Raw genomic sequence first — 57,558 nt, 5'->3', positions numbered from 1 at the left:
GTAAGCGTTTAGGCGTTACACCCTAGACAGCTTCGTTAACGGCTGACAGGTCGAGGTCAATATTCCATGGCAGCAGTTGTTCCACCTGATTGATGGGGGTGTTGTTAATGCGTTTGAGCACGGCAGTGAGATAGGTTTTGGGGTCAATGCCGTTAAGCCTGGCCGTCCCCATAATGCTGTATAACGCGGCACCATAATGACCACCATCCTCAGAACCTGCAAAAAGGTGGTTTTTACGCCCGAGCGCTAACGGCCGGATAGCGCGCTCAGCCGCATTGTTATCGATTTCAACACACCCATCTTCAAGGTACAGCACCAGGCTGTTCCATTGCTTGCGGGCATAGTTAATCGCCTTGCCAAGGCCTGAGCCCTTGGCGCATTCTCGCAGGCGCATATCGAGCCACGTTTTAAACGCATCCATTAAGGGCACAGCCTCTTGCTGCCGGATTTGCAGTCGCTCATCCGGTGGCCTGCCGTTAATGCTGCGTTCAATGCGATACAAGGCTTCTATCCGTTTAATGGCTTCCCTGGCCACCGGACTGTCGGTGGCCTCGGCTATGTCATAAAACTTGCGCCGCACATGGGCCCAGCAACCCGCGCGGCTGATACCGCGCTGCACTGCCAGGTTATACCCTGCATAAGCATCAGCCTGTATCACCCCGTTAAAGCCTTCAAGATGCTTGAGTGGCTCCTGCCCTGACCGTGAGGTACTGTACTGGAACCACACCGCCGGAGGGACTTCACTTTGCCAGGGCCGGTCATCACGTACATAGTTCCAGTAACGTCCTGTCAGGGTTTTACCGTTTCCCGGTTTCAAGGTCGGGGCGGTAGTGTCATCTGCATGCAGTTTATGGCCTGCCATCACATGACGGCGGATGGCTTCCACCAATGGCTGAAGTAAAGCACCGGCCCGGCCCACCCAGCCGGCCAGGGTGGAACGGTCAAGGTCAATGCCTTCACGTTTGAACCGCTCGGCCTGCCGGTACAGTGGCAAGTGGTCTGCGTACTTATCGACAATTACCTGGGCTATCAGGGCGGAACTGGCCATACCTTTATCAATCACCCGTTCCTGGGCCGGTGCCTGCACAATGCGCTCACAAGCCTTGCAACTGTACTTGGGGCGAACCAGCTTGATGACCCGGTATTGGGCCGGTACGACATCAAGCAGCTCAGAGGTATCTTCACCAATAGCCTTCATCGCCTTGCCACAATCAGGACAATCACAACTGGCAGGAGCTTGTTGCTTAACCGTGCGTGGCAAATGGGCTGGCAAGGGTTGACGGGCCCGTGTTACTGCCCGGCTGGCGGGTTTGTCTGTTGACGGCAAATCTGTCGCCGCAATGGCCGTTTCCGTATCCTCAATCAGTAAATCGAGCTGCGCATTGTCCTGCTGCTTTTCAGAGGAGCGACCAAAGCGCTGACGAAGCAGTGCTTGCAAACGCAATGTCAGGGTTTGGTTCAGGCGTTTTTCAGTCTCAAGCTGCGACTGCAAATCAACCAGCATTTGCTTCAATGCAATGGGATCGTCGGGCAGAGTTTTTGACTGAAAATTCATACGGTTATTATACCTGAAAATACGGCCAAAAGCCGCATTTTTACTCACTTTTCAGGCAATTATTTTCGGTCTCGATGTGCGTTTTGGCGACCGCCAGTCAATGCCTTCGAGCAGCATCGATAACTGGGCATAGGTCAGGTGAATTTTACCTGATTCAGCCGATGGCCAGATGAATCGGCCCTGTTCCAGTCGCTTGTAAAACAGGGACAAGCCCTGTCCATCCCACCACAGTACTTTAACCCGGTCACCCCGGCGTCCCCGAAAGATAAACACCTGACCTGAGAACGGATCTTGTTTGAGTTGAACCTGCACCAGGGCGGCCAGGCCATCAAAGCCTTTTCGCATATCGGTATGGCCTGCAACCAGCCATATTCTGGCACCACTTGAGATCATCATGTCAGCACCTGTAACAGGTGAGACAGTAAAGTCTCAGTCGGATTGTTTAGTCTGAGCGTGTGACCGCTATTGAGCACCACCTCCACATCACATCGCGCTGGGGCGGCAGCAGGAGGCAACTGCACATCATCCCGTGCCGACGATGTCGCTACCGTCACCGGTAACAATCTGGTTTCTCCGCAAGCCCAGGCCGCGCCTTGGTGATATTCCTTTATCCAGCGTGATAGCTGGTTGGCATTGATGTCATGGGCTCTGGCCACCGCCGCCCTGGAACGCTCACCGGATAAAGCCGCTTTGACAATGCTTAGCTTTTCCTGATTGGAATAACGACGCCTTGGCAGCTTCGCATAATCATTCATGAGTTAGATCCCCATCTAATTTAAATGGGGATCTAAACAAGTGTGGATTCAATCCGGTAGGGTGTATTCAGTGGACGCTTACTCAAAGCCACCGTTCGCTTCGCGGTATTCAATAATGGCCGAAGCGGTAGACGGACCGACGCCGTCAAGCATCTGAAGTTGTTCAGCCGAGGCTTCATTCAGGTTGATTTTATCAGCTGCGAAAGCGGAGCCAAAAGACAGAAATAACGCTGCGAACGCAGCAATGAGCGTTTGTTTCAACATGATACTTTCCTTGTTGTTAGTCCTTTAAATCACTCACCCTGAGTGACAACTAGAGCCTACTTTATCCTGTCAATATTTTGCAAGTCGTCTACAAATAAAATTGTTAATCACTCCACACGTTGGCAATGCCATGCTGCGGGAAACAGTACATGCACTCTATTCCCGAGCACCTTGAGAAACCAGGCTCTGCTCCTGAGCTGGTCGCAGTAGAAGCTTGTCCAACATAATGACAATATGCCCTAGGCAGGCTGCACTGAGCACAATCGAAGAGATCAGCATGACAAATTAAGCTTCCCCAAATCATCAGAACAAATGTCGAGAAAGCGATTTATCGATATACCTCTTCGTGGCTACCTATGTTAATTGGGATAATACGCTCATCATGGATAAGCAACTCTAATATCAATCGGTAGTTAAGATTAATAGAAACCGAATGCAAACCAGATAATCTTCCGGTCAGAGAATGTAAACGCAGAGATGGATGGAACGGATCTTGTTCCAGTAGCCTCAGTGTTTTTTCGTATAGAGGTTTTAGCTCGGGATGTCGTTTTGCAAATCGCTTAGCTCGTTTGAGATAACTTTCTGTAAAAAGGAGCTGATATGCCATTAATCAAACAATTCTTGAATATGTTCAGCTATGGATTGTGTTTTATATGCTTTATTCTCAACATCCTGACGACTCTCCCAAAGCGCAGCATCTAACTCAGCTTCACGTAAATGTTGATAATCTTCAACGCGCATGACCACATATTTTTCCTTACCACGGACAGTGATCATAGCTTCGCTGTGCTCACGTAATGCTTCCTCGATTGAGGACACACCTTTGGTTTTTATCTCATTTGCAGCAATCATGTAATCGCCCTCTTAATAGTACGATTAATAATACGCTATGGAACGTAAACTCACAATTTAATCTAAATTCAGAATTAGACTACACCCCACGTGCATTAATAAGTTGAGACAGAATGAAGAGATGGGAGGTGAGCCTGGCCGCCTTGCTGCAGACTCACTCTCGCGCATCGCTATATTGCGTTACCTTAAATAAGTTTCTGTGATTTCCTTACGAAAGTGGCCCAACTCTTGGCTGACCGTTTCCTTCACAAGATCAATATCTCCGATGAGTGCGCTCAGCATTTGAACGCGGTTTTGCGCATACGAATGCCTGAGTCCATGCAACCCTCGGGACCATCCGTGCGCCCGCTTGGATGCCGCACTAAAAGCACTCGATAGCTTTTTGCCTGCGCCAATTTCGTAATGGCTGTAATAGATGATTTTTCGATCTTTGACTTTCTTGGGTTTAGCTAAGCGATATTTTTCAAGCTCGCTTGCCAAATCCTTGGGTAAAAAGACCCTACGAATCAGGCCTCCTTTACCGGTGACAATATAGCATTTACCATCTATCCCCATAAATTTGGTCTCTAGCGCAGGTCGGTTATGGGGTGTGCGCTCACCTTCGCGACGAATTTCAAGTAGTTCATGAGCACGTAAGCCTGCGTAGTAACAGATTTTGACAGCAAGGGCATTACGCTCCGTCATTTGCTCACAGACACTGAGCATCTCCTCTTTTGAGTAAGCCCTTGATTTTTCCTGATGTGGCACTCTGGATTTGATGACTGGCAGCATTTCTTCAAATCCTAATCTGCCGTAATAACGCAGTATATGCTGCAAGGCTTGACGATATTTTTTCAACGTAGGCTGTTTAAAAATATATCTATATTTTTTTAAGAAAGAAATCGCTTTGTTTTTGTTTAGTTTTCTGAGTGAGCCTAACTTTTTGTCGTTCAGGAATTCTTTAATTCGTTTAAAGCATGACAGGTAACTGTCTTCGCTGCCCAAAGATACGATGACGCGGCTCTGTCGTAGTTTATTCATGAGTCTGCGCTGCTCATTTACAATTTTTTCGTAGGCTGTTTTTTCTGGATTGGTGGATATTAAGTAGTTCATATTGTCTCCGTAGTGTTATGAAAAATATAAGTAGATTTCGATAAATCAGTGATTTATCGCTCATTAGCTTATAAACTTTCATGCTGAACCACGGATGCTGAGACATGTGATAAGACCGTTAGGAGCTGGCACATGCACCTCTCGGCGAAAAAGCCCATTGCGACATTGCAATCCATGTCGCCACGCCGAACAACGCGCTCACTTGCAAACGATTGCAAGCTGCATACTCAGCTGAGTTCTTTATTGAAAGGATTAAGTAGTCCCAGAACATAGATAGTTTCAACGGGACAGCTCGAAGAAAATCGAGCATGCTTAGAACAAAAGACAGCGTATGACTTTTGTCTGAGTACAGAGCCCTTGGGCAAAGTCGGGTTTATTGGGAAGACATCAAGAACGGTGTTCTTGATTGTTTTTCAAAGTTTGTAGCCACCTTGGTGACAACTCATTGAGACAGTGATGGCTCACTGTAGGCTTCCAGCCGTTTGCTACGGCCTTTAATAAATAACATACACATGCTGATTTTTTAATTCAAGGCCATTTTCCATTTTTGTGAGGCTATGTTCACATTTAGGCTAACTCGCTAATTTTAGACATGACAAAGGCATTGTGACACTGAGCCAGCCAAGGGAGCCAGAATGAGGATGAATCAGCTTATGTCCATTCATCCATAGCGCTGCTCCATCAAATCAATCAACAAGGGAATCTCTTCCTCTTTCAACGAATTAATTCCTGCCGCTCCTTTACGCCCACCACCAGTTTTAAATCGTCCTGCTACTTCATCGGCGCCTTCCAACTGACTGAGTGGGGCCCGAATGCTGACCAGATAATCTCCCCCCTCTTTCTCCGTCATGATCAAATGAGCACGGTCCGGATGTTCATTGCTGAGCTGGTTGCTGAACACACCACTCACCCGTCTCGCCCATTTTTCATCTGGCAGCCGAAGTGCAGCAACGGCATCTGTTTCATGGAATGTTTTCTGAGCCCTGGCGGAATCGATATCCCGATGATATCCCTTACGCAATGTTTCAAAAATTATGCTGTTCTGTGTAATAAAATCAAACGGGGTATGGTGCTTCACACAAGCCTGATATAAATCGGCCGGATGGAAAAACAGATCATCCAGACTCGCGCCGTAACCATTGTAGTTGAGGTAAATCCCAAGCTGTTGCAGTACTGAAGTCTCCTCAGCATCCAACCCCTGTTCGCTTGCCAGCTTGCTGGCAAGGCTGGTCAAATTATCACCAAAGGCCGCTGTGATGGCCCATAAATGAAACTGCCCGTTGAGGTATCTATCCACTATCAAGGCAGTGCAGATGGAGGGGGAGGTATCAATATGAGTTTCTAGCGCCGGATGCTCAATGATTTCACCCGGATTGTGATGATCAGCGTAAAAGACTCTTGCTCCGGCTGACAAAATACGCTGCAAATCAGCATGATTTTTCTGCATGGAGATATCTAGCACGGTAACCGCATCACCGACTGAAGGTTTAACTTTCTCCAGTAGATTGATGTCACGCTTAATACCAGTCACCAGCGCAGAATCCTGAGGTTTAGCCAGCCTCAATTGAATTAGTGAACAGATGCCATCCGCATCGCCGTTAAAAACATCAATGTTAGCCATTAATCAATCGCGAATAATATTTTGTTGCTTAAGATAAGCAATTACTGTATTGGCACAAGCCTCAACATCACACTCAGCCGTATTCAAGGTAATTTCAGGTGACTCCGGCGCCTCGTAAACCGAATCAATACCGGTAAAGTTTTTGATCTCGCCCTGACGCGCTTTTTTATACAAGCCTTTCGGATCACGCTGCTCACAGACACTTAGCGGCGTCGACATATGAATCTCGACAAACTCGCCGTCTTCCACCAAATCCCTTACCATTCGCCGATCGGAGCGGAAAGGTGAAATAAACGCGCTTAATACAATCAGGCCGGCATCGGCAAACAGTTTCGACATTTCACCAATACGGCGGATATTTTCCACCCGATCCGAATCGCTGAAGCCCAAATCCTTATTCAAACCGTGGCGAACGTTATCCCCATCCAGCAGATAAGTGTGATGTCCCAACTCAAACAGTTTCTGCTCTAAAGCGCCTGCAATAGTCGATTTACCCGAACCGCTAAGACCGGTAAACCACAAAATACAGGGCCGTTGACGCTTTTGTGTGGCCCGCTCATTTTTAGTGATGTGATGATGGTGCCACTTGATATTCGTTGCTTCAGATTGTTGATCCATTGACTCGTTCTACTCTGTCACCATAGTGATTAATGCCTTAACAGAAAGCTTTGGCAAAAGAATTTAATCATCAATCATACCGACTAAGCGCACGCAAATCAGCTTTTGCTCATCATAATTAGGGATTTGCGCACAAAAATTTGTCTCTCACCTGCCCCTTCCATCATGCCGTCCACCTTCTCCCTGTGATACCGACTGCAGCGGAGGCATCTGAAAATTTTCGATGTTGTTCGTTTTGTGTAAAGTCAAAAGGCAGTAGTAGCATATAATCATGCTCCACCAACGTGTTCACATGCTAATCGTATGGAGACCCAGTATAATCGTCGTTGGCAGCAGCTTTTCACTGAGGTCAAATTGATAGCCTTATACTTGGCCGACAGACTGTTTCCTTCAGAAATATAAGCTACGACATTTTCGATAATGGGCTTTATGATTGCAAGAACTTCATTTAATGAAACAGCGACATTCATCTTTATAAAACATAATTGGTAAAAATTGAGCGACTTGACTATTTCCACATCACGCTGGCTTATCAAACTGACAAAAACCTTTCTAAAAGGTACCCCTGTTGCAACTCCAGTGTCAGTATTCACTACACTGATCTCACAAATAGCCATGATGATGGCGTTTCTGATGCCCTTGAAAGTCGTCATGCTATTAGGGGCCGAAAACATACCAAGCTATTTTCCAGAAACGTTGCAGGCAATAGGGAAAAACACGCTCATCCTCTCTCTCGTTATCTTGTCAGTCGCGTCTTATGCAATCACTGTGATATTAAAAAAAATTAGTGATAAAACGACCGAGCGTGGAGTCAAAAACCTTCTCGAAAAAACGCAGAAAATAATTATCTTTGAGAACCAGGATAATTTTGCATCCAAGGCCTACACAAAATATACCGATGCTCTTGCTGGGCTTGTCTTTTTCGTGGTTACGATAGGTTTGCTCTCTATTTTTTACTGGGATATGGCTGTGTTCATCATCGCAGTCTTGTTTCTTGCATACTTCATCACCTATATCCTATATTTATCAAGCCCCAGCTTAAAAACACTAATCAATGACAAGTCTCAACCTACTGCCATTAGTATCTCCAATGTGGTTTTTTTACTGGTATTTTTATATATCGTCTTTGATTTTCTGTATCTCACTCCTCCAGAGTTCATCATTGGATTGATAACCATTATTATCGGCAGGCTGATGTTAGTGAGATTGAGTTTCACCGCTTCTTACCTCTTCACACTCAAACAGGATGAAGGGAAAATTAACGCTTTATTTTTCCATAATCAGGCGTTCTTACCGGCTATCAACTCTCACCATAAAAGTGTGTGGGACTTACTCAAAAATCAGGCTTTAGAAAACTGGTTAGTACCGCTACTGCAAGAAGCCACAGCGGACAAAAATATTGGGGACATAGCTAACAAATGGCAGCAGACCCGTCTTAACAATATTGTCGTGCTACAGGCAGAGTCAAAAGTACTGGAAAAAACCTTTCTGATAAAAATATTTGAGGAAAGACTAGCTTCTCAGGCACTACATGAATCCACTTTAATGCTTGCCGATCTTGACAGTGAATTTCCTTGCCCGCCTTTTCTTCTTGCCACCATGATCGGTAGTTATCACTGCCATGTTTTCGATATAACAGACCATGAATTCTTACCTTTTCAGGAAGCCATAAAGCTTAATAATGTTGTTAATGAAAAACTATTAATGTTTCCCCCTTCTGAAACACTAGTTGAGCGCTATAAAAGATCTAAAGCACTCTTATGGGAAAGAATTGACAAGGCCATGATGGACAGACTGCGTATGGTTGCTTCCGAGAAGGGCAAGCAAGTCATTCAGGAAATAGAAGACGCCATGCCTGATATAAAGTCCATACTGCGGGCATTACCGTTAAGTTTTATTGCTCCAAAACCGAATCACCTGTCCCTGTTAAAAGACTCAGACGATCAGATTATCAGCTTTCACTGGCCAACCTGGGTCATTGAACCGGCAGGCGCAGGTATTGACCCAAAAAAGAACAACGATACGAATGTAAAAGATGCCATTCAATCAGCGCATGGACACCGTGCAGAACTGTTGCAATTCCCTGTTGAAAATTATGAACTTGCCTCCTTATTGTCAACATTTGAACGTAACTTCCATCAACAACAATATGAGGATGCTATTGAACTTTTGCAGCAAGCCCTGACCAAGTTTACTGAATTAACCCCCGATAAAGCTGAACATAGGATTCCACCATCCGCTCAGCAGTAAACAACTGCTGATAACGCTGTTCAGCCCGCTCTCCCATCACTCCAGCCTCGACAGGATTCGATACCAACCACTGCATCGCCTGACTTAGGGCCTGATGGTCGCCAGGTGGTATGACAAGTCCTGTCTCCCCTTCAATGTTGATAAAGGTGGTTCCTGTGCCAATTTCACTGGAAATCATTGGCTTGCCGTACATAGCGCCTTCCAGTAAGGAAATACCAAAAGCTTCAGAGCGCAGGTGTGAAGGAAAGACCACGGCATAACAAAGGTTAAGCAATGCCACCTTATCTTTGTCAGAGACCCGGCCGACAAAATGAATATTATTCAGGTCATAGCGGGCAACCAGCGCTTTTAGTTCATTTTCAACAGGCCCCGCCCCTGCAATAACAATCGGATAATTCGCTGTTCTTGCCGCTTCGATCAGAATATGCAGCCCTTTGTAATAGCGGAACACACCGACAAATAGGAAAAACTTATCGCCCACCCGGCTCCGCCATTGTTCAAGCCGGTTCTGCTCAACCTTAGGATACAAGCTTTTGTCCAGCCCTATCGGAATCACATCAGTCTTGTCCTTGAAGCGATTCAAGACTTCACTACTGGCAAGATAATTCGGCGATGTCGCCACGATACGATCGACGCTGTCTAAAAACCGATACATCAGCGGCTTGTATAGTTTCAACAAATGTTTCTGCCGAACAATGTCGGACTGATAAGTAACCACAGTTGGCTTGTTTATTCTTGTAGTCAGGTGTGCCAAGTCCATCAATGGCCAGGGGAAATGGTAGTGCACGATGTCAGCATTCTTTGCCAGTTTGGCAAACTGCTGAAAGACGGAAAACGAAATACCGGTTGAGGCAATATAAAAATTTTGTTTCGCCCGATGCACATGGTGGCCATCAAGTTCAATAGTGCTGTTATCACCATCCTTACTCAAAGACAGCACATCAGTCTCAATAGCATGATGGGCAGCACCACGGGCAATCTGGTTGATAACCTGTTCTATCCCGCCAAACGAGTCCGGAAAGTAGGTTTTAAAGAAATGCAGAACACGCATGTTGCTCAACCACCATCCAGCTTTTTATAGACATTGATCGTCTCCGCCACACACTTGTCCCAAGTGAATATTGTGGCACGTTTCAATCCCATGGAAACGTGATGCGATTGCTTTGTCTCATCAGATAACAATTTCCGCCACTCATCCGTAAGTTGCTCCACAAAATAAGGGTCAACAAGCACACAGGCCTCTCCAGCCACTTCGGGAATAGAGCTGCTGTTTGAGCTTAACACGGCAGTCCCACTCGCCATTGCCTCTAATACGGGCAAGCCAAAACCTTCATACAACGATGGGTAAACAAACACCGTTGCCGAGGCATAGAGCCGCCATAAGGCTTCATCCGGTACATACCCTAGCCGATGGGCCTGCTTTTTCTCGATAAGCCGCTCAATAGACTGATGAATATCATCACTTAACCAGCCTTTATCGCCGACAATGACCAAGGGATAAGCGTATTTCAGTTCTTCAGGCAGACTCTCAAATGCCCGCACAATCCGTTCAAAGTTTTTTCTGGGTTCTACCGTCGCCACTACCAGGCAGAACTGCTTATATTGAAGCCCATTTTCAGCCAGAACAGTCGCACAGTCATCCATGGAATAGGCACGAAACTCCCCACTGACCCCAAGATGAATTGCAGAAACGTTATCCGGCTCAACATCAAACACATCAATGATCTCACCGCGCTGAAACTCAGAGTCGGTAATGATGTGATCGGCCCGTTTGACGACCCGATGGATATTCTTACGCCAATAATTCACTCTATCCGGAGGGTGAAACTCGGGGTGTCTGATAAATGAAAGATCATGGATTGTGACCACCGAACGCCCCTGAAAGGGAAGCAAAGAATAGTTCGGTGCATGATAAATAAAATCTTTAAACCCGGCCGAGTGTTGCCAGAAACGCATCGTTCGGTATTTTTGGTATCCCCATCTTAATAAAGGCCGAAATGGCAACTGCCTTGCAGCAACGCGAGCAGACTGCAGCATATTTTCAGTTATGCTGAGAACTTCAGGTTCGATAATATTTCCATCACGGATTAGTTTTAACTCACCAACATCATCAGCTTCCTGCAGCCCCTTGAGCAACTTCGCAGTGTAATACCCTATCCCCGTTAATGGTGGTGTCAGCGCATCGATATCGATCAATATTTTCAAACTTTACCCGGCTCACTAAACATCCATGACAAAGTTTCCCGCAAAGCCGGCATTTTCCATTCAGGCAGAAGTGCTCTGAGCTTGGAAGCATCTCCTGAAAGTCTGACAACTTCATTGGCACGAACAAATGCCGGGTTGACGTTTACTTCCAACTGATGTCCAGTGAGTTGTTCACACAAGGAAATCACTTCCCGCAGCGCCACAGGAGCAGATGAACTGATGTTGTAGGTCTCGCCTGGTTGACCTTTTTCAATCAAACCAAGATAAGCCTCTGCCACTGAACGCACATCCCCGAAGTCACGCCATACATCCAGATTGCCCAGCTCAATCTCGGTTGCCTGACGTTTAAAGTGACTGACGATTTTAGGAATCAGGAAGTTCTCGGACTGTCCCACACCGGTGTAATTAAAAGGCCTGGCAATAACAATAGGTAGTTCAGGCAGCCACAATTTTGCCATATACTCCATTGCCAGCTTGCTCACTGCATAGTCATTCGCAGGAGCCGGAACAGTTGTTTCACGCATCATACCTTCGGTATTGCCGTAAACATTAGCGCTACTGGCAAGCAAAACCATCTTTACATCGGAGGCGTGTTCTGACAGGGCCTGCAGAAAATGCCTAGTACCAACCAAATTGACTTTGTAAAAGTCATCCGGGCTTCCATGTGCAACAAAAGCAATCGCCGCAAGATGAATGACAGCATGGGGCTCTATTTCTTTTACCTCAGCAGCAACTGCATCAGCATCAAGCAGATCTGCCGAAATTCCAGTCACTTGGTGACCTGCCGAAACCAGAGCCTCCTTGACGTACTGGCCTGTAAAACCGCTCAGTCCTGTCACTAATACATGCATGCATTACACCTTAATTGTTTATTGCATAGCTTGGAATTTTGCCGAACTTAGGTCATTTCAACCACCGTCAGGGAACCTGCCATTCCATGCTCGCCACTTTGTCATCCTGTACTACTTTGTCATTCCGAGCGCAGCCGAGAAATCTCAGAAGCCGTTATCTAAGGCATGACACAGAAAAGCATCGGCCGAACATCTTCTTCACCACAAGCGAAGCCGAGGAAACTTATTCTGTCATTCCCGCACAGGCGGGACAACGTCACGAAGTGCGTTGAACAGCCGTTAGGCTGACCCGAAGGGCGAAGTGAAGCGAGTAATCAAGTTCATATCGTTAAAAAGAGAAACCCCGCTCATTCCGGTGCAGATCAGCCTCGACCATCATGGCGCACAACTCTTCCAGCGTGGTCTTGGGCTCCCAGCCAAGTTGTTGTTTGGCTTTTTCCGGACTACCAATCAACAAATCAACTTCCGCCGGGCGATAAAATTTGGGATTAACTCTAACCAATGTTTTGCCGGATTCAATGTCAATACCGACCTCAGCCTCTTGCTTGCCTTTAAATTCAAGGGTAATGCCCGCCGCTTTAAATGCCATAGACACAAAATCACGCACTGTTTCAGTACGGTTTGTGGCAAGGACATACGTATCAGGCTGACCGACCTGCAACATTCTCCACATGCCTTCTACGTACTCTTTGGCAAAGCCCCAGTCGCGTTTCGCATCCAAATTGCCCAATTCCAATACATCTTGTTTACCTAGTTTAATTTTGGCAACATTGTCTGTGATTTTACGAGTTACAAATTCACGGCCACGCAGCGGAGATTCGTGATTAAACAAAATGCCGCTGCAACCAAAAATGTCGTAAGACTCGCGATAATTAATCGTCATCCAATGAGCGTAAAGCTTTGCCACCCCATAAGGGCTTCGTGGGTAGAAAGGTGTGTCTTCAGTCTGAGGAATCGCCTGAACTTTGCCAAACATCTCAGAAGTAGAAGCCTGATAAAAACGAACTTTGGGATTCACAATCCGAATCGCTTCAAGCAGGTTCACAGCACCAAGCCCGGTGATCTCTGCAGTGGTCATAGGCTGATCAAATGAAACTCCGACAAAACTCTGTGCAGCCAAATTGTAGACTTCGATTGCCCCAGTCTCTTGCAACAAACGAATACTGGCAGACAAATCGGTCAGGTCATACTCAACCAAGTACAATCTGGGATGATTATCAATACCGAGCTCTTCAATACGCCAGAAATTGACTGAACTGGTACGACGATAAGTGCCGTGTACCTCATAACCTTTCTCTAACAATAATTCAGCGAGGTAAGCACCATCTTGCCCTGTAATACCAGTAACTATCGCAGTTTTAGTTGCCACTATTTATCCTTAATTTATCTTGAAAATTCAAACTCTGAAATACTGACCGTATCTTCGCCAAGCCAGCGTTTGTTATTTACATCCACAATATCGAACCTGGCTTTGAAATCCTCGTGGTGTACTCCTTCTGCTCGGAACAGAAATGTTTTTCTTGATTGACTTCTTATCGGCTCAATCAGGTTACGTCTCTCGAGGCAACAATTTCCTTCTGCATCGAACAACCGTAGCCCTATATAACAATTATCAGGGGAATACTCATTAGCTGACTCATTATGCAACTCAACTTGAGCTGATAACACGTCGTTATGTAGTCTTAATGTTTTTATCGATATCCGAAGTTTAGGGACTGTTGCGGCATCCATCACGGTCGAATTAAACAAGTTCCAATCATTTTGGCTAATATTATCAAAAAGGCCATAACATTCGTTGTTGATGAAGTCATATAACTTGATATCTTCTGAGACAAGTTCAGTTATCTCTTCTTTTAACTCATCGTCAATATCAATCTCTTCCTTATAACCGGACTTTCCTGCGTTATTTTTATTTAACGTTCTATCAACACATTCTATATTTCTAATTAAGTAATCATTAAGAAGCTCAATGTGTTCCAGCGATGCAACAACAAATTTGTTTTTTGATATATTTTCTTTCGCCTTTTCAAAAGATTCGGCTCCTGACAAATAACGACACTGTGCATTCCTGATAACACGCCTGAAAGTTCTGCTCTTATGTAATGTTTTTCCAAGACTGTTTGGGTCTAATTTGTGCCTGGACCAATTCTCGTATTCTTGCGTCCTGCAGTAGTTAAAGAATGATATAACCCTTTCGACAGGGTCTCTAACAACAGCAATATACCCAAACGTATCTGGCTTGAAATCTGATTCCTTATAACCACTTGTCAACCATCGAAGTAACCGACTTTCGCAACTTCGCGAATAAAAGTTGAATTTTTTATGGCCACCGATAACAAATGACTTGTCAACATCATCCTTTCGAAATTTCTTCCTGTTTGGATCAGCACCGTACCAATAAACGTTTTCTTTACCAAAGCTTTGATAGAAAAGGGCGCGCTGTGATGTGCCTGCAGCCTTTTCAATATGTAAAAAAATCAACTTTTCCATCTGGAAGCATTCACTACCTTGACTTTGACGACTTCTGATCATCCACTTATGCTTCGACTCCACTTTCAAGCTCCCTCATTGGACTAATAAACTTTTAGCGAAGTTAGAACAATATCGGCATCGGAGAGTCTGGTATGACGATTTAGGCGGGCCTTATAAATACCAAACTTATTGGTTGTGAAAGAGGTAGAATTTGGCAAACTTAGCCGGATACTCTTTCCTGAATTGATTATTTTTGCTGATTGATCGCTACCCTGCCAGGAAATCTCTCCAACTTCTCTATCTACAGGGAGCGTCCTTGATTCAAACTCGAACTCAATGCCCTTTACTTCGTCATCAAAACGAAGAGTCAAGTCGCCTTGTAAAGGAAGCACAACTCCATCCTCCTCGACTATCTGCCAGCCTTCTTCAAAAAAGTCCTCTCTGCCTATATTTCCTGTCGTAAACTCAAACCTGTCACCAACCTTGATAAGTGGGTGATATTTATCCAGGACATATTGATAAATTGCATCATCATATTTAGTTAGTTCATATAAGATACTTTCTGAAGCGAGTGAAACACTCTGTTTTTCGACTTTTTCCATTGCTGGAGTGCCTTCAAAAGAAGATGAGTCACGCTCACGAGGAATTTGTAAAGGAGGTTCAATGTCGAGGGACCTCAAAATTTTCTCGACACTGAATCTCGTATATTCGAGTACGCCCAGTGCATGGAGTGTCTCTAAGTTATGTATTGCCCTATCAACAACTTCAGCTTCTGGATACAAAAACTCCCTTTTACTCCCGGCAAAAACTCTACCTATGAGATTCCTCGTTAATGCATTATCAATATTTGCCACTACAGCGGGGTCATCCAAAGACAAGAACTTTTCCAGATCATATGTTTTAGCTTGCCTTGGCCCCCCAAGATTGTGCTGGTTAATATGCTGCCATGTGTGTGAGCGCCAAAAATGATAAAGCGACAAAATCCGAGCTCTCGGGTTTCTCAGAATAGTGATGACTTTCTTATTGCCTGGTATGTGTTCAACATTTCTCCAGTCATAATGCCCAGAGAAGAAGCCATAGGAGTCAAGCTCAGATTTGTCTAGTGAAATCAGGTTATTAAAACGTTCAGGGCAGATCCTAGGCTTCGGAAAAGACTCAGAAATAAGATTGTGTAAAGTCGTCCCTCCAGTTTTAGGGATATGGAGGAAAACAACCTTTCCTTTATTTTTATTTTCTTGTGTATTACTTTTTTTAGGCTTCTCAGAATAACCTCTTGAGGGTTGTGAAATAGTGGGGGCTATCACACCTTTTTCATTTACCCACTCATAAAGCTTTGCATCTTCCTTATTGATTTCTTTTATTTTTTCTATCAGTTCACTATCTTGCCAAAGAGGGTCATGATCAGTTGGTCGAGGTGCTACCTTGTGCTTTCCATAATTTACTCCTGTTACATTCAGAACTCGTTCTTCTCCAAGACGTTGGAATAACTCTGAAACATTTTGCAACGAGGCCAAATAAAATGCAGAGTGTTCTATATTGTTAATAGCATGCTCAAAAGTTGCCTCTGGTTGCCTTTCCAGAGGCAGATCAGACATATATTTAACCTGAAGATTCGATATCTGCCCTCGGAATGAAGCACAAGACTCAATCATTTCCAACATAGTTTTTGATTGCGCTTCTTTATGCAAATGGTGGATATCTGTACGCTCAATAAAGCGATATAGGGAAATCGCTCTGGAAATTGGCTCTCTTACCACTGAAATGTATAGTTTTTTTTCTCCGGGAATTTTTTTAGATAACTCATATGAAAAATGCCCTCCTACAACTCTATGAGAGAAGTATTCTGGATTACCATTTAGTAGATCTTCCCTAGAGAACTCTTCTCCTAACCAGACGACCTCATCTTCTCCAAAAACAGTTCTAAAGAACATTTTTGCTGAAGTTCCCGTTGCTTTTGGCACATGTAGGAAAATTAACTTAGTTTTATCATCAATCATTACGTAACATTTCTTAATTAATTACTTTTTGAAGCATGGCTGCAGAGCTATCTTTCCATCTCAACCATGCCATTTCCTCAGAAAATGGATTTTGTCTTTCCTGATAAAGCGCTAGCCACTGTTTGATTGACCCAGCTAAGCTTTTTGCATCAAAACCCTGAAAATAAAACGCGTGTTCCACCGCGACTTCCCGAAATACCGGGATCTCACGAGCGATAATAGGCAGCTTATGCTGGGCAGCTTCGATCAAAGGAAGACCAAAACCTTCACCATAGGACGCGGCTATTAAACAGTTACTAGCCGCATACACTTTTTCAAGATATTCATCACTGATGCCGTCCAACCAGTATAAGCGCTTGTTAAGCTCTGGATGAGAGCGGAATCGGCTTACCAAATCTTCGACCATCCATCCCTGTTTACCAACTATTACAAGATTCAGTTGCTTTCCTTCAGACCATAACAAGTCAAAAGCATCCAAAACCTGAGCATGACCTTTTCGTGGCTCAATAGTCCCAACCATCAGGAAACTTTCACGCTCTTGAAGCTCGGATAGAACCTGTCCTGCATTCTCAGGCAAACCTTTTGTCGGTAACGAGTTATTGACATCTGCCCCGAGGTGAAACCAGTCGATTTTGAATGGCCGTAATCGAGATAATTTTTGCTCCGATAACCAATCTGCTAACTCATCAGAAACGGACTTGGATATACAGACAGCGCCATCGTTTTCAGCAACAACTTCAAGCCATCGTTCAAAACCTTCTTTCGCACCAGGCGCAAAAAATTGAGGCATGTTGACGCAGAGTAAGTCATAAACAGTAAATACGACTTTAACGCCCGCTCTTCTCAACTCCTGATAAAACGAGCGTTGTGACACTTGTACTTGAGGGTGTAAATCTAATCCAATAAACAGATCACCCGTTGCGTAATCGATCGGCTCATCATGAAGCGCCTCGGCGGGACACCCTAAAAATTGCAAGGTAAAGCGTCGGGCATAACGGTAGCCCTGATGCTCGGATGCATAAACCGGTTCAACACGATAACCTTCGGGAGGACTCTCAAACCAATGTTTCAGAATACTTCTTACTACCCGTTGTATCCCACTTTTAGCATCCTGTTTAACTAACTCTGAGACATCAACGAATAGTTGTTTAGCCTTATCTTTTACGGGATGATTTCTAGCTATATAAGCAGCCCACTCAGCAAGTTCAGATGAGGTTATGGACTTATCCAGGTTGACGCCTAAGGCTTTAATCAGTGAGTGTGGGTGAGCACTTGTTCTTGAATAGAAAGCTTCTATTGCCTGGTGGTACTTATCGGCGCATTTTTCTGGTGTGTGCTGAGTAAGTACTAGTCTTCTTGCATTCACACCCAACCGGTGCCGTTCATCATCGTTGTTTCTTAGATATTCCAGCGACTGTGTCAGTTGCTCTACAGAAAACTCATCAGGCAACTTGCAGACCGCATTATCATCCAAATAAGCCATGCTTCCATTGGCATTCACTATTGTTGCCAATGAATGATTCATACAGTCAAGCACTGCTGCCGAGGTTTCTCCGCGGGACAGCGTTCTTAATTGAACTGCTAGATCTGCGGAGATCAGATAATCACGGAACGTATCAGGACTTGTCCAACCAGCGATGTGAACTCGGTTTTGTAAGTTGTTTTTCTTTATCGTAGCTAAAAGCTTCTTGCCATAATCACCGGGATGATTCTCTCCCACAAATATAAGGTGGCATTGCCTATCTTTAACTAATTGCGACATCAACCAAGCATCCAGTAACTCTTGGTTAAGTTTGGTTGGCCCCATCACCCCAAAGGCACAGACCAGAAAGTCATCCTCTGCAAATCCTAATCGTTCTCTCGCCTGAGTTATATCAGGCGTAATATTTGGCTCACGAACCAGAGGTATGACTCGCCATTCACTTGTATCGCAGCTGTACCATTGCTTTGCAAAGTCAAGTGAAGCTGGTGAATGAGCGATCATCCCCAGACTTTGCTGAATCACGTCTAAACTGCATGGATATTTCCAGACAATATCAGCGGTATCCTTTGCTTCAAATCGCTCCTTAACGGATTTATAACCATGACCATGGTAGAGTGAACGATTCCATAGTCCCGGCTCAGAGCCATGCACATCCATATGAGCAATGATTCCTGACAGGTAAAAATCATGCAGTACAACCACACCAGGTATTTGCTGAAGAAGACCGAACATGTGTTCGTGGAACGTGGAGTTACCCAAATGGTAGACAACGCGGTCATACATGCCAGAGTTATTGATTAACCAATCAACATCTCTTATGGAGCAGTTTTTATTGATCCACTCTGAGGATACGACTTGCTGGTTGACAATAACATCTATGTCGTAAAACTCTGCAAGCGCAGGTAATAACTCAGCACTATAGTCGGCAATTCCTGACTTCTCCGGCGGGAGTGGTGAAACATATGCCATTTTTGGCTTCGTTAAATTTACCTTGCTGGCTACCCCCTGTTCCTTTTCATACAGGCTTTCCATCGCCTTGATAGCACGCTTGCCAGTCTCATCCCAAGAAAACAATTCAGACTGTTGCTTTAGATGTGACGAAAGTCGCTGACGGAAAGCTGTATCAGTTAGCCCCTTTTCGATCATTCGTGCCATTGAGTCATTTGAATGAGGATCAAAAAGCGCTTCATCCAGACCAATAACTTCTGGAAGGCTGGATGTATTTGCTCCTATAACCAAAGCACCACATCGGATTGCCTCTAACGCCGGCAAACCGAAGCCTTCATGCCAGGATGGAAAAACAAACAATGAACACAGGTTGTATAGCTGAATTAAGTCTTCTTCCGGGACATAGTCAGTAAATACAACATCGGTTTTATTAAGACCTTGTTCAAAGACCAAATCCAGCAACCTTTTTTCCATTTCTGGCTGGATTGAACACACTATAGCCAGCTGGTGAGCATCACGAATTACTTCCGGAGTCTGGGCATAGGCACGAATTAAACCTTCAATATTTTTTCTATGGTCAATACCGCCTGTATACATCACAAAGGGACGGTCTAATTGATATTTATTCCGTATGATTAATCCCTGCTCATCAGTCAATTCAACAGCAGAAAACTGACTGTCTGCATCTGTAGAGACATTCACTGAGAACTCATCAGATAAAGCCAGATGTTCAATGCCTTCTTGCCTTGATGATTCTGAAATCGCCAGCCATAAGTCAGCTCTGCGTAAATGGTCTATTTTTTCAAGATACCAAGGTCTGACTACACTGTTCTCAAGATAAGGCTTTTGATAAATGTATGGGATAAGATCATAAAGAGTCACGCTCGTTGGAATATTTCTGGTGAATGCACCAATGCTCGTGACAGCATCATCACCCAATCCTTCGAATAAACTTGTTACATGAATCAAGTCCGGCTTAAGTCCAGCAAGAAAGGCCTCCCTTGCCATCTCAGCAGACTTTCTTTTTGACACGTTTGGTTTGTTATATGAGACACCAGCGGGCATATTCCATACACGAATATTTTCCTGCGGCAAAAGCCCATAAAATTCTGCTCTTATAAATTCAATCGTATCTTCAAAAATACCATTAAGTGCTAACAACACTTCATGGTTATTTCGATTGTGGACTATCGCTTTTGCCAGAGCTAACGAGTAACGACCAATACCACGATTCTTATTCGAGGCCTGTGCGCCTTGCATATCAATCACAATACGCATCAGTGGCTTCCATTTTGTTGTTCAACTGCAGTCTTTAGTTGGCTATATATTTGTCTGGCTCTGGGAGTCAGTTCTAACAAATCAGGCTCAGTACCTTGTGACTGATATAGCGCCGTAATCTCATTACTTTGTTGCGCCGTATTTCTTAACTCTTTAGATTCTGCGACACCCGCGGGTGGAGATGGGACCAAGCCACGGTTTATTGCGAATTGACGCAGGTGCTGATGAAGTTTCGAATAATTTTTCGCTTTGGAACTTAACCAGTCTCTTAGTTCAGGCTTGTTGAGCACCCACTTGAGTCCTAGATATACAGAAGGCCTTATCAAGTTTTTTAGAAGCTTTAATGGAAGTTTTAATAGCCGGATAACACTTGCTTTGAAACCACGCAGTGGCGCAGTAACTCTCCAACTGGTACTCCGATGTAATGCCTGAATGTAGTCGTCTTGATGAGTAGCGTGTTGCCAACACCGGTGGGCTAATTTATGCGCCTCATTAAGTTCGGACTGCAGATTTTCTAGTTGGCTCTCAGCATGTTTAGCTCTCTCAAACCAGTTGTGAGCGTTAGATAATGACTCGTTTAGCTTTTGAGCAAGGTCATTTTGTTCCGTTTTAAGGCGGTCCAAGCTTTGTTTAGTAACAGCAAGTTCTGAAACCAGGGCTTCATTTCGGCTCAGTATCTCATTGAAATATTCATTGCCCTGTTGCGATGCAGATTCGCTCTTATCAAGGACTGAACTTAACTCATCATTTGTTTGTTTAAGCTCGCTACTTTGTTTCTCCAGAGTTGACACTTTTGTGTTCAACTCTCGCACCTCTTCATCTTTATCAGCGATTGACTGCTGTAGTTTATGGCAAAAACTATGATTTCCCGCTCCTGACAACACAAACCCATCAAAGACATTAGGTGGTGTAGAAAAAGCTGGCCTGAGCTCTTGTCTTTCTGTGGCAAGGTAAAAACGGTTTAAACCATCAAAGTAAACGAATTGATAATCAGCCTCGAGTACCAGTTGCTCCCAGTCCTGATAAACTTCAGTTTGCGTGTTCGGTAATGTTGACTCAACAACAACTACCCACGGCCGTATGACTGAAAAGTCTATCCCTTCTAATACTGATTTCTCATGCCCTTCTACATCAATCTTAAGAAAGTGAATAGGTGGTGTGTGATAGTTTCTGCAAATATTGGTTACTGTCTGAACCTGGACCTTGTGTTCAATGATCTGATAACCATTGTGGCTGTGGCGGTCAGCGATTTCTTTTTCCAATGTAGAAATTCCTGTATCAGGAATTTCATATAAAACCAGCTCATCCTCCTCGTTACCAACCGCACAGTTCAGATTGATATCCTTCGGCCTACCCTTCTCCAACTTTTTAAACCACGACTGTACGGGCTCAATGTTGATGCCATGCCACCCTTTGTCGTAGAAAGCTTTTGTCACCGAATCTACTTCAGGATCATTTGCGCCGACATCAATATAAAAGCCGACATCAATATCTTTAAAGACCCGCATAAGAATGACATCTTCAAAGTTTTGTGCGTAAGAAATAAAACTCAATGGCTGTTACCTAATCTTAAAGACTCTGAACATAAAAATTACAAGCCGAAGCCTAAAGGCGAAGGACTATTCAGGCGTTTTAAATAAATTCTTCAAAGTTTGATTAATTTCTCTATTTCATTAACTTTTGTGCTCATCAACTCTGAATTGGCACGGGTCTCGACATTGAGTCTCAATAGTGGTTCTGTATTTGATGCCCGCAAATTGAAACGCCAGTCTTCAAATTCCAGGCTAATGCCGTCAGTTTTGTCGATAATGGGGTATTGGCTGGATTGCTTCGTTTCGCTCGCAATAACGTTCGGTGCGGTGGCATCTGTTGAGATTCCTCGACTTCGCTCGGAATGACCATGTCCTTGTTCGTATGTATAAAACTGAACAATACGATCAAGCGTGGCGGGTACGTCCTCAACCTTATAATTAATTTCGCCACTGCAAGGATACTTGTCCATCCGCTCATTAACCAGTTCGGACAAAGACTTACCTGAAACGCTGATAAGTTCAGCAACCAAAAGCCAGGGGATCATCCCACTGTCGCAGTAGGCAAAATCGCGGAAATAATGATGGGCACTCATTTCACCACCATAAACCGCATTTTCCTTGCGCATGCGTTCTTTGATAAAGCCATGGCCGGTTTTTGACTGAATTGGTACACCGCCAGCTTGTTTAACTTGGTCGATGGTATTCCAGGTCAACCTCGGATCGTGGATGATTTTTTCACCCGGACATTTACGCAGGAATGCTTCTGCCAGAAGGCCCACGATGTAGTAGCCTTCTATGAAACGACCGTTTTCGTCGAATAGAAAACAGCGATCAAAATCGCCATCCCAGGCAATGCCCATATCCGCCTGGTTTGCAATCACGGCGTCCGCGGTAGCGGCCCGGTTTTCCGGTAACAAAGGATTGGGGATACCATTCGGGAAGCTCCCGTCAGGTTCATGGTGCACTTTGATAAACTCGACCGGTACTTTATATGACTTGAACTGATCTTCAATAGCATCAATAACATGCCCTGCGGCCCCATTTCCGGCATTGACGACGAGTTTTAGTGGCTTGAGTTTTTCCAGGTCGATGTAGGTCAGCAGGTGTTCAACGTAGGGGGCGAGGATGGATTGCTGGGTATACTTACCCCCCTCACCCCAACCCTCTCCCGCCAGGGGAGAGGGAGCAAGGTTTTTCTGACTGGATTGCTTCGCTACGCTCGCAATGACGGTTTCCTTATCTACTGTCACACCAACATTTTCTCCTGTCATGCCGCCTCCTTCGACTACGCTCAGGACAGGCTCCGTGGAAGCATCTGATGATGAGATTTCTCGACTCGACTCGGAATGACACAAGCCTGAAGTGACAGCCGCATAAGGTGATGAGAAGGTTTCGGCCAGCTCCTGAATAGCATGCAGACCACTATCACCACTAATGGGTTTTGCACCTCTAGTGACCAGTTTCATGCCGTTGTAGTCCATGGGGTTGTGACTTGCGGTGACCTCGATGGCACCATCGACATCCAGGTGGAAAGCAGCAAAATAAAGCTCCTCTGTTCCTACCATGCCAATATCGATGACATCAGCACCCGCATCCATCAGGCCTTGTGCCAGTGCCTTTTTCAAGGTCTCGCTGGAGTGACGGATATCTCCACCAACAGCCACGTTTTTTGCGTTGAGGTGCTTTGCATAGGCATAACCAATTCTATAGGCAACGTCACGATTGAGCTCTTCACCTAGCTGGCCTCGAATGTCATAGGCTTTAAAACAGGTTAATTTATTGGCAGCGGCCATAGTTATCCTCAAATCGGAGGATATCATCTTCACCGACATATTTACCGGTTTGTACCTCAATGATAACGAGTGGATTGTCTGTCTCATTGCAGAGACGATGCTTATGACCTGCAGGAATAAATGTTGATTGGTCTCTTTTGATTGTCATCGCCTGTTCACCGTTAACAACTTGGGCCTCCCCTTTGAGTACCACCCAGTGCTCAGAGCGATGATGATGCATTTGCAAACTTAGACTTGAGTGGGGCTTGACTTCGATACGCTTGATTTTGAAATGCGGCCCTTCTTCCAGAACCGTAAAACTGCCCCAAGGTCTGTAAACGGTTTTATGAAGCTTGTGCGATTCATGATCGATTTTTTTCAGCTCAGTGTAGACGTGTTTTACTTCCTGCGCTTTCGAGCCATGCGCGACCAGCAAAGCATCGGCCGTATCGACGATGATGACATTTTCCAGGCCTACTGCGCCGACAAGTCGGTTCTTGCTTCTGATAAAGCAATTTCTGGTGTCATATAGTTGGGCTCTACCATCAATGCGATTACCGTTGTCATCAGGCGTGGTTAATTCACCCATCGCTACCCATGAGCCAATATCGCTCCAGCCTATATCACAAGGCACTACAGCAATATTTTCGGACTTTTCGAATACAGCAATGTCAATCGGGGCCTCTGCTACGTGTTTGAAAATTTTTGCATTGAGTTCAATTTGCCGGACCTTGTTGCCCTGAACCTTTTGAGACTGTTCTAAACACTTTTCAACTTGTCCCAGTATATCCGGGCAAAGCTTGGCCATTTCTTCATACATTGTTTCTGCTTTGAAACAGAACATGCCCGAATTCCACAAAAACTGACCAGAATCAACGTATTCCTGAGCGGTAATCAGGTCGGGCTTTTCTACAAACTCAAGTACTTCATGCCCCTGAGCATGAATATAGCCATAACCTGTTTCAGGCGCTGTAGGCTTTATGCCGAATGTCACCAATTTACCTTGTGCGGCGAGTTCAGTAGCAGTATCCACAGCTTCACGGAAACTCTCGGTATTATCGATTAGATGATCAGCGGCCAGCACCAACAAAACGGCATCTCTTCCATGACTCTCGATTACGTTCAAAACTGCCGCTGCAATTGCCGCAGCCGTGTTTTTACCAAATGGTTCTAATATGAAGGCAGTATCGACTTCCTGATAATTGATTGCGCGATATTCATCTTCTGTTTTAAACAGCAGTTCACGGTTGGTCACCGTCAGAACTTCAGCCACATCATTCTGTTGTAAACCGCGCTTGAAAGCTTTCTGCAATAGGCTCTGCCCATCATTCAGCTTAATAAAAGGTTTGGGGTGCTGAGATCGTGATAAAGGCCACAATCGCGACCCGGCGCCGCCGCATAAGATGGTAGGAATTAATTTCATGAAATAATTACCAATTTCAGGGGCTTAGTGACAGCCCGACAGTCCATGAAAAACCAGCAAACAATTACTGGATATTATCCTGAGTTTTGAATATTAAGACTAATTACCGGGTCACATTTGAGCGATTAACTCAGTCATTATTCGCGAAATGATATCAAAACTACAAGTGGCCAGATAGGTTGTAATTAAGCTGATTCTGTGGCCTGCAGCGCAGCAGACTCATTCAAACACCTCGGCATCAGCCAGTTTCGGTGCAATAGCGTCCTTTCCGGACAGTGCCGGTTTGCCTTGCATATGCCAGTCAATCATCAGATCAGCATCATTCCAGGTAATACATCGTTCACTCTCTGGAGCGTAGTAAGCGGTAGTTTTGTAAACAAACTCTGCTGTATCGCTCAGGGTTAAGAAACCATGGGCAAAGCCTTCGGGAATCCAAAGTTGTTTTTTGTTTTCTGCAGAGAGAATATCTCCCACCCACTGCCCAAAAGATGGTGAGCTTTTGCGAATATCTACGGCAACATCGAATACTTCGCCCTGCACGACTCTGACCAGCTTGCCCTGGGCGTGAGGCGGTAGCTGATAATGCAGGCCTCTGAGGACACCTTTCACTGATTTAGAGTGATTATCCTGTACAAAGTCGACTTGTCTGCCGGTGGCTTGTTCAAACTTTTTCCGATTAAAACTCTCGAAAAAAAAGCCGCGATCATCGCCAAACACATCGGGTTCGATAATCAGTACATCCGGGATAGCTGTTGGTGTGGATTTCATATGTGTCGATAATGGGTTAGTGGTAAGTGGGTTAGTTGCGGTGTTCGCGCAAGACCTGCATCAGGTACTGACCGTAGCCGTTCTTCAGCATAGGCTGGGCAATTTCTTCAAGTTGCTCAGTACTAATCCAGCCTTTACAGAGCGCAATCTCTTCAGGGCAGGCAATCTTGAGCCCCTGCCGATTCTCGATGGTTTGGACAAATTGTGCTGCGTCAAGCAGGCTTTCGTGGGTGCCGGTATCCAACCAAGCATAACCGCGGCCCATTTTCTCGACGGCAAGTTCACCTTTTTCTAAGTAAAGCTTGTTGAGATCGGTGATTTCCAGCTCGCCTCTGGCTGAAGGCTTGATTTGCTTGGCAAACTCCACCACACGTGCGTCGTAAAAATACAGCCCCGTTACAGCGTAATTGGACTTGGGTTTAGCTGGTTTTTCCTCAATACTGAGCACCTTGCCACTTTTATCAAAGTCAGCCACGCCGTAACGCTCAGGGTCTTTCACATGATAGGCAAAAACCGTTGCCCCTGTTGAGCGTGAGTTGGCAGATTCAAGTAATGTCTCCAACGAATGACCATAAAAAATATTGTCACCCAGCACCAACGCGGAAGGATGTCCGTCAAGAAAGGCCTCACCGATCAAAAATGCTTGGGCGAGTCCATCCGGTGAAGGCTGTACTTCATATTGAATATCCAGCCCCCATCGAGAGCCATCCCCGAGCAGATGTTTAAAGCGTGGCGTATCGTCCGGAGTTGAGATAATGAGGATTTCCCGAATATCCGCCAGCATCAATGTAGAGAGCGGATAGTAGATCATCGGTTTGTCAAAAACCGGGAGTAGCTGCTTGGAAATAGCTTGAGTCGCAGGATAAAGACGTGTGCCTGAACCGCCGGCGAGAATAATGCCTTTTCTTCTCGGGAGTGGGGAGTGGGAAGTGGGGAGTTGGCTCATGCTTTGTTCCATTTTTTATGTAAGCCAGTCAGCAGCTTACCTACTCGATCAAATAGCTCATCAGTATGGCCTGTTTTTATAACGTAACCTAACATTTCTGCCAACTTTGTCTGTGTTTCCAGTTCAGATAATGAACCTCTGGCTACACTGAGGTGATATGCAAATTCTCTGGCACCACTGCGAGCTGCACCTTCAGCGATGTTACTCGGAATAGACACTGCGGCGCGCCGCATTTGTGACGTTAGTCCAAAACGTTCTTCGGCTGGGAAACCCGCCGTCATCTTATAAATCTCTTTCACCAATTGCATCGAATATATCCAGGCATCCAGTCTTTCATGAGGTTTTGTCATCTACGTCTCCATCCTTGAAAACAACTCTTAACGAATCACAGTTAATAAAGCACAAACACTAATGGGGGCTCAGGTTCAGTTTAGGGTTTGTCTAGCCCAAGTTTCAGCGTGGAAAGTTCCACCCCCATCCCAACCTTCCCCCTTCGAGTGGGAAGGAGCTAACTTACGCTCCCTATTTTAGATTGCCGATTCTCCACTACCGACTTTCCACTTCCCACTCACAACTCTCCACATATTCCGTCACCATCCTGTCGACATGCCAATGCCAGTCCGGCAATTCGATATTCAGCAGGGATTGTAACTTTTGGGTGTCCATTCTTGAATTAAGTGGACGCTTAGCCGGACGTGGAAATTGCTCTGTCGGAATTGGAGCGATGTTTTCCGGTTTGACCTTAAATTTCATTCCCAGCTTTTCCGCACAAGCAATCACATGCTTGGCAAAACCATGCCAACTGGTCTCTCCGCTGGCAGTTAGGTGATAAATTCCGCTGAGGTCGTCGTTCGTAGAGTTTTCCGGACTGGATTCCCGCCTGTGCGGGAATGACGGGATTCCTCGGCTTCGCTCGGAATGACAAGAGGAGGTGTCCTGAGTTGAGTCGAAGGGATCGGAATGACCGAGCATGGATAGATTGTAGATGGCCAAAGCTGTGACATCGGCAATAAGTTCGGCACTGGTCGGCGCGCCGATTTGATCGGCGACCACTTTCAGTTCATCACGTTCACAGGCCAGTTTTATCATGGTCTTGGCAAAATTGTTGCCGCGAGAGGCGAAAACCCAGCTGGTTCTGAAAATAAAATAGTGACAGCCACTATCTATAATGGCTAACTCGCCTTCACGCTTGCTTTTGCCGTAAACCGATTGCGGATTGGTTATATCCTCTTCACTGTAACGACCTTGTTTTGTGCCATCAAACACATAGTCGGTTGAATAGTGGATCAGGCAGGCATCAATTGTTTTTGCAGCGTCTGCCAGTGTAGCCACAGCTTCGGTATTGATTTTATAAGCGCGCTCTTCATCGGTTTCTGCCTGGTCTACGGCTGTGTAGGCCGCGGCATTGACGATAACATCCGGTTTTTCTTTGTGAACCAAAGCAGCCAATCCAGCCATGTTTTCAAAATCTGCCGTGTCCCTGCCATGTGCCGAAAGCTCTCCCAGGGTTGAAAGCGATCTCTGCAATTCCCAGCCGACCTGACCATTTGCGCCCAGCAGTAAAATCTTCATGCGTACTGTTGTTTTACCCAGTCACGGTATTCACCGCTGACAATGTGTTCAACCCAGTCCTGATTATCCAGGTACCAACGCACGGTCTTGCGGATACCGGTTTCAAAGGTTTCAGCCGGTTGCCAGTTCAGTTCGCTGTTGATCTTGTCGGCATTGATGGCATAACGGCGGTCATGGCCGGGGCGGTCTTTGACGAATGTGATAAGGCTTTTAAAGCCTTCTGGATTCACGTCTTTATCTTCATGAGAATGGCCTGGATTGCTTCGCTGCGCTCGCAATGACGAGCTTAAGGTTCGGGAGTTTGGATTTTCAGGCGCCAGTTCTTCCAGCAAGTCGCAGATGATATTGACGATATCCAGGTTGGCTTTTTCGTTAAGTCCACCGATGTTATAGACTTCGCCGACCCGACCTGCTTCCAACACACGGCGGATTGCGCTGCAGTGATCGCCCACATAGAGCCAGTCCCGAATCTGCTGCCCGTCACCATACACAGGCAAGGGGTTACCCGCCAAAGCATTGTGAATCATCAACGGGATCAGCTTCTCAGGGAACTGGTAGGGACCGTAGTTGTTGGAACAATTGGTTGTCAAAACCGGCAGGCCGTAGGTGTGATGATAGGCGCGAACCAGGTGATCGGACGAAGCCTTGCTAGCGCTGTACGGGCTGTTGGGCTCATAGCGATGCATTTCCGTAAAAGCATCAGCATCTGGTGCCAAGGTGCCATAAACCTCATCAGTGGAGACGTGCAGAAAACGAAAGTCCGCTCTGGCATCCGCTTCAAGCTTATTCCAGTAGGCGCGTACCGCTTCAAGCAATCTGAAGGTGCCGAGAATATTGGTCTCGATAAAGTCCTCGGGGCCGTGAATCGATCGATCGACATGCGACTCGGCCGCAAAGTTTAGCACCGCCCGGGGCTGGTACTGTTCAAGCAGTCTGGCGACCAACTTCGAATCACCAATATCACCATGTGAGAAAGTATACCGCTCATCCTCGTTAATAGAGGCCAGGTTTTCGGCATTACCCGCGTAGGTCAGTTTGTCGAGGTTGATAACAGGCTCATCACTTTGAGCCAGCCAATCGAGAATAAAGTTTGAGCCGATAAAACCAGCTCCACCGGTTACCAGAATTGTCATGTTTTATAGCTTATTTAAAATAGTGGCGCCAATGAGCGCTAGATTACCGAAAAAGATGGTGGTCAACACAAACAACGTTTTTAGGCCCCCTGTAAAAACAGGGGAAAACATATTTACTTTACCCTGTCGCCGGTGCCCTTGCCAATGACCGTGTGAAATAGAAAGAAAAAATAGGATTCCAGCCTCAGGTTGGCTAGCATCTGTGCATCCGTATCAGCCAGCAACTTTGGCGTGGACATATCTATTTCGTTGATTTGAGCTAGTCCTGTGATACCCGGCCTGACGTTAAAGACGCCCCTTTGCTCACGCTCATATATTAGTTCTTCCTGGCTATACAAGCATGGCCGTGGCCCAACCAGACTCATTTCCCCTTTCAAAACATTCCAGAGTTGTGGTAACTCATCCAATTTAGTTCGGCGCAGGAAACTGCCCAATGGTGTAATTGAAGAACGGCTGGCCAGATGGCTTGCCATATCTGCTGTATCGACTTTCATGGTCCGGAATTTCACCAATGTGAATGGTTTCTTGTATCGACCAACACGCTGTTGCCTGAAAAAAGGTGAACCTGTATCGAATAAACCCAGAACGGCAATTATCAGCAAAATGGGGAGCATCAGCATTAACCCCAGAAATGAAAAAACAACATCAAAAAATCTGATCAAGAGTGTTCCAATTAAGTATTAATTTATGGTGTGGGATGTTACCTGATGCCGCTCTTCTCAGGTAGAGCTTGTTTCTGATGTTCAGTCTAAATTGGCGCAATAAGCCTTGCCATTTCAAGTGCGGTCGAAAGAATTCCAATGCTTTCACTCAAGCCTGTCTGATGTCGGCAGAGGATTATAATGACAAGTCGGAGATCGTTCAGGAATCCTGCCGGACCAAACAGTTGTTTGGTGCTTTATTTCAACATTTTCCTGAGTTGTTCATCCATCGAAACAACTGGTGACCAGTTCAGCTTGAAACACGCTTTACTATTGTCGATCTGCAGTGAGCCAAATAATCGATCCGCCACATCACGTTTACCCAGCAAATCCGCTGCAAGTTTCATCAATGAGACAGGAACCGGTAACAACCAGGCTTTTTTACCCTGAGCCTGGGCAAGCTTTTGTATTAACTCAGTCGTCGAGACATCCTGGCCATCGGATAACAGGAAAACTTCATTCGCTGCCTTCGGATGGTCCAAACAACAGTTAATAAAATCAAGCAGATTCTCCAAAGCCAGCAAAGAACGTTGGTTATTAACTGCGCCCAGGGGTAGCGGTATACCCTTACCCACCCAGCGCATCATACTGGCGAAATTGCCTTTAACACCGGGGCCATAAATCAATGGTGGCCGGATAATTACCACCTCCATTCCAGTCTTTTGTGCAATCTGCAGCAAGCCCTGCTCGGCTTCATATTTGGAAATGCCATAGGGGTCAGTAGGATTACAAATATCTTGCTCTGAAAAAGGCTCACCTGGATATGTCGATTCGCCGTTAACCTTAATGGTACTCAGAAAAATAAACCGTTTAACACCAGCTCTGGCGGCTTCACGAGCTAGGCCCAGAGTCGCAGCAGTGTTGACTTTTCTAAACTCGATAAGGGGTTCTTCAGCGGTATCATCCATCACGTGAACCCGCGCTGCTGTGTGAATGACCGTGTCAGTATTTTCAAGAGCGGTTCTGAGTTTATTGATGTCACAGACGTCTTTCACGCCAGATGGAACGGGCGAATCTGACAAACCGACAAGATCACCGCAAATAATTTGTGGCACTTCCCCTTCCAAGGATGAAGAGACTTCACGGACCAACGCAGAAACAGCATGCCCGTTTCCCCTCAGATGTGACACCAGAGCTCGTCCAACAAAACCTGTGCCACCGGATACTAATATTTTCATATCAACACTTAGTGCAGAATTCTGAACGCTCTCGCCAGTCTGGGCAAACGATGCCGCATAAATCCTCTAACGGCATAATGAGAAAAATAATAAATACTTGCGGGCAGAGATAGGTTTTCAACTTCCCGATATAAACGCCAAGTATAAGTTGCGGTGTGCAATTTATTCGCGGAGATGGATGCTTTATGCACACGATAATGGGCCAAAACCTCTGGCAAACCTTTGGCTTTCTCTGCCTGCTTCAGCAATTGAAGCCATAAACCATAATCCTGGCGTTTCCTCAGCAGTGGCATCGTCACTTTGCCAAAGTATGCTGTATCAATCATCACCGTTAAACAGCCAATAAAACAGGTCTTTAAAAGGCTCTTATAGGTCGCATCTTCAGGCACACCAACCTTACCCAGCCATTGACCTTGCTCGTTAATTTTCCCATAGGCTGTATAGGTGAATGGACAAGCAGTTTTTTGCATAAAATGAATCTGCTTTTCCAGCTTCTCTGGCAACCAGATGTCATCACTATCAAGAAAAGCAATATAACGTCCTTTAGCTGCTTCAAACCCCGTATTTCTGGCTACCGCTGCACCACTGTTCTGTTCAAGTTGAATGAGCTTGATCCGGTTGTCACTGGAAACGAAGGATTTTACAATCTCAACGGAACCATCGGTGGATTTATCATCAATAATCAGCAGTTCCCAGTCCTGAAACGTCTGATCCAACACAGATTTAATCGCCTGCTCGACAAAATCCGCAGCGTTATGTAATGGCATGATGGTTGAAACCACCACGGGAACCCGGCTCTCAGTTTGATTCATGATGTTTTTTTATCTTCTTTCCGGCGTTTTCCCAAGCAGCAAGGCAATCATCTCAAACAATTCAACAAACCAAAGACGCAGCTGAAACCAGCCCACCCGTACTTTTTCAAAAGGCTTAAGCTTATCACTTTTAGCACTTCGCCAGATTCGCCAAACTGGTGGCACAAGCGTAATCAAAAAGTATTTCAGCCGACGGCTCCATTTGCCCGCCCTAATCTGCCCGCCTTTCATACGCCGGACCTTCGTAGCATACTCCTTCCAAGTTGTACGGGCAGGATGATACACAATCGCCTCGGGTACAAACTTCAATTTAAACCCTGCTTTTAAAGCACGTTGACAAAAGTCAGCATCCCCGCCAGAAAACCGGGTTTCATCAAACAAACCAATTTCATCAAATACTGCTCTCGGAATAGCCAAGTTAGCTGTGACAGCATACCCCCTGGAAACATACCTTTCCTGAGGTAGTCCTGCAGCAATATCATAAAGCTCTGCTGTAGTTGGGTGTGTGTTATTACTGCGGATAATGACGTTCCCGGCTAATAAGGTTTTTTTGTTTGATTCCTTATAAGCTAGACGGATACTCTCTATCCACTTAGCTGAGGGTATACAGTCAGCATCGCTGAATAAAAATAAATCCGCACTTGAATTTCTAATACCGGCATTTCTAGCGGCATAGGAGCCAGGTTTTTGGCATTCAACCAAGTTAATCCCCGGCACATTTTTATCAGTGCCAGGTTCATTATCTACCAAAATAAATTCGACGCGGCGGTCGCTTACAGTCATTTTTTTAAACGTTGAAATTAAGTTTGGTATAAGGTCCCATTGGCGATATACAGGAACTATAACGGCGATCTTCATTTTAGGGCTCGGGGAAGTTATGTGGATACCACTTCTAGAAAAATTGGATATTCAAACTTTTGCCAGAATATCTTTAATTAAACTTTTGACTCCCATAAACTCAACATAGCCACCTTCTAAATACAACTTAATTGCTGCGAAGAGTCTGATCGGTCGATTTTTATCATAGAGTTTCAACCGCTTTTCCGTCTGAGCTAACTCATGCTCCAGAGTACGCCGTTTTTTGCTCAACGAGGATTGCTTCATAGATGTGATTTTTTGACAAAATCTAATAACGTCAGCCCGTTGAAACCACAGCATAAGCTCTCTTAATACGGCGCCCTTTCTTTCAAGACTGTTCTTGGTTTCCTTGCCGTCCACCGATTTAATGAATGAAAAAAAATTCGTCTTTTTTCCACTATTTATAACTGAATCAGCAGTTACATTTAGATCATGCCTTCTGTATAAAGCCAACACTTCAGGTAGCACTATTTTTACATTCAACACATGGGCGCATTCGTGTAACCACAAATCATGCGTAATTAACGCATTTTTAGGTATCGGAAGACATACATTGAGGAATTCTTTCCTAACGGCTGTCGCCATTCCAGTCACAAAGCTTCTTTCAGTGGCACCAATACTATTTAAACGCTCTAGTTTAGTTTGACCAATCGGTTGAAGGTTTTCATCACAATATTCAAGGTCATGAATGATGAGATATTTTTCTGGGTTTGCCTCAAAAGCTTTTTTAACGATTTTTATTTTGTTTTCCAGCCAAACATCATCCTGATCACTCAGAAAAATAATATCTCCTGAAGCCAATCTTAGCGCAGTGTTAAAATTCTGCGCATATCCAAGAGTGTGTGAATTCTGTTTAAGCAGCAACTCGACAGAACTCCCGTCCATACAAGTTTTCGTAACCGAGACAGTGCTGTCTATGGAACCATCATCTGAAATGACAAGCTCATCTGGCATAGCAGTCTGAGCCAAGAAGCTCTCTAGCTGTTCTCCGATGAAAGCCTCACCATTAAAAGTAGCCATCGCAATAGATATTCTGTTTTGCATAAAATCTTAAATACTTTTCTACTTTAAGTGAGTTTTGAGTTGATTCGACTTTTGAGGAATCGTCAGAACAACAAACCTGGAGAACGTCTGCAAGAAACTTCTTGCGTAAAAACTGAAATATAAGGCCTTTGGCAAACTAAATATACGATGCCACAAACCTTTATTTGACACACCTGAAAAGATCAAAAAAAGACTTTCCAGCGATTCAAGATAGCGAATCTCAGTTCGAGAAAACAACTCTCTTCTTTCAAGAAATGAACTTACTCGGAGACGCTTTTCATTAAATAACCGGGATGATTGTTGACGTAACATTTTGAGTTCACTCAATGAAAAGAGTTTTTTTCGAATATCATTCAAGCCACGTTTGTTTGTGTGCTTTGCACCAATCACATTTCCATGGTGTTGTCTGTATTTTGTCAATGTTTCATTTATAACCCCAATACCGCCTCCATGCTCTCTTGCTGCAACAATAGCCAGCCACTGATCATGTATTCTCAGTTCAGGTGGAAACGGGAGTACAGAGTCCAATAGTCGTCGTCTAAACATTATGGTGCAACCTGTTGCGTAATTATCTATCGCCAGGTTTTTGAATGGGAATCTGGGTGAACTGTTGATTCCCTGAAACTTCCACATAGAAGCCGATATTGAGTTGTTTCTCTCGTCTATTAACTCTAGATCAGAAATCACAATATCCAGATCTGGTTTTTTAGAGAGCAAAGCTAATTGTTTTTCAATTTTATCTCGGTGAAAAATATCATCTTGATCAGCAAGAACGATGAATTCGCCTTTGGTTAGCTTAAGCCCACGTTCAAAGTTTTTAACTAATCCCTGATTTATATGTGTTGGAAATATACGAACTCTCTCATCATGTTTTGAATACTCTATAACGATTTCAAGAGTTTGATCATTTGAACCATCATCAACTACAAGTAACTCCAGATGTGGATGCGTTTGATTGAGGATGGAATCTAATTGTTTCTCTATAAAACTCTGCCCATTAAAAGAAGCTAATATCACACTGACAAAAGTGGATTGATTATCTCGAGTAAAAGAGTTCATTAAAGAAAGGGTCACTTCAAAAAAGCTTTCAACGTTGTTATGCAATGCCCAGTAAAAATTTTCACAACATCTATCAAACTCAACTCTTTTACTAAGTGTCTTATGATTTTTGCTGCGATCAGTTTTGCGGCCCTTTGATCCGCTTGCGTAACACGATAGAGATAAAGACAAAATAAAGTTTGTAAGTAATTTCTATATCGTGTTTTCTGAGGAATAGAAGAATGAATACTTTCATTATGTACCCGATACATTGATGGGGAAATATCAGATAGATACTTACCTGCTCCATGATCACCCAATAACGACCACATAGTTAAATCTCCATAATATGCATTTCTCAGCTCTGCAGGCCATGCTTTTTCTTTGAACACATTCTTGAAACAAGCCGTTAAGGTTTTAATTGGCGTTCCGACAATCAATTCCTCAGCAGAAAGATCTCTTGTAGCTCCTCCTAAATTAGACTCTATTATTCCTTCGCTATTAAACGTTAGGGCATCAGTGAAGGTTAGAACGTAAGATGGGTTTGCGATAAGATAATTTACTTGTTTTTGTAATTTACTTGTATCGACCCAATAATCATCGCCCTCACATATTGCTAGATAATCACCCTTAGCCCTTGTGAAATTGAAATCTGCATTCATACGTTTACCATGAGAAAATTGATTTTCAGTTTGGTAAATGGGTTTTACTATTTTTGGATAATTAGCTTGATAATTCCGAATAATGTCTGAAGTTCTATCAGTAGAAGCATCATCATGAATCAGGATCTCAATTGGGAAATCTGTTTCCTGAATAAGGAAACCATTTAAAGCATCTTCAATGTAGTCTTCATGGTTATAAGTTATACAACAGATGCTAACAACTGGCTGAGTACCAGCTGTGTCCCATGTCTTTATAATTTCATCTTCGGATCTTAAATGCTTCACAAATCTACCTTTAAACTGCTCTCGTAGAGCCTATACAGGACGACAAAACAAAAACAAAGGCTCTTCACTATTGACACCATAACGGTTTGGTTCGTAATCACTTAAAACTTCAACATGTTGTTTTACTAAAGGCACTAAACCGACAGATGAAATTACATCAAAAACATCCCTACCAAACAGTCTTACATGGTCCTCTTGTCCATATGCAAAGAGGCGGCCGTTTTCATCATCAATTCCTGGATCTGAAAAAGTCGTATTGAGCTTTTCGCTATATGGAGTTTGCAGAACACAATAGCCCCCTTTTTTTAAAACACGCTTTATCTCACTTAAGGCCTTTATATGTTCATCAACATGTTCTAGGACGTGATTAGCAATAAGAAAATCGAAGCTTTCATCCTTGAATGGCATACATGTCATGTCAACTTTCTCAATATCCTCTGCTGTTGGGAAAAGATCGGCTTTCACGTATCTGCCAGAAGTGTGTGTTTGGAACAACGTCGATAATTTATTTTCGGGCGCAAAATGAAGTACATCCGCACTTTTCAAGTGTTCTAGTAGACCCATTTCCTTTAAGTAAAGATATAGATGGCGTTCTCGATCATGAGAACCACACCAAGGACAGCTAAAATTAGCTATATCACTGCCAATTACATGAAGAACACGAGGGAGGGTAATGCACGTTTTGCCCGATCTATATGGTAAAAATTTTGCGAGATGCTTATCACATAAAACACAATATCGATTTCTTTTGGGAAAGAACCTAGCGAATTGCCTTGCTAATTTATTTTTTATTTTTTTGAGTATTTTCATATCTTTTTATCAGAACTTTATTGAATATAAGAAACATTAGCCATTATTTTTCGAGCCTCGAAATTTTTTATTCAGATTGTTGCTCAAAATATCTGAACATATCCTCAATCCTTCTAGTTTAAGAACGAAGGATGACACCAGATATACTAATATTGCGAGTGGACCGAACAGGAAGACGATTACGAGTTCATTAAAGATTTGAAGCTTATAAACTTCGTAAAGCATATAGGCAATCAAACCAGAAAGCATGATATTAGGAATAAAATCAACCAACTGCTCTTCTAACCTATAACTTATCAGCACTCCAGAAAAATAACTATTCAAACCCAAAGCAAGGATAGAACTTATTATTTGGCCATACAAAATTCCTGTTACTCCATAGTTGATACTTACAACAAGAATTGCTACCAGAAGTATCTTTTTGACTATCTCAATTATAAGCGAGAGGTCTGATCTTCCTTTTACTTTTAGTATATTTAAGTTGAGTGCATGCATGGGTATAAGAACACCAGCAATACACATTAATTGAAGATAATGTGATGCTGGTAACCATTTATCAGCAAGAAGAAGAATGAAGAGCGGTTCTGCCAACCCAGCCAGGAAAAGCACTAAAGGACTTAACGCGAATGAGGTAAATATTATTAGTTTCTTATAACCTGATTTCAATTTTCCATCACTACTACCAACTTTGACTAGAGCTGGGTAGGTAACATTTTGAATAGATGTAACAACTCTCAGTATCAGCAATTCTTTAATTTTGTCAGCAAAAAAATACAATCCGGCTATAGAAACAGAAAAAGTCTTAGCTATAACAACGACATACAAGTTTCTAAATACAACATCCAACAAATCTGCCAAGAAAAGTTTGTATCCGAACTGATACATTGATTTAAGTGATGTCAATGACCAACTCAAGGTCGGACGCCACAGATATTGCCACCACAGAAAGATAATAACCATTGCCGCAGATACCAACATTTGGGCAATCAAAGCCCAAACTCCAAACCCAGAATATGCCATTGCTATAGCAACGAGTGCTGAAATAATCGAGGCTGGAAGTGCGGCTCGAAACTGAACTCTGAAATTTAACGCCCGACTTAAACAAGCATACTGAACCACTTGGAAGACATTGATAATGACAACTAGCCCAGCTACACGAATCAGTGCCGTCAGACGCTCTTCAGCATAAAAATCAGAAATAATCGGCGCTGTGAAAAATAATAGTAAATAAGCAACAAACCCTAAAATAATATTGGCGTAAAAGGCTGTATTAAAATCTACTTGTTCTGCATCAGGCAACTTAATCAAAGCCTGTTTGAAACCTGAGTCCATTAATGCAGTAGCAATATTGATAAACACGGTAATCATTGCCACCAAACCGAAATCTTCAGGGCTTAGAAAATACGCCAGAAGCAAGGTAACAAAGATGGAAATGCCTCTAACAGTGATCTGTTCGGCGAGATTCCAAATAACTCCTGTCACTGTTTTTTCTCTGAGAGATGCCATTAACCTATCTCAGCATCAAGCAAGCGTTTCCTCACCAGTGTCTTGGTTTCTATGGATCGTTGACACTCAAGAGCGATTCTCTGTACCCGCTTGACCAAGTCCGCATTTTTAGCAAGTACATGATTATCTTTATCGAGCCATAAGTTGTCTTCCAGGCCCACTCTGACGCCCTCTGCATAGGTAATTCCCATTATATTTGCAGTCAGTTGAGAACGGCCCAGTCCTGCCAAAGAAACTACCCAGTCATCCGGGATCGATAACAACATAGCAGAGATGCCACTAAGTGAGGCTTGCGATCCTGCAATATTCCCGAGCAAAATATTTGTGTAGATGGGCGAAACAATGAGACCTTCTTCAAGCAGAACATGAGCGATATTGAGCATACCGAGATCAAAGATTTCCAGTTCCGGCTTAATGCCTTTTTCCAGCATCTTCGCGGCAAGTGACTTTATTGTTTCAGGCTCATTGATACTGGCAGAACTCATAAAGTTAAGTGATGACAAAGTCAGACTTGCCATGTCCGGCTTCATATCACCATCTAAATCCAATACCCGTGACCGGCTTTGATAGCTGGGATCATAACGTCCGGAGGTTGATACACAAATTATCAGGTCACGGCCACCGGGTAATTTTCTGACAGACTCAATAAGTCGACCATACCGCTCCGGATCAGCGCTATGTCTGCCCTCTTCATCCCGAACATGTAAATGAACCATATGAATGCCTAATTCCAGACACTCAGCGACATCTTCGACTATTTCGTTGTGAGTGATCGGTATATATGGCGTCTGAGCTTTACCTGCCACGCCACCAGTTGGTGCCAGGTTGATGATCAATCCATTGTCATTCTGTTTTGAGGTCAGTCTTGAGCTAACCATCCGTGGCTTCCATAGCTGTTTTTTTTATTTTCCTAGCCGGATTACCTATGTATACACCGTCGATCTCTGTGTCTTTAACTACTACAGCACCGGCTCCTATGAAAGTTCGGTCCGCAATCTTAATGTTGTCTCTGATCACCGCCCCAAGGCCAATAAAACAACGCTCACCAATCGTCACATTGCCCCCAGTCACAACTCCCGATGCGATAAAACTGTGATTACCTATTACTGAGTGATGCCCGATGTTGGCTCCTGAGCGAATGATAATGTTACAGCCAAGTTTCACGTGGGGCTGTACAATTGCCTGCTCAAAAATTAGTACATTTTCTTTAACTTCAGTATCGGACAACACACAGGCATAGCTCGATACAAAATTACCGACCTTAAAACCTTTTTCCTTAGCCTGCTCTATACGCTTAGCGCGTAAATCATTCATCCACCGAAATCCGAGCGGAAAGATTAGTTCAAAATGATCTGGATGGAATTTTTTTTCCAGTCCGTTAAATCCAATCACTGGGAATCCTTCAAACGATGATTCAAGCAAGTAATTGTCATCAACAGTAAAACCAGCCAATTCCCAGCCTGCTTGATGTTTCACCTGAAAAGCAAGCAAGCTGGCGAGTGTATCAGCACCAAAAATAATGAGTTTTTTCATTTAAATGATTTCAAAGCAGCTGAGATTTGCTCTGCATTCAGAATATTGGTTCTACTTAACTCGAATTTTGAGGGCCCATTATATTTAGGGTTATTCAATCCAAGCTTTGCGGCTAACGCATCAAAAAAATATTTAGGGTTCTCGCAAAATTCTTCGTATTGAACGACCAATTTTCTGCTCTCATCAACAGATGAAATACCGTTGTCGACAGCGTTATTAATATGATGGATTTGACCACTCACTTGCGTAATTGGATCTAAATCTTTCAGGGCTTCATATTCAGGGATTTGAAAGGAATACCATTGAGATTCGCTACCCAGTTGTCGTTTACGGGCATCTAATACTGAAGCTACATTGCTCACCGGGTCTCGCTTTATCTGAACAAAAACCACTTTTTCAAGAATGCTGTTGAGAAATGGAATGTTATAGTTGAAGAGCATGCCTTTTGTAGCAAACGGCTGCTGGAAAACATTCATCATGCCAATCAACTCAGCACGCATGGTAGCAATGTCCATACTCTGCTTTAGTTCTTCATCAGACCAGATATCCCGCTGGGGTTCCGACAAAAATCGCCGCCAGAAATACCAAAACTCGTTCGGCGCCAGCACCCCTTTGGTTTTACCATTCTCAGATCGATATTCCGCTTGCTGAGCAAACTCACCGAGTTCATCACGAAAGTTAAAGCGTGGGTCAGTGAGCAACAACTGAATCTTGGAACCTAAAATGGGTGCCTGATAAAAACGTGACAATAAATTGGTCGGGTAAGCAACAAGGTCAGTGTTGGCCAGCCATTGAGTAAATAAAGTCGTTCCGCTTCGTAATGGTCCCATAACTAAAATCAGTGGGAATGGCATTTCTTGATTGAGGTTTGAACTGATTAGCTTTTCTTCACTTAACTCTAAATCCGCGTTAAGCTCTGTCAGAAGCTCTTCTAGCAGGATATTTCTGCGAAATTGTGGGGTTCGATGTTCAGACAATTTCATATTCCTTAACCATCTGCTGGCATTGTAGTTGGCTGTTGAACATCATTACATCAATAATAGATAGGGAGGGAATAAACTCGTTGATGTTTTGTTCATATGACGTAATGCGTGGCTCGATAAAAGATAGCTGGATATCTTGCTCTGTAAAACTGGCATGGTCATATAATTCTTTGCCGCCAGGCATATTGATATATTGTGTGGTGCCGAGTTCATTACAAACAGCTAATACTTTTTGCTGACCTTTTAGTTGAACGTCTTTCCTCAGGTTCGAGGAAATGTACCACTCTCTGTCTAAGCCTAGATAATTACAGATTTGTCTGAGACCATAATCCAGAAAGCTAGCCAGATTAGTTTCTTTTGAGCTTAGTATCTTCTCAATTAACTCAATTACATCTTGAAAATAAGGTGCCTTTGCGTAACTTTGCCTGATCGTTTTAAGCAGCTTCTGACAATTATTACCAATCTGAATCTGCTTAATGAGCAGGTTGGGGCTTGCGCCCAGTAATTGTAAGGTGATACGTGTTTTTTCCCCATTTGACAGAATGAAATTACGATTAATCCACCCGCCCTTTATGAAATTCACGTCATCATAGATCACGAATGAATCCACAGCATGAATCAGCTGAAAATAACCGATATACGGAAAAAAATAAGGCTGCATGATGCCTACTTTCATAAAGCTGTCTCAATATGCTTACAGACGATATGGCAGATGAGGTCGACGTCTTGTTCTGAAACGGCTTTTCCAGTTGGTAATACAATAACGTTGTCAGCGACTGTTTGAGTATTAGAGAGTAACAGCCCCGCATGTGGATAAAGTTCTCGATAGGGCAGCATTTTGTGACAACCCGGCCAGAAATATTTCCTGGCAAGTACATTTTCGGCATGTAACATTTCAACCAGATCATCACGTCTGATTGGACAGTTCTCACCAACTTCAATGACGACATATTGAAAGTTGTTCTTTTCAGCCTCATCAAACAAAAACAGATTTATGCCCGGTAACCCATCAAGCCCTTTCTGATAAGCTCTGTAATTTTTTTCATTGTGCTGGATAACGCTCTCAAGCTTGTCCAGATTTACCAGACCCATGGCTGCAGCTATTTCAACCATCTTGCCATTGGTGCCAGGGTAAATCACATTGTCCACACCGCCAAAACCGAAATTCCGCATTAGCCTCATTTTTTCTGCTAGTTCGCCATTGTTGGTCAGCACTGCGCCGCCCTCAAAGGTATTGAACAGCTTGGTAGCATGGAAACTCAGCACTTCGGCTTCACCAAAATTACCGATCATCCGGCCTTGGTATGAGCAGCCAAAAGCATGAGCGGCGTCAAACATGAGTTTGAGATTATGCTCATCGGCAATTTGCTGGAGTTCATTGACCGGTGCGGCATGCCCCCAAAGGTGCACACCAATAATGCCGGTCGTTTTTGGCGTTATCATTTTTTTGACCGATTCGGGGTCAAGGCAATGTGTGTCAGGATCAATATCAGCAAATACCGGCGTAATTTCCTGCCAGTGCAAGGCGTGGGCGGTAGCAATGAAAGTGTAGGAAGGCAGAATCACTTCCCCGGCCAGTTCCAGCGCCCTGATGGCAATTTCAAGTGCCACGGTGCCATTGCACATTGCTATGCAGTGTTTAACATCGTGGATGTTGGCAATTTTATTTTCCAGTTGCTGGACTAAGGGGCCGTTATTGCTGAGCCATTTGCTATCAAAAATCTGATCCACATATTTCAGAAACTCGGCTTTGTCGCCAATGTTCGGCCGTCCGACATGCAGCTTTTCAGCGAAAGCCGGGGGGGCGCCATTAATGGCAAGATCGGCCTTACTTTTTATTTGTTTCATCCTGATGTTCCCTGGAAACCGGGCCTTTATTCAACTCTGTAAGCTGGGCAGTATTAATCGACTCTTTGCGTAATTCATCGATTTCTTTCTGTAGTAGCTCATATTCTTTGATTTTCTTTTTTAAGAATCTGACTGTAACGCTGGTCTTTTCTTCAATACCCTTGGGTGTCAGCTTATAAGCATAAGCTAGTTTGTTTTTGCTGTTTCGAAAGTTACCTGCTTTAAGCAGGCCTTTTTCTATCAGTGCCTTTAGACAGTAATTTGTTTTACCCAGACTAATGCCTAATTCACGGGCGATCTGACGCTGACTGATCGCCGGGTTGGCCTCTACCAGTTTGAATATTTTGTATCGGTATTCATCTGTGAGCATTCAGTTGCCATCATGCGTTCAATAAATGAACACTGTATGCAAAGGTCACGCAAAAGTAAACGTTTTGAGGATATTAATTCTGCAATGGTTGGGATTTTGGGCTGCTTTGGAGAGCTGGTGGCATAGATGCCTAACAACACAATCGCCCCACCCTCCCTGGAAGTGGCTTTTGTATTGTTACTGGTGGCATCCATGCCATTGTTTAAATTAGCAATTTTTCTGAAAGCGGGAAACAGGATATATTCCTGTTTTGTGACTGAATCGTGGTTTATTGTTTTTTGTTTGGATGGAGATCCTTCGGTAAGCTCAGGATGATAGGCCTCTACTTTGTTGATACGCTTTTGTCATGCCGAGTGGGAGCGAGGTATCTCAAGCCCGGAAAGATCCTTCGACAGGCTCAGGATGAAAAGGGAGAAAAGTAAAGCTCTTGTTATCTCACTCTTCCATGCCGAGCGGGAGCGAGGTATCTCGAAGCCGGAGGGATCCTTCGGCAGGCTCAGGATGACTGGTAAAAGAGACGACATTTTTTTCATTACAGGCTATAAACCTAATCCTGACCGAACAAATCTCTGGTGTAGACTTTATCCCGAATGTCCATGATATCGTCGGTCAGCCTGTTGGCCAGTACAACATCGGCTTTTTGTTTGAATTCTTCCAGGTCTTTTATGACTACTGAACGGAAAAAAGTGTCTTCTTCAAGCACGGGTTCGTAAACAACAACCTCAATGCCTTTGGCTTTAATGCGTTTCATCACGCCCTGAATGGCGGAAGCGCGAAAATTATCTGAACCTGCTTTCATTACCAGGCGGTAGATACCGACCACTTTCGGATTACGTTTGATAATGGATTCGGCAATAAAATCTTTACGCGTCGTATTGGCATCAACAATGGCTTTGATCAGGTTATTGGGTACGTCTTCATAATTAGCCAATAACTGGCGGGTGTCTTTGGGCAGACAATAGCCACCATAGCCGAAAGACGGGTTGTTGTAATGATTGCCAATTCTGGGATCCAGGCCGACACCTTCTATAATCTGGCGTGTATCCAGCCCATGAGTCTCTGCATAGGTATCGAGTTCATTGAAATACGCCACACGCATGGCCAGGTAGGTATTTGAAAAAAGCTTGATGGCTTCCGCTTCAGTGCTGTCAGTGAAAAGGACAGGAATATCCTGTTTGCTGGCACCTTGAATCAGTAAGGCTGCAAACGTCTCAGCTCGCTCGCTACGTTCACCGACGACGATTCTGGAAGGGTAGAGATTATCATGAAGGGCTCTACCCTCTCTCAAGAACTCGGGTGAAAAGAGGATATTCGGTTGCTTCGCTTCGCTCACAATCAGGCTGTTTTGATATTTTCTTTTTACGGACTCGGTATAGCCGACTGGCACAGTGGATTTAATCACCATGACAGCGTTTGGATTAATCGCCATCACATCTTCAATCACCGCTTCTACGCTTTTGGTGTTGAAATAGTTGGTGTCAGGATCGTAATCGGTAGGTGTAGCAATGATGACAAAATCAGCGTCAGCGTAGGCTTGTTGCTTGTCGAGCGTAGCAGTGAAATTTAATGGCTTATTATCCAGAAAGTCCTGAATTTCTTTATCTTCGATGGGCGAAAGCTTGTCATTAAGCAATTTCACCTTATCTTCAATAATATCCAGAGCTACAACCTCGTGATGCTGAGCGAGCAAAACAGCAAGGGACAGACCGACATAACCGGTCCCGGCAACAGCAATCTTCATTTCAGACTCTTTATTGTTTTATTGTTTTTAGTGTTGAAAATTAAGGTTTCAATGATATGACAGCAATGCAAAAGTTTAACTACTCCACCGTCACAGACTTGGCAAGATTACGCGGCTGATCGACATCGGTGCCTTTAATCAGTGCCACGTGGTAACTCAACAGCTGCAGCAGTATATTGTAGGTAATAGGTGCTGTAATACGGCCGACGTTGGTCGTGGCTTTGACGACTTTGAAGCTGGTTTCAGAGCTTATATCACTGCGTTCATCTTCAAACACAATCATCTGACCACCGCGAGCTTTGACTTCCTGCAGGTTGGATTTAAGTTTCTCGAGCAGATCGTCGAGCGGAGCGATGGCAATCACCGGCATCATTTCATCAATCAATGCCAGTGGACCATGTTTAAGTTCACCTGCCGGGTAGGCCTCGGCATGGATGTAACTAATTTCTTTAAGCTTGAGTGCACCTTCCAGCGCAATCGGATACATGGTGCCACGACCTAAAAACAGAGCATGTTGCTTGTCAGCAAAGTCTTCTGAAATCTGGCGGATTTCTTCTTCGTGTCCAAGCGCCATCGTGATGAGGTTAGGCAATTTCTGCAGACCGCCGGCAATCAGGGCTTCGCGACCTTCATCCAGGCGGTTCTGAACTTTACCAATACTGGTAAGCAATAAAGCCAGAGCAACCAGTTGTGTGGTGAAAGCCTTGGTTGAAGCGACGCCGATTTCAGGGCCGGCGTGGGTCAGAAAAACCAGATCCGCTTCGCGGGTCAGACTGCTTTCCGCCACATTGCAGATACTCAGCGTAGGGATATTCAAAGCCTCTGCTTCTGCTTCGGCAAGATCAGGTTTATTGAGATGCGCTTTGGGATCATCATTGGCGCGCCGCCGTAAAGCCGTTGTTTTGTTCTGACGCAGGGCATTGATTTGCTGCAGTGCAGCCAGGGTATCCGCGGTTTCACCGGACTGACTGATGGTGACAAACAGGGTGTGATTTTCAATGACCGGATTTCGATAACGGAATTCACTGGCCACTTCAACCTGGCAGGGCATGCCGATAATATCTTCAGCCCAGTATTTGGCCACCATGCCGGCATGATAACTGGTACCGCAGGCAATAATATGGATGCGATTGACACTGGCAAAAACGGTTTCTGCATTATGGCCGAAGCTCGATACCAGGATCTGGTCCTGGGTCATACGCCCTTCCAGGGTATCAATAACGGCCTGTGGCTGCTCAAAGATTTCCTTGTGCATGTAATGCCGATGCGCGCCAAGTTCAACCGAAGTGAGGTTCAGGTTGGAATGCTTGACGGGTCGGTCTACCCGCTCACCTGAATGAACATTGAAAATTTCCACTTTATCGCGAGTCAGGCGGGCAACATCACCGTCTTCCATAAAGATAAAGTTCTGTGTGACAGGGAGTAATGCTGAGACATCGGAAGCAATAAAGTGTTCGCCGATACCGATACCAATCACCAAGGGGCTGCCTTTTCTGGCTGCGACCAGTGTGTCAGGATCGCTAGTAGACATGACGCCGAGAGCGTAGGCCCCCTCAAATGATTTCAGCGAAGCCATCACAGCTTTTAACAAATCATCAGTATCTTTCAATTGATCAAAGATTTCATGCGCGACCACTTCGGTATCCGTTTCAGAGGTAAAACGGTAACCGGCAGCAAGCTGACGGGCTTTCAAGCTCTGATAGTTTTCGATGATGCCATTATGCACCACAGCCACTTTGTTATTGCAGATGTGTGGATGAGCATTATTTTCTGAGGGAATACCATGGGTAGCCCAGCGGGTATGGGCGATGCCCAATTGGCCGGAGAATGGGGCATCAAGCGCATCAATTTTATTTTCCAGTTGCCTGATTTTGCCAATGGCACGGACTCGTTGAAGCTGACTTTCTGAGTCCAGCAACGCCATGCCGGATGAGTCGTAACCTCGGTATTCAAGCCTTCTGAGACCTTCCATAAGAATGGGGGTCACGTTACGCTCAGCAATACCTCCGACGATTCCACACACGTTAAATAATCCCTTGTTCGTTCAAAATTGCATTATACAGAACAACGCTTTCTTTATATTTGAAATGGTTCTGGAATAAGTCCGTTTGATATAAGTTTTCAGTTAACAGGCTTCATTTGGGTCATCATTCTAAGACTATTTTGCTGATGTTCCGGGACTATTTACTTTGTCATCCTGAGCTTGTCGAAGGATCTTTTTAGCCTGAGATACTTCGCTACCGCTCGACATGACATTGTTTGGTTATTCTCTGATGTGATCCTTCAATTTTTCAGACTCAGGCAACTCACTCTGCAACCAATCATTCAAGTCACACTGTGGCTTGAAACCATCAATTGTCGATAACAGCAGATTACGTGACAAGGCACTATCGTCAGTTTCATTAGCCTGGGACATGGCTTGTAAAGTCGGTTGCAGGGTTTGCCATGGGATCACCGTTTCCTCGGCTCGCATAATTTTAGGATGCGCGGTTTCCGTAACGTTATCGCCAATCAAAAGTTCTTCATAGAGCTTCTCGCCGGGTCTGAGACCAGTAAACTCAATTGCGATATCACCATCAGGGTTGCTTTCATCTCTGATACTAAAACCACTCAAATGGACCATTCTTCTTGCCAGTTCCAGAATCTTTACCGGTTCTCCCATATCCAATACAAAGACATCGCCCCCCTGTCCCAGAGCACCGGCCTGTATTACCAGTTCTGCAGCCTCCGGTATCGTCATAAAATAGCGGATGATGTCCGGATCGGTGACGGTTACCGGGCCGCCGGCGGCAATCTGTTCACGAAACAGGGGAACTACTGACCCGGAGGAGCCCAGCACATTGCCAAAACGAACCATGGTGAAACGGGTTTTTTGATGTAACTCCGGAGTCTGTGCGAGTGCCTGCAGTACTAATTCCGCCAGCCGTTTGGTCGCGCCCATGGTATTTGTTGGCCGTACCGCTTTATCGGTTGAGACCAGTACAAAAGTTTCGACGCCAGAGTTAATAGCAGCCTGGGCTGAGTGCAAAGTACCGAAGACATTATTTCGTATGCCTTCATTGGTGTTTCTTTCTACAATCGGCACATGCTTATAGGCAGCAGCATGATAAATGGTCTGAACCTGAAAATGCTGACAGACTGATTCGACGCGATTCTGATTCAATACCGAACCCAGAACCGGTATCAGTGGCACAGTTGAACTCAACTTCTCCAGCTCTTTTTCAATTTGATACAAACTGAATTCACTGATCTCGAACAGCACCAGGGCTTTCGGCGCCAGCAGCATAATCTGCCTGCACAACTCAGAGCCAATGGAGCCACCGGCGCCAGTCACCATGACTACCTTGTCTGTGATGTTACTGTGCAGCAAAGCCGGATCCGGAGCTACAGGCTCTCTACCCAGCAAATCACCGATATCGACTTCCTGGATATCCGATACCTCAATTTTACCTTCAGCAATATCCATTAAGTCCGGCAAGGTGCGGACATGAACCGGGAATTTTTCCAGACGTTGTAGAATTTCGCTACGCCGTCTGCGGGTGGCTGAAGGGATAGCTAACAGAATGTCCCTGACCTGATAACGCTCAATCAGACCAATGAGTTTTTCAAATGGATAAACGGTAAGTCCGTTGATTTGCTGATGAGTTAAGGTCTTATCGTCATCAATAAAAGCGACAGGACGCATCTGATTACTCATTTTCAGCATGGCGACCAATTGCGCGCCGGCCTGACCGGCACCATAAATTAAAACTGGCGGGACAAAGCGTTCTGTCTGGAGCCCTGCCCAGTTTTGCTGCTGACTGTGGGTGAACAGCCAGCGTGCAAGCATCCGGCTGCCACCGACAAACAGCATCACAATAACGGCATTAATGCCATAAACCGTTCTTGGTACAAGACCAGCGAGATCGCCGGCTGTCAGTACAACTACAGCAAAAACCAGCGTAAAAAGAAGCACTGCCCGGCTGATTGCCCACAAGGCATCAATGCCGATATAACGAATAACCGCTCTGTAGAGACCGAATTTTACAAAGATGGGAACAGCTATCGCCGGTGCCAGCAGAAAGATCCACAGCTGTTGTGCAGGAGGAGAATAAAACTCACCAAGACGTAATGAAAACGCTAACCATAATGCGACAATGACCGCCAAAGTATCGACACTGATACTGATAATCCGCTTTACTTTGCGCGAACAATTCAGGAACCACTGACCCAGCGAGGTGAATACTGATAATTGCTTCAAACTATCATTCCGTTGGTTGAGACTATCAGGGCATTATTCCATGGCCAGTGCTGATTAACCAAGCTGAAAGATTTAAGAATGTTCGAAGGCTAAAAGTATTGATTTTTTGAGTGGAAGATAATTAGGAGAGTTGATAGGCAGAGTGGCGCGCCCGGCAGGACTCGAACCTGCTACCCTCGGCTTAGAAGGCCGATGCTCTATCCAGATGAGCTACGGGCGCATCGTGACATGTGGTCTAAGCGAGGACAATGAAAATAAGTGAGGGAAGTGGTCGGGGCAGAGAGATTCGAACTCCCGACCCTCTGGTCCCAAACCAGATGCGCTACCAGACTGCGCTATGCCCCGACTTGTTTTCGAGAAGTCATCCTCGAAGAAGGCGAAATAATACGTTGTTCCCTACCACGAGTCAACGCCTGATTTTATATTTTTTGCTGTTCACGCTGACTCATGCGATCATAGCCGCTTTTGTAAGTCCGGGACTTCTGAATGAGCGCGAAGATTATTGATGGCAAAGCTGTCGCCGCAGATCTGAAACAAAAACTGAAACTGGCCACTGATGAATTAATTGCTGCCGGCAAACGTCGTCCCGGCCTGGCTGTGGTTTTGATTGGTGAAAATCCGGCATCAAAGGTCTACGTTGGCAGCAAACGTCGCAGCTGTGAAGAAATCGGTATTAAATCGGTCGCTTATGATATGCCCGACACCACCAGTCAGGATGAACTGCTCGCCCTGATTGATAAACTCAACAACGATGAGGAAATTGACGGCATTCTGGTGCAATTGCCACTGCCTGCGCATATCGACTCTGAGACCGTGATTGAGCGCATCGCGCCGCATAAGGATGTTGACGGTTTCCATCCCTACAATATCGGCCGTCTTGCCCAGCGCATGCCGGTTTTGCGACCCTGCACCCCCAAAGGTGTTATTACATTGCTGCGCAGTACCGAGATGGATTTAAAAGGGCTGGAAGCGGTTGTGGTCGGTGCTTCCAATATTGTGGGCCGTCCCATGGCGCTGGAGTTATTACTCGCCGGTTGCACCACAACCGTCTGCCATCGCTGGACTAAAAACCTTGAGGAACAGGTGCGTCGCGCCGACCTTCTGGTAGTTGCCGTGGGTAAACCGAACTTTATTCCCGGGGATTGGATTAAACCCGGCGCCATCGTCGTTGATGTCGGCATTAATCGACTTGAAAATGGCAAATTAACGGGTGATGTGGATTTTGAGGGTGCAAAAGAAAAAGCGGCCTGGATTACGCCTGTACCCGGTGGTGTCGGCCCGATGACCGTAGCGACTCTGATGGAAAATACGCTGTTTGCGGCTGAACATTTGCACCAGGGATAAATCGCATAGAACCGAAAAGCCCGGCCTGGTTAAGTCTCAGTGCCGGGCTTTTTTATGGCTCTGGCAAACGCAAGCTTAACTCAAGAACTCTGCTTCCTGGGCACCCTGACAGGTTCATGTCATCCAGAGTCTGTCGAAAGATCTTTCCGTCTTCAAGATACCTCGCTCCGCCCGGCATGACAGATCCATGTCATCCTGAGCCTGTCGAAGGATCCAATAAACTGGAGTGTGGTCAAAAACCCAGATTAATCAGCCGCGCCGCCAGCTTGTTTTACCGGCCGAATCTTCCAGCACGATACCCATGTCGGTGAGTTGGTCACGAATTTCATCGGCGCGGGCCCAGTTCTTGTCCGCCCTGGCTTGGTTACGTTCAGCCACCAACGCATCAATCTCTGCGGCTTCATCATCTGAGGCGGTATCACCCACCAGGAAGGCATCGGCATCCTGTTGGAATAAGCCCAGCACATCGCCGAATGACAAGAGCAGACCGGCATAATAAGCGGCTTCCTCAACGCCCTGCCCGCGTTCGTAAGCTTTGTTCAAAGCCTGGCGCACATCGGCCATCACCGAGAGCGCAAGTGCGGTATTGAAGTCATCATCCATCGCCTCCTGAAAGCGGGGACCGAATTCCTTATCATCCTGCCAGCGCACTTCTGCCTGTGGCTCGACGTCACGCAGCGAGGTATAAAAACGGGTCAGCGCAGATTTTGCCTGTTCCAATTGTTCTTCAGAGTAGTTCAGCGGACTACGGTAATGACTGGACAGAATAAAATAACGCACCGCTTCAGCCGGATAGACAGCCAGTACTTCACGCACAGTGAAGAAGTTGCCCAGTGATTTGGACATCTTCTCGTCATCAATGCGGACAAAACCGTTATGCATCCAGTAATTGACTGACTGGCAGTCATGCGCGCCTTCGGATTGGGCGATTTCATTTTCATGGTGAGGGAACTGCAAGTCCTGTCCACCGCCATGAATATCGAAATGTTCACCCAGGCAATGAGCTGACATCGCCGAGCATTCGATATGCCACCCGGGGCGGCCCCTGCCCCAGGGTGAGTCCCAGGCCGGCTCACCCTCTTTGGCTGCTTTCCAGAGTACAAAGTCGAGCGGATCGGTTTTGGCTTCGTTTACAGCGACGCGCTCACCGGCGCGCAACTCATTCACATCGCGGCCGGATAATTTGCCGTAGGTAGCAAACTGACTGACGTCATAATAAACATCGCCGTTATCAGCAGCATAAGCAAGGCCCTTATCGATCAAAGTCTGAATCATGGCCAGGATTTCAGACATGGATTCAGTTGCTTTGGGTTCGATGTCAGGTCTTAAGACACCCAGTGCATCAGCATCCTGATGCATTTCTTTGATATAACGCTCAGTCAGCGCTTCAATGCTTTCACCGTTTTCTGCCGCGCGTTTGATGATCTTGTCATCAATATCGGTGATGTTTCGAACGTAAGTGACATCATAGCCCAGCGCCCGCAGGTAACGGGTGACCACATCAAACACCACCATGACGCGGGCATGGCCGACGTGACAGAGGTCATAAACCGTCATGCCACAGACATACATATTGACCTTGCCGGGGGTAATAGGCTTAAACGTTTCTTTCTGTCGAGACAGGCTATTATGAATTTTCAGCATTACTTATTTTTTGAGGTATCTTCTTTTAAACCAATGGTCAGGTTGAATACCGGGGTCTCAGCACTGTGATCATAACGATCACTGACAAAATAACCTTCCCGTTCAAACTGAAACGCCGTTTCCGGTTCGCAATTGACAATGGCCGGTTCAGCAAAGGCTTTAATCACTTTTAAAGAGTCCGGGTTCACATCATCAAGATAGTTACCGGTTTCTTTTCCGGGCGCTTCCGCCACAAACAATCTGTCGTATAAGCGCAGTTCGACTTGCTTGCCTTCGGTTGCTGAAACCCAGTGAATAACGCCGCGGGGTTTCATTTCTGGGGGGGGGGTCTGACCCACCGTATCCGGCACTAAAGAGGCAATCACTTGAATAATGTCACCCTTTTCATTCCTGATGACCTCGTCAGCCTTGATGACATAAGCCCCACGCAGGCGCACATAGTCGCCGATTACCAGGCGCTTGAATTTTTTCCGGCTCAGTGTGGTGTCTTCAGTAAAGTCGGACGCATCAATATAAATTTCTTTAGTGAATGGTATGGACCGATTCCCCATTTCCTCCTTTTGCGGATGATTAGGAGCTTCCAGCCATTCAACACTGTCAGGGGCATTGGTAATGGTAACTTTCAGCGGGTTCAACACACACATCGCACGTGCAGCGTTTTCATTCAAATCATTGCGGATTTCAAATTCCAGCTGCGCAATATCAACAATACCGTCAGTTTTGGCCACGGCCAGACCGTTACAGAAAGCGCGCAAGGCTGCAGCGGTATATCCACGCCGTCTCATGCCAGAAATGGTCGGCATTCTGGGATCATTCCAGCCGGCCACAATCTGTTCATCAACCAGCTGTTTTAAATTACGCTTGCTGGTCACTGTGTAATTGAGGTTCAAACGGCCAAATTCATACTGTTTCGGCTTTGAAGGCACGGGCAGGTTTTCAATAAACCACTCATACAGCGGACGATGATCCTGAAATTCCAGCGTACAGATGCTGTGGGTCACGCCTTCAATCGCATCGCCTTGGCCGTGGGCAAAGTCGTAACTGGGATAAATGCACCATTTATCACCGGTTTGATGATGCGATTTCTTACGGATGCGATAGAGAATCGGATCCCGCAGGTTCATATTAGGCGAAGCCATATCGATTTTTGCACGCAGAACACAAAAACCTTCATCAAAATCGCCTTGCTTCATTTTTTCGAACAAAACCAGGTTTTCTTCTACGCTACGATTGCGGAAAGGTGATTCCTTGCCCGGCTTGGTCGCCCAGCCACGGTATTCACTGGCTTGTTCGGCGGTGAGATCACACACATAGGCTTTGCCCTGCTTGATGAGGTGAACAGCCCATTCGTAAAACTGCTCGAAATAGCTTGATGCATAACGCACATCACCCGCCCAGTGAAAACCCAGCCACTCGACATCTTCCTTAATGGCTTCAATGTATTCCTGCTCTTCCTTGGCTGGGTTGGTATCATCAAAGCGCAGGTGGCAATCTCCGCCAAATTCCTCCGCCAAACCAAAATTCAGGCAGATAGACTTGGCATGGCCTATATGCAGATAACCATTGGGCTCAGGAGGAAAACGGGTCACCACTTTTCCGGTGAGTCTGCCAGCGGCAATATCTTCCTGAATAATTGTGCGTATGAAATTGTGATGAGCAGCAGTTTCCGACATAGCGAATGATGAATTCAAATTAAAACGCGCATTATACGCTTTCAGCCCTCTCGGGTGACAGCGCTGTTTTACGGTAGCATGATTCTCAAAACTGATTCTGATGTTCCCTTGAACACTTCCGATGCACTATCATGACCCTTTTGAGCATTTTTGGATTCCCGCACATGAAATTACTTTACCGCCATCTGGCCCCCCTGTTTTTCGCTTCTTTCTCTCTGGCAGCCAATGCTGAAGGTGGCGCAGCGCCCCAGGTTAAGCTTGAAACCAGCATGGGTGACATTGTTATTGAGTTGAATCAGGAAAAAGCCCCAAAGACCGTCGCTAACTTTCTGGAATATGTTGAGGCCGGTTTTTACGATGGCACCATTTTCCACCGCGTCATTGAAAACTTCATGGTTCAGGGCGGTGGTTTTGATGAAAATTTTCAGCAGAAAAAAACCCGTTCCCCCATTGAAAATGAAGCTGATAATGGCCTGAGCAACCAGCGTGGTACAGTCGCCATGGCTCGAACCAACGACCCGCACTCTGCCACAGCCCAGTTCTTTATCAACACCGTTGACAATGATTTTCTCGATTTCCGCGGTAAAGCTCCCAGTGGCTGGGGCTACGCCGTGTTCGGCGAAGTCATTGAAGGTATGGATGTCGTCGACAAAATCCGCAAGGTTGAGACCACGATGCGTGGGCCGCATCAGGATGTACCGGCTGAAGATGTAGTCATCAAAAAAGCCAGCGTCCTGTAAATCTGTCTTCCCTGCCCCCATGCTGAGGGCAGGATTCGCTTATGCGCAGACTGTTTATTTCCGATCTCCACCTCAGCCCGGCCCGGCCCGAACTGACCCGGCTCGCCTGTGATTTTCTCGACGCACAGCTGGGTCAAGTCGATGAAATCTATATTCTGGGCGATATATTCAATACCTGGCTGGGTGATGATTTAGTCCCAGCCGAATTCAGGCCTTTTGTCAGCACGCTGCAGAATGTATCGGCAAGTGGCATCAATCTGTTTCTGATGGTGGGTAACCGCGACTTTATGCTGGGTCATGACTTTGCCAGTGAAGTCGGCGCGACATTATTGAAAGACAATCATCGAATCAACTATGGCAACCACCCGGCTCTCCTCATACACGGCGACACTCTTTGTCTGGATGATATCAGTTATCAGCGCTACCGGAAGGTGGTCAGAAATCGTTTGCTGCAATGGTGTTTTCTTAGACTACCGGCCCGTTTCCGGCAAAATATTTCAGACAGGATCATCGCCAAGAGCAAGCAGAAAAAGCAGCATAAAACCGCGATGATTATGGATGTGAACCAGGCAGAAGTCCGCAGTGTGATTGAATCTAATCAAATTGAAATCCTGGTACACGGACACACCCACAGACCGGCTATTCATCAACTGCAGACCGAGAACGGTCATCAGACTTATCGTGTGGTGTTGGGAGACTGGGATAATAACATCAGCTACCTGCTGGCCGATGACCAGCAGTTGACGCTGCATGATCACCGGCTGGATTCAGGCTCCCAGACCTTAAGACTGACCTGATGTCTGCTCAAGAATTTCCTTCAAACGCTCCGGCGGGACATAACCGGGCAGCATCTGCCCACTTTCAGTAAACAAAGCCGGCGTGCCTTGAACGCCCAGCTTTTGACCGGTTTCAAACTCGGCCTTCACCGGGTTCTCGCAGGTTTTGGCTTTGAGTTCTTCACCCGCTTTCGCCCGGGTCATGGCTTCCTGACGATCATCATTACACCAGACGGTCACGGCATCATCATAGGATTCGGAATCAATGCCACCGCGCGGATAAGCCATATAGCGGATACGGATACCCAGATCTTTGTACTGCTCAATTTCAGAATGCATTTTGCGGCAATAGACACAATCGATATCGGTAAAGACGGTCAGCGTATGTTCTGTTTTCTCAGGCTCAAAGATGATCATATCTTTCTCATCCAAACCATCAATGATGTCTTTACGCAGACTCACCCTGCGCTGCTCGGTAAGGTTGGTTCTGGATTCCAGTGAGACCAGTTCTCCCTGCAACACGTAACGAGCATCCGCCGAAAAATAGAGGATTTCACCGTTGATAACGCCCTCATAGAGCTGGGTGTTATCCACTTTTTTGAGATTGTTGACAGTGACGCCCGGCAGGGCTTTTTCAAGTTGTTTTTTCAGTTTATCTGTTTCGTCGGCATGAACCGGTCCGATAAGTAACAGGGGAACAACCAGTAATAGATGTTTCAGCATTAATGTTTCCTAGTCTCTGAAATTGTTGAACTGCAGGGGCATTTCAATTTTTTCCTCGGCCTTGAGCATGGCAATGATCTGCTGCAGTTCATCACGCTTCTTGCCGGTCACACGCACACTTTCGCCCTGAACAGCCGCCTGGACTTTGATCTTGCTGTCCTTAATCAGCTTGACGATCTGACGGGACACGTCTTTATCCAGCCCTTCGCGTACGATGACATCCTGTTTCCGCAGCTTGCCATGGCCGACTGCATCTTTGACTTCGAGGCAGCCCAGTTCTATCCCGCGCTTGACCAGTTTAAGCCGCAAAATATCGAGCAACTGTTCCAGTTGAAAATCACTGTCTGCAAAAAGCGTCAGCACTTTGTCCGACTGCTCCACTCTGGCGTCGGTTCCGCGGAAATCAAAGCGGTTTTTAAGTTCACGGTTGGCCTGATCAACGGCGTTGCTCAGTTCGTGTTTATCGACTTCGGATACGATATCAAAGGAAGGCATACCTTTCTCCGGCTACAATTCAATCGGCAAGTTTAACACCGCGCGCAGACGGCGTCAGTCTGCTTAACCACGCGGATGATGCTGTCCATGCAATTGTTTCAGTCGCTCTTTGGCGACATGGGTGTAGATCTGTGTCGTTGAGAGATCGGAGTGACCTAGCAAAAGCTGAACTACGCGAAGATCAGCTCCGTGATTGAGAAGGTGTGTGGCAAAGGCATGCCGCAAGGTATGCGGTGAAAGCTGTTTATCTATATGCGCCTGCTTGGCATAGCGTTTGATGATGTACCAGAAAGCCTGCCGGGTCATGGCTTTGCCACGTCGTGTCGGAAATAAATCATCCGTAACCTGACCATTGAGCAGCCCAGGCCGGCTCTCAATTAAATAATCCTGCAGCCAGTCGAGCGCGACTTCACCCACAGGGACCAGCCGTTCCTTATTGCCTTTACCGATACACCGAATTAAACCCTGGCGTGAATTAAACTGCTCCTGTTTCAGACTCACGAGTTCTGATACGCGCAGTCCCGTGGCGTAAAGCAGTTCGAGCATGGTTCTGTCGCGTAACCCCAGCAGATCCGTTACATCCGGCTGTGCCAACAGATCCTCGACCTCCTGCTCAGTCAGACTGTCGGGCAGGGGTTTACCCAATCGCGGCGATTCCAGTTGCGCGGTCGGATCACTGTCACGAATATCTTCCCGCAGTAAATAACGGTAAAAGCGTCTCAGCGTAGATAGCAGGCGGGCTTCACTACGGACCTTTCGTCCCTCCCGCATCCGCTGGCTCTGATAGCGCTGAATATCCTGCTGGGTGGCAGCAGCCAGATCAACATCAAACCGTGACAGCCAGGCAGCAAAGGCCAGTAGATCACGCCGATAAGCCTCGATGGTATTCTGACTCAGACCGGATTCCAGCCAGAGACTATCCAGAAAGCGTTCCAGATAGCGGCTTGGCTCAGATGATTGTTGCATCGTCATAACCGCCATAGATTATCAGCAGGCAATAAAAAAGGGCAGTGGAAAACCACTGCCCTTTTTTGCAATCCTGTCCCGTCCTGAAATACGTTGTCATCTGGAGTAAAGAAGATGAACAACGTCATTTCTACCCGCAGGAAACGCAGTCAGCGTGATTACAACCTTGGCTTTAAATTGGCTGTTGTCGAGCAAGTCGAA

At 45.4% G+C, this 57,558-nt stretch carries 51 protein-coding genes and 2 tRNA genes; 4 read left to right on the top strand and 49 right to left on the bottom strand.

Annotated features, from left to right (window positions below):
* Positions 1 to 22 precede the first annotated feature (22 nt).
* From FH755_RS12595 to cysC, 9 genes are all read right to left on the bottom strand, one after another.
* Complete coding sequence (locus FH755_RS12595; RefSeq protein WP_292441469.1) at positions 23 to 1,555, bottom strand: IS66 family transposase; 1,533 nt, start codon at positions 1,553 to 1,555, stop codon at positions 23 to 25.
* A 51-nt stretch (positions 1,556 to 1,606) separates the two neighbouring features.
* Positions 1,607 to 1,951, bottom strand: a complete 345-nt coding sequence (gene tnpB, locus FH755_RS12590) for an IS66 family insertion sequence element accessory protein TnpB (protein ID WP_366658775.1) — start codon at positions 1,949 to 1,951, stop codon at positions 1,607 to 1,609.
* Positions 1,948 to 2,310 (bottom strand): transposase, encoded by a 363-nt coding sequence (locus FH755_RS12585; RefSeq protein ID WP_292441468.1) that lies wholly within the window; start codon positions 2,308 to 2,310, stop codon positions 1,948 to 1,950. Before FH755_RS12585 ends, tnpB begins: the two co-directional genes overlap by 4 nt.
* Before the next feature lie 78 nt (positions 2,311 to 2,388).
* The gene (locus FH755_RS12580) at positions 2,389 to 2,574 is read right to left on the bottom strand and encodes a helix-hairpin-helix domain-containing protein (RefSeq protein WP_292441467.1); all 186 of its coding nucleotides are present in this window, start codon (positions 2,572 to 2,574) and stop codon (positions 2,389 to 2,391) included.
* Between the two features lie 328 nt (positions 2,575 to 2,902).
* Positions 2,903 to 3,181, bottom strand: coding sequence for a type II toxin-antitoxin system mRNA interferase toxin, RelE/StbE family (locus tag FH755_RS12575; RefSeq protein ID WP_292441466.1), 279 nt, complete (start codon positions 3,179 to 3,181; stop codon positions 2,903 to 2,905).
* Positions 3,181 to 3,426: a prevent-host-death protein gene (locus FH755_RS12570; protein ID WP_292441465.1), complete on the bottom strand. Its 246-nt coding sequence runs from the start codon at positions 3,424 to 3,426 to the stop codon at positions 3,181 to 3,183. The genes FH755_RS12575 and FH755_RS12570 overlap by 1 nt, the downstream gene beginning before the upstream one ends.
* Before the next feature lie 180 nt (positions 3,427 to 3,606).
* Entirely contained in the window at positions 3,607 to 4,518 is a 912-nt protein-coding gene (locus FH755_RS12565) for a site-specific integrase (RefSeq protein ID WP_292441464.1), read from the bottom strand.
* A 661-nt stretch (positions 4,519 to 5,179) separates the two neighbouring features.
* A complete protein-coding gene (locus FH755_RS12560; protein WP_292441463.1) occupies positions 5,180 to 6,139 on the bottom strand; it encodes a DHH family phosphoesterase in 960 nt (319 codons plus the stop codon).
* Positions 6,140 to 6,142: 3 nt separating this feature from the next.
* The gene (gene cysC, locus FH755_RS12555; protein ID WP_292441462.1) at positions 6,143 to 6,757 is read right to left on the bottom strand and encodes an adenylyl-sulfate kinase; all 615 of its coding nucleotides are present in this window, start codon (positions 6,755 to 6,757) and stop codon (positions 6,143 to 6,145) included.
* A 495-nt stretch (positions 6,758 to 7,252) separates the two neighbouring features.
* Between cysC and FH755_RS12550 the strand changes: the two genes are divergently transcribed.
* Complete coding sequence (locus FH755_RS12550) at positions 7,253 to 9,007, top strand: hypothetical protein (RefSeq protein ID WP_292441461.1); 1,755 nt, start codon at positions 7,253 to 7,255, stop codon at positions 9,005 to 9,007.
* Here FH755_RS12550 and FH755_RS12545 read toward each other — a convergent pair.
* The 35 genes from FH755_RS12545 to FH755_RS12375 all read right to left on the bottom strand — a co-directional run bounded on the left by FH755_RS12545 (position 8,949) and on the right by FH755_RS12375 (position 49,341).
* Complete coding sequence (locus FH755_RS12545) at positions 8,949 to 10,058, bottom strand: glycosyltransferase family 4 protein (protein WP_292441460.1); 1,110 nt, start codon at positions 10,056 to 10,058, stop codon at positions 8,949 to 8,951. The genes FH755_RS12550 and FH755_RS12545 overlap by 59 nt on opposite strands.
* A gap of 5 nt (positions 10,059 to 10,063) precedes the next feature.
* On the bottom strand, positions 10,064 to 11,212 hold the full coding sequence (locus FH755_RS12540) for a glycosyltransferase family 1 protein (RefSeq protein ID WP_292441459.1): 1,149 nt from the start codon (positions 11,210 to 11,212) through the stop codon (positions 10,064 to 10,066).
* Complete coding sequence (locus tag FH755_RS12535; RefSeq protein WP_292441458.1) at positions 11,209 to 12,063, bottom strand: GDP-mannose 4,6-dehydratase; 855 nt, start codon at positions 12,061 to 12,063, stop codon at positions 11,209 to 11,211. The genes FH755_RS12540 and FH755_RS12535 overlap by 4 nt, the downstream gene beginning before the upstream one ends.
* Positions 12,064 to 12,391: 328 nt before the next feature.
* Positions 12,392 to 13,432 (bottom strand): GDP-mannose 4,6-dehydratase, encoded by a 1,041-nt coding sequence (gene gmd / locus FH755_RS12530; protein WP_366658773.1) that lies wholly within the window; start codon positions 13,430 to 13,432, stop codon positions 12,392 to 12,394.
* 14 nt (positions 13,433 to 13,446) lie between these two features.
* Positions 13,447 to 14,553, bottom strand: a complete 1,107-nt coding sequence (locus FH755_RS12525; RefSeq protein WP_292441457.1) for a sulfotransferase family 2 domain-containing protein — start codon at positions 14,551 to 14,553, stop codon at positions 13,447 to 13,449.
* Positions 14,554 to 14,636: 83 nt separating this feature from the next.
* Complete coding sequence (locus FH755_RS12520; protein ID WP_292441456.1) at positions 14,637 to 16,532, bottom strand: sulfotransferase family 2 domain-containing protein; 1,896 nt, start codon at positions 16,530 to 16,532, stop codon at positions 14,637 to 14,639.
* Between the two features lie 13 nt (positions 16,533 to 16,545).
* Entirely contained in the window at positions 16,546 to 20,241 is a 3,696-nt protein-coding gene (locus FH755_RS12515) for a glycosyltransferase (RefSeq protein WP_292441455.1), read from the bottom strand.
* Complete coding sequence (locus FH755_RS12510; RefSeq protein WP_292441454.1) at positions 20,241 to 21,794, bottom strand: FkbM family methyltransferase; 1,554 nt, start codon at positions 21,792 to 21,794, stop codon at positions 20,241 to 20,243. Before FH755_RS12510 ends, FH755_RS12515 begins: the two co-directional genes overlap by 1 nt.
* 92 nt (positions 21,795 to 21,886) lie before the next feature.
* On the bottom strand, positions 21,887 to 23,566 hold the full coding sequence (locus tag FH755_RS12505) for a phosphomannomutase CpsG (protein ID WP_292441453.1): 1,680 nt from the start codon (positions 23,564 to 23,566) through the stop codon (positions 21,887 to 21,889).
* Positions 23,550 to 24,968: a mannose-1-phosphate guanylyltransferase/mannose-6-phosphate isomerase gene (locus FH755_RS12500; protein ID WP_292441452.1), complete on the bottom strand. Its 1,419-nt coding sequence runs from the start codon at positions 24,966 to 24,968 to the stop codon at positions 23,550 to 23,552. Before FH755_RS12500 ends, FH755_RS12505 begins: the two co-directional genes overlap by 17 nt.
* A gap of 219 nt (positions 24,969 to 25,187) precedes the next feature.
* Complete coding sequence (gene rfbC / locus FH755_RS12495) at positions 25,188 to 25,736, bottom strand: dTDP-4-dehydrorhamnose 3,5-epimerase (protein WP_292441451.1); 549 nt, start codon at positions 25,734 to 25,736, stop codon at positions 25,188 to 25,190.
* Between the two features lie 31 nt (positions 25,737 to 25,767).
* Positions 25,768 to 26,682, bottom strand: a complete 915-nt coding sequence (gene rfbA, locus FH755_RS12490) for a glucose-1-phosphate thymidylyltransferase RfbA (RefSeq protein WP_292441450.1) — start codon at positions 26,680 to 26,682, stop codon at positions 25,768 to 25,770.
* Positions 26,679 to 27,032, bottom strand: a complete 354-nt coding sequence (locus FH755_RS12485) for a four helix bundle protein (protein ID WP_292441449.1) — start codon at positions 27,030 to 27,032, stop codon at positions 26,679 to 26,681. The genes rfbA and FH755_RS12485 overlap by 4 nt, the downstream gene beginning before the upstream one ends.
* A gap of 196 nt (positions 27,033 to 27,228) precedes the next feature.
* Positions 27,229 to 28,254: a dTDP-4-dehydrorhamnose reductase gene (rfbD, locus tag FH755_RS12480; protein WP_292441448.1), complete on the bottom strand. Its 1,026-nt coding sequence runs from the start codon at positions 28,252 to 28,254 to the stop codon at positions 27,229 to 27,231.
* Entirely contained in the window at positions 28,251 to 29,387 is a 1,137-nt protein-coding gene (rfbB, locus tag FH755_RS12475; RefSeq protein ID WP_292441447.1) for a dTDP-glucose 4,6-dehydratase, read from the bottom strand. Before rfbB ends, rfbD begins: the two co-directional genes overlap by 4 nt.
* Positions 29,388 to 29,500: 113 nt before the next feature.
* Positions 29,501 to 30,049 carry a sugar transferase gene (locus FH755_RS12470; RefSeq protein ID WP_292441446.1) on the bottom strand — a complete coding sequence of 183 codons (549 nt, stop codon included), beginning with the start codon at positions 30,047 to 30,049 and terminating at the stop codon, positions 29,501 to 29,503.
* Positions 30,050 to 30,285: 236 nt separating this feature from the next.
* On the bottom strand, positions 30,286 to 31,266 hold the full coding sequence (locus FH755_RS12465; RefSeq protein WP_292441445.1) for an SDR family oxidoreductase: 981 nt from the start codon (positions 31,264 to 31,266) through the stop codon (positions 30,286 to 30,288).
* A gap of 8 nt (positions 31,267 to 31,274) precedes the next feature.
* Positions 31,275 to 32,078, bottom strand: coding sequence for a glycosyltransferase family 2 protein (locus FH755_RS12460; protein WP_292441444.1), 804 nt, complete (start codon positions 32,076 to 32,078; stop codon positions 31,275 to 31,277).
* A gap of 9 nt (positions 32,079 to 32,087) precedes the next feature.
* A complete protein-coding gene (locus FH755_RS12455; protein WP_292441443.1) occupies positions 32,088 to 32,936 on the bottom strand; it encodes a glycosyltransferase in 849 nt (282 codons plus the stop codon).
* A gap of 51 nt (positions 32,937 to 32,987) precedes the next feature.
* Complete coding sequence (locus FH755_RS12450) at positions 32,988 to 33,980, bottom strand: glycosyltransferase family 2 protein (protein WP_292441442.1); 993 nt, start codon at positions 33,978 to 33,980, stop codon at positions 32,988 to 32,990.
* An 18-nt stretch (positions 33,981 to 33,998) separates the two neighbouring features.
* Positions 33,999 to 35,039: a glycosyltransferase family 2 protein gene (locus tag FH755_RS12445; protein ID WP_292441441.1), complete on the bottom strand. Its 1,041-nt coding sequence runs from the start codon at positions 35,037 to 35,039 to the stop codon at positions 33,999 to 34,001.
* Positions 35,040 to 35,050: 11 nt separating this feature from the next.
* Positions 35,051 to 35,965, bottom strand: coding sequence for a glycosyltransferase (locus FH755_RS12440; protein ID WP_292441440.1), 915 nt, complete (start codon positions 35,963 to 35,965; stop codon positions 35,051 to 35,053).
* A gap of 30 nt (positions 35,966 to 35,995) precedes the next feature.
* Positions 35,996 to 36,775 carry a class I SAM-dependent methyltransferase gene (locus FH755_RS12435; RefSeq protein WP_292441439.1) on the bottom strand — a complete coding sequence of 260 codons (780 nt, stop codon included), beginning with the start codon at positions 36,773 to 36,775 and terminating at the stop codon, positions 35,996 to 35,998.
* 36 nt (positions 36,776 to 36,811) lie between these two features.
* On the bottom strand, positions 36,812 to 38,281 hold the full coding sequence (locus FH755_RS12430; protein ID WP_292441438.1) for a lipopolysaccharide biosynthesis protein: 1,470 nt from the start codon (positions 38,279 to 38,281) through the stop codon (positions 36,812 to 36,814).
* Positions 38,281 to 39,117, bottom strand: a complete 837-nt coding sequence (locus tag FH755_RS12425) for a 3-keto-5-aminohexanoate cleavage protein (RefSeq protein ID WP_292441437.1) — start codon at positions 39,115 to 39,117, stop codon at positions 38,281 to 38,283. Before FH755_RS12425 ends, FH755_RS12430 begins: the two co-directional genes overlap by 1 nt.
* Before the next feature lie 34 nt (positions 39,118 to 39,151).
* Positions 39,152 to 39,814, bottom strand: coding sequence for an acetyltransferase (locus FH755_RS12420; protein WP_292441436.1), 663 nt, complete (start codon positions 39,812 to 39,814; stop codon positions 39,152 to 39,154).
* A complete protein-coding gene (locus FH755_RS12415; protein WP_292441435.1) occupies positions 39,811 to 40,797 on the bottom strand; it encodes a sulfotransferase in 987 nt (328 codons plus the stop codon). The genes FH755_RS12420 and FH755_RS12415 overlap by 4 nt, the downstream gene beginning before the upstream one ends.
* Positions 40,784 to 41,473: a WbqC family protein gene (locus tag FH755_RS12410; protein ID WP_292441434.1), complete on the bottom strand. Its 690-nt coding sequence runs from the start codon at positions 41,471 to 41,473 to the stop codon at positions 40,784 to 40,786. Before FH755_RS12410 ends, FH755_RS12415 begins: the two co-directional genes overlap by 14 nt.
* On the bottom strand, positions 41,470 to 42,645 hold the full coding sequence (locus FH755_RS12405) for a DegT/DnrJ/EryC1/StrS family aminotransferase (RefSeq protein WP_292441433.1): 1,176 nt from the start codon (positions 42,643 to 42,645) through the stop codon (positions 41,470 to 41,472). The genes FH755_RS12410 and FH755_RS12405 overlap by 4 nt, the downstream gene beginning before the upstream one ends.
* The gene (locus FH755_RS12400) at positions 42,626 to 43,015 is read right to left on the bottom strand and encodes a MarR family EPS-associated transcriptional regulator (RefSeq protein ID WP_292441432.1); all 390 of its coding nucleotides are present in this window, start codon (positions 43,013 to 43,015) and stop codon (positions 42,626 to 42,628) included. Before FH755_RS12400 ends, FH755_RS12405 begins: the two co-directional genes overlap by 20 nt.
* Before the next feature lie 547 nt (positions 43,016 to 43,562).
* The gene (locus FH755_RS12395; RefSeq protein ID WP_292441431.1) at positions 43,563 to 44,756 is read right to left on the bottom strand and encodes a nucleotide sugar dehydrogenase; all 1,194 of its coding nucleotides are present in this window, start codon (positions 44,754 to 44,756) and stop codon (positions 43,563 to 43,565) included.
* Between the two features lie 79 nt (positions 44,757 to 44,835).
* Positions 44,836 to 46,779 carry a glutamine--fructose-6-phosphate transaminase (isomerizing) gene (glmS, locus tag FH755_RS12390; RefSeq protein WP_292441430.1) on the bottom strand — a complete coding sequence of 648 codons (1,944 nt, stop codon included), beginning with the start codon at positions 46,777 to 46,779 and terminating at the stop codon, positions 44,836 to 44,838.
* A 240-nt stretch (positions 46,780 to 47,019) separates the two neighbouring features.
* The gene (locus FH755_RS12385) at positions 47,020 to 48,996 is read right to left on the bottom strand and encodes a nucleoside-diphosphate sugar epimerase/dehydratase (RefSeq protein WP_292441429.1); all 1,977 of its coding nucleotides are present in this window, start codon (positions 48,994 to 48,996) and stop codon (positions 47,020 to 47,022) included.
* 143 nt (positions 48,997 to 49,139) lie between these two features.
* Positions 49,140 to 49,216 (bottom strand) — tRNA-Arg (locus tag FH755_RS12380).
* Between the two features lie 48 nt (positions 49,217 to 49,264).
* Positions 49,265 to 49,341: transfer RNA gene (locus FH755_RS12375), tRNA-Pro, on the bottom strand.
* A gap of 141 nt (positions 49,342 to 49,482) precedes the next feature.
* Here FH755_RS12375 and folD point away from each other — a divergent pair.
* On the top strand, positions 49,483 to 50,340 hold the full coding sequence (gene folD, locus FH755_RS12370) for a bifunctional methylenetetrahydrofolate dehydrogenase/methenyltetrahydrofolate cyclohydrolase FolD (RefSeq protein ID WP_292441428.1): 858 nt from the start codon (positions 49,483 to 49,485) through the stop codon (positions 50,338 to 50,340).
* Positions 50,341 to 50,589: 249 nt separating this feature from the next.
* On the opposite strand, the gene cysS is transcribed toward folD, so the two are convergent.
* Positions 50,590 to 51,984: a cysteine--tRNA ligase gene (gene cysS / locus FH755_RS12365; RefSeq protein WP_292441427.1), complete on the bottom strand. Its 1,395-nt coding sequence runs from the start codon at positions 51,982 to 51,984 to the stop codon at positions 50,590 to 50,592.
* Positions 51,984 to 53,657, bottom strand: a complete 1,674-nt coding sequence (locus tag FH755_RS12360; RefSeq protein ID WP_292441426.1) for a glutamine--tRNA ligase/YqeY domain fusion protein — start codon at positions 53,655 to 53,657, stop codon at positions 51,984 to 51,986. The genes cysS and FH755_RS12360 overlap by 1 nt, the downstream gene beginning before the upstream one ends.
* 164 nt (positions 53,658 to 53,821) lie before the next feature.
* On the opposite strand from FH755_RS12360, the gene FH755_RS12355 reads away from it, so the two are divergent.
* Together FH755_RS12355 and FH755_RS12350 are read left to right on the top strand one after the other, a co-directional pair.
* Positions 53,822 to 54,397, top strand: coding sequence for a peptidylprolyl isomerase (locus FH755_RS12355; RefSeq protein ID WP_292441425.1), 576 nt, complete (start codon positions 53,822 to 53,824; stop codon positions 54,395 to 54,397).
* A 41-nt stretch (positions 54,398 to 54,438) separates the two neighbouring features.
* On the top strand, positions 54,439 to 55,194 hold the full coding sequence (locus tag FH755_RS12350; RefSeq protein ID WP_292441424.1) for a UDP-2,3-diacylglucosamine diphosphatase: 756 nt from the start codon (positions 54,439 to 54,441) through the stop codon (positions 55,192 to 55,194).
* On the opposite strand, the gene FH755_RS12345 is transcribed toward FH755_RS12350, so the two are convergent.
* From FH755_RS12345 to xerD, 3 genes are all read right to left on the bottom strand, one after another.
* Positions 55,180 to 55,896: a DsbC family protein gene (locus FH755_RS12345; RefSeq protein WP_292441423.1), complete on the bottom strand. Its 717-nt coding sequence runs from the start codon at positions 55,894 to 55,896 to the stop codon at positions 55,180 to 55,182. The genes FH755_RS12350 and FH755_RS12345 overlap by 15 nt on opposite strands.
* Before the next feature lie 9 nt (positions 55,897 to 55,905).
* Positions 55,906 to 56,391 (bottom strand): YajQ family cyclic di-GMP-binding protein, encoded by a 486-nt coding sequence (locus FH755_RS12340; RefSeq protein ID WP_292441422.1) that lies wholly within the window; start codon positions 56,389 to 56,391, stop codon positions 55,906 to 55,908.
* Between the two features lie 63 nt (positions 56,392 to 56,454).
* Complete coding sequence (gene xerD, locus FH755_RS12335) at positions 56,455 to 57,357, bottom strand: site-specific tyrosine recombinase XerD (RefSeq protein WP_292441421.1); 903 nt, start codon at positions 57,355 to 57,357, stop codon at positions 56,455 to 56,457.
* Positions 57,358 to 57,558 lie beyond the last annotated feature (201 nt).

This window comes from Methylophaga sp. (assembly GCF_009711715.1).
Lineage (GTDB): Bacteria > Pseudomonadota > Gammaproteobacteria > Nitrosococcales > Methylophagaceae > Methylophaga.
Note: the sequence above shows the minus strand (reverse complement) of the source record. Positions and strands in the feature narration are given on the sequence as shown.

What these genes read in the sequence shown, in the direction of transcription:
- FH755_RS12445 (WP_292441441.1), bottom strand. Translation starts at nt 35,039, where the DNA reads ATGAACTCTTTTACTCGAGATAATCAATCCACTTTTGTCAGTGTGATA.
- FH755_RS12545 (WP_292441460.1), bottom strand. Translation starts at nt 10,058, where the DNA reads ATGCGTGTTCTGCATTTCTTTAAAACCTACTTTCCGGACTCGTTTGGC.
- cysS (WP_292441427.1), bottom strand. Translation starts at nt 51,984, where the DNA reads ATGCTGAAAATTCATAATAGCCTGTCTCGACAGAAAGAAACGTTTAAG.
- FH755_RS12525 (WP_292441457.1), bottom strand. Translation starts at nt 14,553, where the DNA reads ATGGAAAAGTTGATTTTTTTACATATTGAAAAGGCTGCAGGCACATCA.
- FH755_RS12450 (WP_292441442.1), bottom strand. Translation starts at nt 33,980, where the DNA reads ATGCAAAACAGAATATCTATTGCGATGGCTACTTTTAATGGTGAGGCT.
- FH755_RS12565 (WP_292441464.1), bottom strand. Translation starts at nt 4,518, where the DNA reads ATGAACTACTTAATATCCACCAATCCAGAAAAAACAGCCTACGAAAAA.
- FH755_RS12520 (WP_292441456.1), bottom strand. Translation starts at nt 16,532, where the DNA reads ATGATTGATGATAAAACTAAGTTAATTTTCCTACATGTGCCAAAAGCA.
- FH755_RS12355 (WP_292441425.1), top strand. Translation starts at nt 53,822, where the DNA reads ATGAAATTACTTTACCGCCATCTGGCCCCCCTGTTTTTCGCTTCTTTC.
- FH755_RS12360 (WP_292441426.1), bottom strand. Translation starts at nt 53,657, where the DNA reads ATGTCGGAAACTGCTGCTCATCACAATTTCATACGCACAATTATTCAG.
- FH755_RS12575 (WP_292441466.1), bottom strand. Translation starts at nt 3,181, where the DNA reads ATGGCATATCAGCTCCTTTTTACAGAAAGTTATCTCAAACGAGCTAAG.
- FH755_RS12560 (WP_292441463.1), bottom strand. Translation starts at nt 6,139, where the DNA reads ATGGCTAACATTGATGTTTTTAACGGCGATGCGGATGGCATCTGTTCA.
- FH755_RS12410 (WP_292441434.1), bottom strand. Translation starts at nt 41,473, where the DNA reads ATGAAAGTAGGCATCATGCAGCCTTATTTTTTTCCGTATATCGGTTAT.
- FH755_RS12430 (WP_292441438.1), bottom strand. Translation starts at nt 38,281, where the DNA reads ATGGCATCTCTCAGAGAAAAAACAGTGACAGGAGTTATTTGGAATCTC.
- tnpB (WP_366658775.1), bottom strand. Translation starts at nt 1,951, where the DNA reads ATGATGATCTCAAGTGGTGCCAGAATATGGCTGGTTGCAGGCCATACC.
- FH755_RS12395 (WP_292441431.1), bottom strand. Translation starts at nt 44,756, where the DNA reads ATGAAGATTGCTGTTGCCGGGACCGGTTATGTCGGTCTGTCCCTTGCT.
- rfbD (WP_292441448.1), bottom strand. Translation starts at nt 28,254, where the DNA reads ATGAAGATTTTACTGCTGGGCGCAAATGGTCAGGTCGGCTGGGAATTG.
- FH755_RS12405 (WP_292441433.1), bottom strand. Translation starts at nt 42,645, where the DNA reads ATGAAACAAATAAAAAGTAAGGCCGATCTTGCCATTAATGGCGCCCCC.
- FH755_RS12415 (WP_292441435.1), bottom strand. Translation starts at nt 40,797, where the DNA reads ATGAAATTGTCTGAACATCGAACCCCACAATTTCGCAGAAATATCCTG.
- FH755_RS12465 (WP_292441445.1), bottom strand. Translation starts at nt 31,266, where the DNA reads ATGAAAATATTAGTATCCGGTGGCACAGGTTTTGTTGGACGAGCTCTG.
- rfbC (WP_292441451.1), bottom strand. Translation starts at nt 25,736, where the DNA reads ATGAAATCCACACCAACAGCTATCCCGGATGTACTGATTATCGAACCC.
- FH755_RS12455 (WP_292441443.1), bottom strand. Translation starts at nt 32,936, where the DNA reads ATGAAGATCGCCGTTATAGTTCCTGTATATCGCCAATGGGACCTTATA.
- FH755_RS12585 (WP_292441468.1), bottom strand. Translation starts at nt 2,310, where the DNA reads ATGAATGATTATGCGAAGCTGCCAAGGCGTCGTTATTCCAATCAGGAA.
- folD (WP_292441428.1), top strand. Translation starts at nt 49,483, where the DNA reads ATGAGCGCGAAGATTATTGATGGCAAAGCTGTCGCCGCAGATCTGAAA.
- xerD (WP_292441421.1), bottom strand. Translation starts at nt 57,357, where the DNA reads ATGCAACAATCATCTGAGCCAAGCCGCTATCTGGAACGCTTTCTGGAT.
- rfbB (WP_292441447.1), bottom strand. Translation starts at nt 29,387, where the DNA reads ATGACAATTCTGGTAACCGGTGGAGCTGGTTTTATCGGCTCAAACTTT.
- FH755_RS12400 (WP_292441432.1), bottom strand. Translation starts at nt 43,015, where the DNA reads ATGCTCACAGATGAATACCGATACAAAATATTCAAACTGGTAGAGGCC.
- FH755_RS12460 (WP_292441444.1), bottom strand. Translation starts at nt 32,078, where the DNA reads ATGAATCAAACTGAGAGCCGGGTTCCCGTGGTGGTTTCAACCATCATG.
- FH755_RS12580 (WP_292441467.1), bottom strand. Translation starts at nt 2,574, where the DNA reads ATGTTGAAACAAACGCTCATTGCTGCGTTCGCAGCGTTATTTCTGTCT.
- FH755_RS12515 (WP_292441455.1), bottom strand. Translation starts at nt 20,241, where the DNA reads ATGCGTATTGTGATTGATATGCAAGGCGCACAGGCCTCGAATAAGAAT.
- FH755_RS12420 (WP_292441436.1), bottom strand. Translation starts at nt 39,814, where the DNA reads ATGAAAAAACTCATTATTTTTGGTGCTGATACACTCGCCAGCTTGCTT.
- FH755_RS12500 (WP_292441452.1), bottom strand. Translation starts at nt 24,968, where the DNA reads ATGAAATTAATTCCTACCATCTTATGCGGCGGCGCCGGGTCGCGATTG.
- rfbA (WP_292441450.1), bottom strand. Translation starts at nt 26,682, where the DNA reads ATGAGCCAACTCCCCACTTCCCACTCCCCACTCCCGAGAAGAAAAGGC.
- FH755_RS12350 (WP_292441424.1), top strand. Translation starts at nt 54,439, where the DNA reads ATGCGCAGACTGTTTATTTCCGATCTCCACCTCAGCCCGGCCCGGCCC.
- FH755_RS12485 (WP_292441449.1), bottom strand. Translation starts at nt 27,032, where the DNA reads ATGACAAAACCTCATGAAAGACTGGATGCCTGGATATATTCGATGCAA.
- FH755_RS12345 (WP_292441423.1), bottom strand. Translation starts at nt 55,896, where the DNA reads ATGCTGAAACATCTATTACTGGTTGTTCCCCTGTTACTTATCGGACCG.
- FH755_RS12570 (WP_292441465.1), bottom strand. Translation starts at nt 3,426, where the DNA reads ATGATTGCTGCAAATGAGATAAAAACCAAAGGTGTGTCCTCAATCGAG.
- cysC (WP_292441462.1), bottom strand. Translation starts at nt 6,757, where the DNA reads ATGGATCAACAATCTGAAGCAACGAATATCAAGTGGCACCATCATCAC.
- FH755_RS12595 (WP_292441469.1), bottom strand. Translation starts at nt 1,555, where the DNA reads ATGAATTTTCAGTCAAAAACTCTGCCCGACGATCCCATTGCATTGAAG.
- FH755_RS12435 (WP_292441439.1), bottom strand. Translation starts at nt 36,775, where the DNA reads ATGAAAATACTCAAAAAAATAAAAAATAAATTAGCAAGGCAATTCGCT.
- FH755_RS12340 (WP_292441422.1), bottom strand. Translation starts at nt 56,391, where the DNA reads ATGCCTTCCTTTGATATCGTATCCGAAGTCGATAAACACGAACTGAGC.
- FH755_RS12505 (WP_292441453.1), bottom strand. Translation starts at nt 23,566, where the DNA reads ATGGCCGCTGCCAATAAATTAACCTGTTTTAAAGCCTATGACATTCGA.
- FH755_RS12535 (WP_292441458.1), bottom strand. Translation starts at nt 12,063, where the DNA reads ATGCATGTATTAGTGACAGGACTGAGCGGTTTTACAGGCCAGTACGTC.